This window comes from Geodermatophilus sp. SYSU D01036 (assembly GCF_054050435.1).
This window is the reverse complement of record NZ_JBJGZJ010000006.1, coordinates 114,988-170,874: the sequence shown is the minus strand read 5'-3', so window position 1 is coordinate 170,874 and position 55,887 is coordinate 114,988. Positions and strand designations below refer to the sequence as shown.

The following is a 55,887-nucleotide window of genomic DNA, read 5'->3' as shown; positions in this document are numbered from 1 at the left end:
GACGCCGACCCGGTGCCCGCCGAGGCCGGCTACGAGCTGCCCTTCCCGGTGCTCTCGCCGGTCGACGCCGCGGCCCTGGCGGTCGTGCTCGAGGACGGCGTCTCCGCGGCCTGGGTGGCGCTGCTCGACGCGGCGGAGGAGCCCGGGGTGCGGCAGCTCGCCGTCGACTCCCTGGGCGCCGGCGAGGAGCGCGCCGTGACCTGGCGCGCCGCCGCCGGCCGCACCCCGGTCACGACGGCCCTGCCGGGCCTGCCCGAGGGCTAGCCCAGCGCGCCGAGGAAGGCGTCGGTGACGGCGACGGCGGCGCTGCTGGACTGCCCGCCCTCGACCAGCACCGCGAACGCGATGTCGCCCTGCGGGCCGCCGAGCTGGTAGCCGGTGAACCAGCCGTGCGCGTCCGGCGGGGTGTTGCTGCCGAACTCGGCGGTGCCGGTCTTCCCGTAGACCTCGCCGCGGTCGGCCAGCGCCTGCGCGGTGCCGGTCAGCACGACCTGGCGCATCATCGGCCGGAGCTGGTCGAGCACCGCCTGGCCCGGGCCGGCCGGCGCGGGGCCCGCCGGGTCGGCGCCGACCACCTCGACCGGGGCGGCCGGGGTGCCGCTGGCCACGCCCGCGACCACCAGCGCCATCTGCGCCGGGCTCACGAGCACCTGGCCCTGGCCGATCGCGTCCGCGGCCTTCGTGGTGCCGGTGGCGTCGGCCGGGACGCTGCCGCTGAACACGTCGACCGGCAGCTGCCAGTCGCTGCCCACCCCGTAGGAGGCGGCCGCCGCGGCCAGGGCGTCGTCGGGCAGCTCCAGGCCGGCCTGGATGAAGGTGGTGTTGCAGGACCGGGCGAACGCCTCGGTGAACGGCACGGTGCCGAGGTCGAACTGGTCCTGGTTCTCGAACTCGCGGCCCTCCACGACCGTCGTCCCCGGGCAGGGGACCGCGGTGTCCGGGGTGAGCGCGCCGGCGGACAGGAGCGCCGTCGCCGTGATCGTCTTCATGCTCGAGCCCGGCGGGTACTGGCCGGTCAGGGCGTTGCCGGCCGCCGCGGCCCCGTTCGAGGAGACGGCCAGCACCTCCCCCGTGCCGGGCCGGACGACGACCAGGTGGGTCGCCAGCGGCTGGGTGGCGACGGCGCCGTCGGCGGCGTCCTGCAGCGCGCGGACCAGCGGCGTCCGGATCGGCTCGCCGGGGACGGGCTCGACGGCGCCGACCTCCTGGCCGGCGTCGCCGGTGGACTCGTCGGTGCTCACCACCGAGACGGTGAACCCGGGGGTGCCGGTGAGCTGCTCCTGGAAGGCGCGCTGCAGGCCGGAGAGGCCGAGCTGGTCCCCCGCGGCGTACACGGCCCCGTCCTCCCCGGTGGTCTCCTCGAGCACCTCGGCGGTGGCCGCCCCGACCCGGCCGAGCAACGCGGAGGCGAACCCGGCCGACGGCGCGAGGAGCCGCGTCTCGGTGGGGAACACCGCGCCGGGCAGGTCGAAGACCTGGGCGCGGATGGCTTCGAAGTCCGGCCGCCGCAGGGTGATCACGGGGACGAACTGGCCGGCCGGAGCGGCCTGGACGTCGGCGGTGATCTCCTCGGCGGACACCCCGGTGGCCGCCGACAGCGCCGCGGCCAGCGACGGCAGGTCGGCGACCTGGCCGGTGTCGACGCCGACGTTGACGACCTCGGTCGGGGTGAACAGCGGCTGGCCGGCGGCGTCGGTGACCGCGGCGCGCTCGGGCAGCGACCGGGTCAGCTGCAGGCGCTGGCCCTCGCCCAGCTCGGGGTGCACGAGCGTGGGCTCGGCGACCACCTGCCAGGCGTCCTCCCCCTCCCGCAGCTCCAGGGTGGCCTCGTAGCTCCAGGCGGGTGCCGCGGCGAGGTCCCAGGTGGCGGTCCAGGCGGCGGTGGCGGTGCCGTCCCGGACGGTGACGTCGCCGAGCTCGGCGTCGAGCGTGGCCCCGGGCAGGTCGGTGGCGGTCTGCTCGAGCAGCGCGGTGGCGGCGTCGGGGTCGGTGGTGGCGTCCGCCGCGGCGCCGGTGTCGCCCCCGGCCCAGTCGTCGAGGAAGGCCTGCGCGGCGGCGCGGACGTCGTCCTCGGAGCTGCCGGAGCAGGCGGCGAGGGCCGGTGCGGACAGGAGCGTGAGGACCGTGCCGAGGACCGCCGTGCGTCGTGCTGCCACGACGGGACACCCTCTCAGACCGGGCCGGCGTTCCCCGGGAGGTGGCTCAGAACAGAACGCTGGCGTAGCGGCCGACCTCGCGGAACCCGACCCGGCGGTACACCGCGCGGGCGGGGGCGTTGTAGTCGTTGACGTAGAGGCTGACCACCGGGGCGATCATGGTCCGCGCGTACTCGACGACGGCGGCCATCCCGGCCGCGCCGATGCCGCGGCCGCGCATCTCGGGGGCGGTCCACACGCCCTGCACCTGGCAGGCCGCCCGCGACACCGCGCCGATCTCGGCCTTGAACAGCACCCGGCCGTCCTCGATCCAGGCCAGCGACTGGCCGGCGCGGACGAGGTCCTCGACCCGCGCGCGGTAGCCGACGCCGCCGTCGGTCCGCAGTGGGCTGACGCCGACCTCCTCGGTGAACATGGCCACCGCCGCGGGCAGCAGCACGTCCACCTCGCGCGGGCGCACCGGCCGGACCCGCGGCTCGGGGGCGACCGCCGGCGGGCCCTCGATGGCCATCAGCGGCTGCCGGGGCCGGTGGTCACGGCACGGGCCCCACGCGGGCTCGAGCAGCTCCCACAGCGGGTCGACGGCCGCGGCCGGCCCGACGATCGTCGAGCAGCGGCGGCCGGCCCGGCGGGCGCGTTCGGCGAACGCCTCGGCCGCCGCCTGTTCGGCGCCGGGGACTGCGAACGGGATGAGGTTGGCCCCGGCCAGGCAGACGGCGTCGAGGCTGCGGCCGGCGCCCATCCCCCACAGCGGCGCCCCGAGCGTCGACGGCGCGGTGCCGGCCGCCTCCACGCGCCCGGCGAGCACGCACGCGGCGACCGGGTCGGAGTCCAGCAGCCGGCGGACGGCCGGCTCGTCGGTCTCGTCGAGGACGCGGGCGGTCGGCGAGCGGAGCACGGATCTGGCCCGGGAGGACGGACGGCGGGGCGGGTCAGCCGACGGTGACGACCGGCGGGCCGGACGGCGTGCCGGCGTCGACCTGCTCGCCGGCAGGCATCTCGGCGGCGATGCGCATGGCCTCCTCGATGAGCGTCTCGACGATCTGCGACTCGGGCACGGTCTTCACGACCTGGCCCTTGACGAAGATCTGCCCCTTGCCGTTGCCCGAGGCCACGCCGAGGTCCGCCTCGCGGGCCTCGCCGGGGCCGTTGACGACGCAGCCCATGACGGCGACCCGCAGCGGCACCTCGAGCCCGTCGAGGCCGGCGGTCACCTCGTCGGCCAGCTTGTAGACGTCGACCTGCGCGCGGCCGCACGAGGGGCAGCTGACGATCTCCAGGCCGCGCTGGCGCAGGTTCAGCGACTCCAGGATCTGGGTGCCGACCTTGACCTCCTCGACCGGCGGCGCCGAGAGCGAGACGCGGATGGTGTCGCCGATGCCCTGCGACAGCAGCGCGCCGAACGCGACGGCGGACTTGATCGTCCCCTGGAAGGCGGGGCCGGCCTCGGTGACGCCGAGGTGCAGCGGGTAGTCGCACTGCGCGGCGAGCAGCTCGTAGGCGCGGACCATGACCACCGGGTCGTTGTGCTTGACCGAGATCTTGATGTCGCGGAAGTCGTGCTCCTCGAACAGCGAGCACTCCCACAGCGCCGACTCGACCAGCGCCTCGGGCGTGGCCTTGCCGTACTTGGCGAGCAGCCGCTTGTCGAGGGACCCGGCGTTGACGCCGATGCGGATCGGGATACCGGCGTCCTTGGCCGCCTTCGCGATCTCGCCGACCCGGTCGTCGAACTTCTTGATGTTGCCGGGGTTGACCCGTACCGCGGCGCAGCCGGCGTCGATCGCGGCGAACACGTACCGCGGCTGGAAGTGGATGTCGGCGATGACCGGGATCTGCGACTTCTTCGCGATGGCCGGCAGCGCCTCGGCGTCGTCGGTGTCGGGGACGGCGACCCGCACGATCTGGCAGCCGGCGGCGGTCAGCTCGGCGATCTGCTGCAGGGTGGCGTTGACGTCGGCGGTCTTCGTCGTCGTCATCGACTGCACGCTGACCGGGGAGTCGCTGCCGACGCCCACGCCGCCGACGTCCAGCTGCCGCGTCTTCCGGCGCGGGGCCAGGACGGGCGGGGGCGCGGCGGGCATGCCGAGAGCGACGGGGATGGCCATGACCACGAGTATCCCCGCTCTCCCGGGGTCGGCGCCGACGCCTACTGGAGTGTGATGGGGTTGACGACGTCGGCGATGAGCAGCAGCCCCGACAGCGCGATGAACAGCCCCGCGACGACGTAGGCGACCGGCATCAGCCGGGCGATGTCGAACGGGCCCGGGTCGGGCCGGCCGCGCCAGCGGGCGACCACCGAGCGGGCCTTCTCGTACAGCGCCCCGGCCACGTGCCCGCCGTCGAGCGGGTAGACCGGCAGCAGGTTGAACAGGAACAGCACGAGGTTGACGCTGGCCAGCAGGCCGAGGAAGAAGCTCAGCTTCTCCGCGCCGCTGAACTCCTGGATGGCGAAGACCTCGCCGGAGATCCGCCCGACGCCGACGACGCCGATCGGGCCGTTCTCGTCCCGCTCCTCGCCGAGGAAGGCGGCGCGGAACAGCTGCGGGACGCGCTCGGGGACCTCCAGCAGCCGCTGCACCGACTGGGACACGACCATGCCGAAGTAGCCGGGCAGGTCGGCCACCGACTGGCGGGCGAAGCCGAACACCGGGCTGACGCCGAGGTACCCGGCGGTCATCGTGCCCTCGCCGTCGTCGGTGGCGACGACGTTCTCGATCGGCGTGACGGTGAGGTCCCGGCGCTCGCCGTCGCGCTCGACGGTGAGGGTCAGCGACTCCCCCGCCGAGCCGCGGATCGCCTGCTGCACCGTCGTCCAGCTGTCGTAGGCGGTCGGGTCGACCTCCCCGCCGTCGATCGCGACGATCGTGTCACCCGGCCGCAGCCCGGCCCGGGCCGCGGGGCTGGCCACCGGCTCGGCACAGCCGGGGGTGCCCGCCTCGCAGAGCTGCCCGGCATCGGCGCCGCTGGTGACGATCGGGATGTCGCAGACGTCGCGGTCCTGCTCACGGGCGACGGCGATGCTCTCCGCGCCGGCGGGGACCACGCAGGCGGGAACGGTCTCGAGCTGGGTGGTGATGACGTTGGTGCCGATCGCGGTGAGCGTGATCGCGAAGAACACGACCGCGAGCACCAGGTTGTGGAACGGCCCGGCGAACATGACGATCACGCGCTGCCACCAGGGCTTGGCGTAGAAGACCCGGCCGGCGTCGCTGGGCCGGATGTCGTCGAGGGCCTGGCCGCGCACCTCGGCGATGAACGTCCGCATGCGGGTGGCGCGCTTGCTCTCGTTCTCCTCGGCCGGCGGGATCATGCCGACGATGCGGATGTAGCCGCCGAGCGGGATCGCCTTGATGCCGTACTCGGTCTCGCCGCGCCGGAAGGAGAACACCGTCGGGCCGAAGCCGACCATGAACTGCGGCACGCGCATGCCGAACTTCCGCGCCCAGTAGAAGTGGCCGAACTCGTGGAAGCCGATGCTGAACAGCAGGCCGATCGCGAACGCGACGATCCCGAGGACCGTCAGGAGGGTGGTCAGCTCAGGCCTCCGGCGACAGCGGCGCGGGCGTGCTGCCGGGCCCAGCGCTCCGCGGCCAGCACGTCGTCCACGCAGGTGGGGGCGCCGAGGTCCGGCGCGTCGTCGAGGGTACGCGCGACCAGGCCCACGACGTCGGTGAAACGCAGCCGCCCGGCGAGGAAGGCCGCGACCGCCTCCTCGTTGGCCGCGTTGTACAGCGCCGGGACGACGCCGCCGGCCTCCCCCGCCGCGCGCGCGAGCCGCACCGCGGGGAACGCCTCGGCGTCCAGCGGCGCGAACTCCCAGGTGCTCGCCGTCGACCAGTCCAGCGCCGGCTGCACGTGCGGCAGCCGGTCGGGCCAGGCCAGCGCCAGCGCGATCGGCAGCCGCATGTCCGGCGGGCTGGCCTGGGCGATGGTCGCGCCGTCGGCGAAGGTGACCATCGAGTGCACGATCGACTGCGGGTGCACCACGACGTCGATGTCGGCGTAGGGCACGCCGAACAGCAGGTGCGCCTCGATGAGCTCCAGGCCCTTGTTGACCAGCGTGGCGGAGTTGATCGTCACCACCGGGCCCATGGCCCAGGTGGGGTGCGCCAGCGCCTGCTCGACGGTGACGTCGGCGAGGTCGGCGGCGCTGCGCCCGCGGAACGGCCCGCCGCTGGCGGTGAGCACCAGCCGGGCGACCTCGCTCCGGTGCCCGCCGCGCAGGCACTGAGCGAGCGCCGAGTGCTCGGAGTCGACCGGCACCAGCTGGCCGGGCGCGGCCGCGGCGGTCACGAGGTCCCCGCCGGCGACCAGCGACTCCTTGTTCGCGAGCGCGACCACGTTGCCGGCCCGCAGGGCGGCGAGCGTGGGGCCCAGCCCGATCGAGCCGGTGATCCCGTTGAGGACGACGTCGGAGGGGCGGGCGGCGAGCTCCTCGGCGGCGCGCGGCCCGGCGAGGATCTCCGGCAGCGCGTACTCGCCCCGCGCCCAGCCGCGCTGGGAGGCCGCCGCGTAGAAGGCCAGCTGCAGGTCCTGGGCGGCGGTCGCGCGGGCCACCGCGACCGTCCGGACGCCGAGGGTCAGCGCCTGCTCGGCCAGCCGGGCGACGTCGCCCCCGCCGGCGGCCAGCGCGGTGATCCGCAGCCGGCCGGGGTTCTGCTCGGCGACCGCGATCGCCTGCCGGCCGATCGACCCGGTCGAGCCCAGCACGGTCACCTCGCGCGGCTCGGTCATGAACGGCATCCTCCCCGACGCGCGGCGCGACCTGCCCACCACACCTCGACCGGTGACCCGCGGACGGGACTGGCAGGATGAGGGGCGTGAGCGAGCAGTCCGGCCCCGGGGTCCGCCAGCACGACCCGCTGACCACGCGCGTCAACCAGCCCAACCGCGAGGAGGGCATCGTCCGCGCCGGGGAGCACCCGGTCGAGGAGGAGCGGCCCGAGGACTGGGGCTGGCACGCCCGCAGCGGCAAGTGGGCGCAGATCGCCGGCTGGCTGACCGTGCTGGTCATGCTGTCCTACACGTGGGGCAACCACGAGGGCCGCATGGAGGACCTGTGGCTGTTCGGCATCGCCGCCGGCCTGGTCGTCCTGCTGCTCTGGGACCTGCGCCGCAAGCGCACCGCCTGGCGCCGCTGATCCCCATCGACACCTGACGCCCGATCCGGCTCCCGCCGGGTCGGGCATCGTCGTTCCGGGGCCCGTGTCCCCGGGACCGCCTCAGGAGACCGTGACGCCGATCGCCGCGCCGATGGCGTACGTCGCCCCTGCCGCGAGCGCGCCGAAGAGCAGCTGCCGCAGGGCCGCCGACCACCAGGAGCGCGGGGTGAACCGCGAGGACAGCGCCCCGGCCGCGGCCAGGCCCACCGCGCCGCACACCAGCGCCGCGGCGAGGACCGAGAACCCGAGCAGGTAGGGCAGCAGCGGGATCACCGCGCCGGTGGCGAAGGTGAGGAACGAGGAGACCGCCGCGGTCCACGGCGAGGGCTTGTCGGCCGGGTTGAGGCCCAGCTCGGCGACCACGTGCAGCCGCAGCGCCGTGTCGGGGTCGCGGTGCAGCTGGACGGCGACCCGCTCGGCGAGGTCGGCGTCGACGCCCCGCACGCGCAGCATCTCCACCAGTTCGGCGAGCTCGCCCCGCGGGTTGCGCTCGAGCTCGCGGCGCTCCTTCTCCACCTCGAGGTCGAGCTGCTCGTTCTGCGTGCTGACCGAGGTGTACTCCCCCAGCGCCATCGAGATCGCGCCGGCGACCAGGCTGGCGACGCCGGAGAGCACGATCGCCTGCGACGAGGCGCCACCACCGCCGACGCCGGCGACCAGCGCGGTGTTGGTCACCAGACCGTCCATCGCGCCGAAGACGGCCGCCCGCAGCCACCCGCCCGAGACGTCGGCGTGACTGTGCTCGTGCGCCTCGGCCGCGGGGACCTCGGCGCTCACGCGGCGGCCCCGGTACTCACGCGTCCGACTCGGCCCCGAGCTCGACCGGGGGCTCCAGCGCGGGGACCGGCGTGGCCACGGTCGGCACGCCCACCCCGTCGTCAGCAGCGCGGTCGGCCGCGGCGAGCTGGCCACAGGCGCCGTCGATGTCCTGGCCGCGGGTGTCGCGGACCGTCGTCGGCACCCCGTGCGCGCGCAGCCGGGCCACGAACTCCCGCTGGGCGGGCAGCGGGCTGGCGTCCCAGGGGCTGCCCGGCGTCGGGTTGAGCGGGATGAGGTTGACGTGCGCGAGCCGCTTGGCCAGCAGCCGGCCGAGCAGGTCGGCGCGCTCGGGCTGGTCGTTGACGTCGCGGATGAGCGCGTACTCCACGGAGTAGCGGCGTCCGGTGCGCGCGGCGTAGGCGTCGGCCGCGTCGACGACGTCGGCCACCTTGTACCGGGTGTTGATCGGCACGAGGGTGTCGCGGAGCTCGTCGTCGGGGGCGTGCAGGCTCACCGCGAGGGTGACGCCCAGGCCCTCCTCGGTCAGCCGCCGGATCGCCGGCACCAGGCCCACGGTGGAGACGGTGACCGACCGCTGCGACAGGCCCAGGCCCCACGGCGCGGAGGTGAGCAGCGCGTCCAGCGTGCGGCGGACGCGGGCGTAGTTGGCCAGCGGCTCGCCCATGCCCATGAAGACGACGTTGGACAGCCGGCCCGGTCCGCCGGGGATCTCCCCCGACGCCATGGCCGCGGCGGCGGCGACCGCCTGGCCGATGATCTCGGCGGCCGAGAGGTTGCGGGTCAGCCCGTTCTGGCCGGTGGCGCAGAAGGGGCAGGCCATGCCGCAGCCGGCCTGGCTGGAGATGCAGACGGTGGCCCGGTCGGGATAGCGCATGAGCACGCTCTCGACCAGCGCGCCGTCGTGCAGGCGCCACAGGGTCTTGCGGGTGCGCCCGCCGTCGGCCGACTGGTGGCGCACCGGCGTGAGCAGGCCCGGCAGCAGCGCCTCGGACAGCGTCTCGCGCACCGTGGCGGGCACGTCGGTCATCTGCGCCGGGTCGGTGGTGCCACGGAAGAAGTGCCGGGCGAGCTGGTCGGCGCGGAACGCCGGCTGCCCGAGCTCGGCGACGGCGGCGCGCGCCTCCACGCGGGTCAGGTCGGCGAGGTGGCGCGGCGGCTTGCCCCGGCGGGGGGCGTCGAGGACGAGCGGCAGGGCAGTCATGACCGCTCCATCGTCCCACCCCCGCGCCGGGCGTGGGCCGCCGTGCAGGTGAGGTCGCTCGCTCAGGACGCCTCTGCGCCCGTCGGCGCGGCCGTGGGCACCGGTGTCCCGGAGGGCGGCGCGGGCGTCGGGGTGGGGGTCACCTCGCCGTCCGCCGCGTCCGGGAGGGGGTCCTCGGTCGGGGTCGAGGGCGGCGCCGGTGTCTCGGACGGCGTCGGCGTCGTCGGCGGGGCCGTGGGTTCCGGGGGCTCGACGGTCCCGGTCGACGGGGGCACCGTCCCGGTCGTCGGGGCCGGGTCCGGAACGGGCACCGGCGGCTCGACGGACGGCAGCACCGCGACGGTCTCCGGCGTCGCGGACGGCTCCGGGACGACCACCGTCGGCAGCGGCGCGTCGGCGGTCGTCGCCGGGGACGGCGTCGCGCCGGTCCGCACCGGGGCCGGGTCGGGGCCGGTCACCGCCGCGGACGGGGAGGGCACGGGCACGCTGCTCGTCGGCGCGAGGGGGACGACACCGGCGACGGTGGACGGCCGCGGCACCGGGACCGCCCGGGTCGGCGCGGCGGCCGCCGGGGACGTGGACTGCACGGCCGCCGTCGGGACCGAGCCGGACGAGGCACCCGCCAGCAGGACCGCACCGGTGATGCCGCAGGCGGCGAGCACGCCCGCCGCCACGGCGACGCCGACCCGGCGCCGGGGCCGCACCCGCGGGCGGACCACGACCCGCGGCGTCACGACCCCGGCGAGCGCCGGGACCGGCAGGACGTCCGGGTCCGGCAGGACGTCCGGGTCCGGCAGCGCGTCCAGGACCGGCAGCGCGTCCGGGTCCGGCAGCGCGTCCAGGACGGCGGGCGCCACCTCCGGGGCCTCCCCGGCGGCGGCGCCGTCCGGCAGCACGGGGCCCCCGGGGACGCCCTCGTCCTCCGCGGTCCCGCCGTCCGGCGCCTCCTCGGCCGGCGCCTCCTCGACCGGCGTCTCCTCGACCGGCGTCTCCTCGACCGGGACCGCCGCCTCGGCGACCTCGTCGACCGGTGCCTCGTCCTCCGCCGTCCCGCTGTCCGGGGCGTCGCCCGGGAGCTCGTCCGGGACCTCGTCGACCACGACCTCGCCGACCGGGGCGTCCTCGAGGACCTCCTCGGCCGGGACGTCCTCGTCAGCCGCCTCGGGGTCGGGCTCGTTCACCCACCCGGGCAGCCACTCCCCCCACGGCTCGACCGGGGTGCCGGCCTCCTCGGGGTCGCCCGGGTCGCCGTCCTGCCGCGCCGTCATCCCACCTCGCTGTCACTCACGGTCATCTAATGCTCACCCCGTGGAGTGGTCATCGTGCCCGACGGACCCGACCGGGTGGCGGAGGCGCGGCCGGGCGGCGGGGCGCGGCCCGCTAGCGTCGGCCGGGTGTCCGAGGCCGAGCGCGCACCCGTCCCGCTCGTCTCGGTCGGCGTCGGCCCGTGGGAGGGGCCGTGGCCGGAGGACCCCCGCTACGACCCCGACCTGCTGGCCCACGGCGACCGGCGCAACGTCGTCGACCGGTACCGCTACTGGACCGTCGAGGCGATCGTCGCCGACCTCGACCCGCGCCGGCACGGCTTCCACGTCGCCATCGAGAACTGGCGGCACGGCCTCAACATCGGGACGGTCGTCCGCACCGCCAACGCGTTCCTCGCCGCGGAGGTGCACGTCGTCGGCCGGAAGCGGTGGAACCGCCGGGGCGCGATGGTCACCGACCGGTACCTGACCGTGCGGCACCACCCCGACGCCGCCGCGCTCGGCGCCTGGTCCCGGGAGCGGGGCGTACCGATCCTCGCCGTCGACAACCTGCCCGGCGCCCGGCCGATCGAGACCGCCGTCCTCCCCCGGGCCTGCGTGCTGCTGTTCGGCCAGGAGGGCACCGGGCTGTCGGAGGAGGCGCGGGCGGTGGCCGACGACGTGCTGTCCATCGCCCAGTTCGGCTCGACCCGCTCGGTGAACGCCGGCGTCGCGGCGGGGATCGCCATGCACGCCTGGATCCGCCAGCACGCGCAGCTGCCGACCTGACAGCGCGGGCCGCATGGGCCAGTCTCTGCGGGGTGGGCCGACTCGACGACGTGGACCTCACCCTCCGGCTGGGCAAGCGCGAGGCCAAGGACCAGCTGACCGCCGCGCAGCAGCGCCTCGTGCACCTGCGGCTGTTCCTCGGCGGGCAGCTGGGCACCCCGCTCGGACCGCCGGTCTGCGTGCTGTTCGAGGGCTGGGACGCCTCGGGCAAGGGCGGCGCGATCAAACGGCTGGTCGACCAGCTCGACCCCCGGCACGTGCGGGTGGCCCAGTTCGCCGCCCCGTCGTCGAACGAGAAGCGGCACCACTTCCTGTGGCGGTTCTGGCCCGTGCTGCCCGGCTGGGGCGGCATGGCCGTCCTCGACCGCACCTGGTACGGCCGGGTGCTGGTCGAGCGGGTGGAGGGGTTCGCCAGCGAGGAGGCCTGGCGGCGGGCCTACGGCGAGATCGTCGACCTGGAGACCACGCTGGCCGCCGAGGGCATGGTCCTGGTGAAGTTCTGGATGCACGTCTCCCCCGAGGAGCAGCTGCGCCGCTTCGAGTCCCGCGCGGCCGACCCCTACCGGGCCTGGAAGCTGACCGACGAGGACTGGCGCAACCGGGAGAAGCGCCCGGCGTACGAAGCCGCCGTCGAGGAGATGCTCGAGCGCACCGACCACCCGGCGGGGCGGTGGACGCTGGTCGCCGGCGACGACAAGCGGTGGGCGCGGGTGGCCGTCGTCCGCACCGTCTGCGAGGCGATCGAGAAGGCGCTGGCCGCGCGGGGGATCGACCCGGACGAGACCCCGGGGGCATGAGCGTCCTCGTCCACCTGTGCGCGCCGGCCGACTGGCGGGCCGCACTGTCGGCCGGCGCGGTGCCGCCCGCCGGGGCGCCGTTCGTGCACCTGTCGCACCCGGAGCAGGTGCACCTGCCGGCCGCGCGGCTGTTCCCGGGCCGGCGCGACCTGGTGCTCCTCGTCGTCGACCCGGCCCGCCTGACCGGCCCGGTGGTCGAGGAGCCGGGCGTGGGCACCGACCCCGCGGGCATGCGCTTCCCGCACCTGTACGGCCCGCTGCCGACCGCGGCGGTGGTTGCGGTCGTGCCGTACCGCCCGCCCGTGCCGCCGGTCCTGCCCGCGCCGGACGACGCGCTGGGCCGGGCGCTGGCGCACGGGCTGTCGCTGCGCACCCGGCGGGCCGCCGAGGTGCGCGACGTCCCCGGCGGGGTGGCCGTCCTCGACCCGCGCTTCGCACACTCCCGCGACGACAACCGGCTGGTGCTCGACGACGGCGTCGACGCCGCCACGGTGGCGCGGACCGCCGGTGAGGTCGCCGCGGACGCGGGCTGGCCGGCCCGAGCGGCGGTGCTGCGCTGGCCCGGCGCCGGCGCGGTCGCCGCCGAGCTGTCCGCGGCCGGCTGGGAGGCCGGGGAGCTGGTGGTCATGGGCCGCCCCGTGACCCCGGGCCTGCCCGGGGCCGAGCGGGCCGAGGTGGTCGCCCAGGAGGAGGTGCACCCGCTGTGGGAGGCGGGGTGGCGGCGCGACCTGGCCGGGATCCCGGACCTCGACGAGGTGGTCGCCCAGCTGGTGGGCCGGGAGTGCCGCAACGACCGGGTCGTCGCGGTCGACGACATGGTGGTGCGGGAGGGCGGCCGGGTCGTGGCCGCCGGGCAGCTGCGGGTCGACGGCGCGACCGCGGCGGTCGAGTCGGTGATGACCGACCCCGCCGCCCGCGGGCGCGGCCACGCCGACGCCGTCCTCGCCCGGCTGCTGGAGCTGGCCGCGGACGCCGGCTGCGACCTCGTCGTCCTCGAGGCCGACGCCGGCGACTGGCCGCGCCGGTGGTACGCCCGCCGCGGCTTCGCCGTGGCCGGGTCGACGTGGGAGCTCAGCGCCCCCTGGCCGCCTCAGCCGGGCGGCGCGACCCAGGACAGCAGCAGGTAGGCCACCGCCGCCGAGGGCAGCAGGCTGTCGAGCCGGTCCATGATCCCGCCGTGGCCCGGCAGCAGGTTGCCCATGTCCTTGATGCCGAGGTCCCGCTTGATCAGCGACTCGCCGAGGTCGCCCAGCGTGGCGGTCACCGCGAGCGCGACGCCGACGAGCACGCCGCCCCACCACGGGCCGTCGAGGGCGAGCACGACGATCGGGGTGGCGACCGCGACGCAGGCCACGACCGACCCGGCCATGCCCTCCCACGACTTCTTCGGGCTCACCGACGGCGCCATCGGGTGCCGGCCGAACAGCACGCCCGCGGTGTAGCCGCCGACGTCGTTGCCGACCACGGTGGCGATGAAGGCGAGCACCCGCGCGACGCCGTCGTCGGGGACGAGCAGCAGGACCGCGAAACCGGCCAGCAGTGGCACGTAGAGGGTGACCAGGACCCCGGCCGCGGCGTCGCGGCGGTAGTCCGCGGGGCCGTCGCCGAGCCGCCAGAGCAGCACCGCGACGACGGTGAGCAGGAAGCCGACGACGAGGCCGTCGGGACCGCGGGTCCACGCCAGCGCCAGCATCGCGACGGCGCCGACCAGCACCGGGGCGAGCGGCGGCCGGGCCCCACCGGCCTGGAGCGCGCGGACGAGCTCGACGATGCCGACGAGGATCGCCGCGACGATGACCAGCAGGAACGCCGGCCGGTAGACCATCAGCGAGGCGAGGATGACCGCGCCGAGGCCCAGGCCGACGCCGATGGCGGCGACCAGGTCACGCCCGGCCCGGCCGCCCTTGCGCGGCTCCGGCCCGGCGCCGGCGTCGGGCCCGGCCGTGTCGGGGCCGGCCGTGTCGGGGCCGGCCGTGTCGGGGCCGGCCGTGTCGGGGCCGGGCGCCACCGGCGCCTCGGGCACCGGCGGGACGGCGATGCCGGCGGCCGGCACCGCCATCTCCTGGGTGCCCGGCGCGGCGGACCCGGGGGCCGTCGCGAGCGGGCTGGTCGGCGGGGCCGCCGGCCGGAGCGGGCCGGGCGGCGGGGGCGGCGGCGGCGAGGGACGCCGGACCACGGGGATCGGCCCGGTGTCGGCGTCCCCGGACGGGCCGGCCCCGGCGGCGTCGGGACGGGAGGTCATGGCAGGGATCGGGGCGAGCGACTCAGACCTCGAGCAGCTCGGACTCCTTGTTCTTCACGGCCTCGTCGATGGCCGCCACGTGCTGGGCGGTGAGGTCGTCGAGCTCCTTCTCCGCGCGGCGCACGTCGTCCTCGCCGGCCTCGCCGTCCTTGGCGATCCGGTCGAGCTCCTCCTTGCTGCGGCGGCGCACGTTGCGGATGGCGACCTTGGCGTCCTCGCCCTTGGACCGGGCCTGCTTGACCAGGTCGCGTCGGCGCTCCTCGGTCAGCTGCGGGAAGACCACGCGGATGATCTGCCCGTCGTTGGTCGGGTTGACGCCCAGGTCGCTGTCGCGGATGGCCTTCTCGATGGCCGACAGCTGGCTGTTGTCGTAGGGCTTGATGACCGCCATGCGCGCCTCGGGCACCGTGATCGACGACATCTGCGGCACCGGGGTCGGGGCGCCGTAGTAGTCGACCAGGACCTTGTTGAACATCGAGGGCGCCGCGCGGCCGGTGCGCACCGAGCCGAGGTCCTCCCGCGCGACCGACAGGGCCTTGTCCATCCGCTCCTCGGCGTCGAGCAGGGTGTCGTCGATCACGGTCTCTCCTCCTGCGGCGGGATCGTCCCCGCCGTCGTCCTGCGGTGCGGCGTGCGCGGTGCGGCGCGCGCTCAGCTGATCAGCGTCCCGATCCTCTCACCTGCCACCGCGCGGGCGATGTTGCCGTTCTCCAGCAGGTTGAAGACGACGATCGGCATCTGGTTGTCCATGCACAGGCTGATGGCCGTGGCGTCGGCGACCTTGAGCTGGTCGGCGAGGACCGTGGCGTAGTCCAGGTCGGTGTACATGGTCGCCGCCGGGTTGGTGCGCGGGTCGTCGTCGTAGACGCCGTCGACGCCGTTCTTGGCCATGAGCAGCACCTGGCAGCCGATCTCCAGCGCGCGCTGGGCGGCGACGGTGTCGGTGGAGAAGTAGGGCATGCCGGCGCCGGCGCCGAAGATGACCAGCCGGCCCTTCTCGAGGTGCCGGACGGCCTTGCGCGGGATGTAGGGCTCGGCGACCTGGCCCATGGTGATCGCCGTCTGCACCCGGGTCTCCAGGCCCACCTGCTCGCAGAAGGCCTGCAGCGCCAGGCAGTTCATGACCGTGCCGAGCATGCCCATGTAGTCGGCGTGCCGGCGGTCCATGCCCGCCTGGGACAGCTCGGCGCCGCGGAAGAAGTTGCCCCCGCCGACGACGACGGCGACCTGCGTGCCGCCGTGGACGACCTCGGCCAGCTGGGTGGCGATGTCGTGGACGATCTTGGAGTCGACGCCGACGTTGCCGCCGCCGAAGGCCTCACCCGAGAGCTTGAGCAGCACCCGCTGGTAGCCGGCGCCGTCGGCCGGCTGGAAGGCACTCGGGGCCGACAACGGCGGGTGGGGTGCCTCGGTCGTCTGCGTCGTGGCGGTCTCGGTCAACAGCTCTTCCCTCGCTCGACGTCGTTCTTCGTGATCCTGACAGAGTGCCCGGCGCTCGCCAGCCGGACCCGGACGCGCCACCGGCCCCGTCCCAGGGATGGGACGGGGCCGGTGGCGCGGTGTCTCCGTCGCCTGCGGCTCAGGCCTGGCCGACCTCGAAGCGGGCGAACCGCTGCACGGTCAGGCCGGCCTCGTCGATGACCTGCTTCACCGTGCGCTTGGGCTCGGTGATCGACGGCTGCTCGAGCAGGACGAAGTCCTTGTAGTAGGCGTTCACCCGGCCCTCGACGATCTTGACGATCGCCTGCTCGGGCTTGCCCTCCTCCTTGGCCGTCTGCTCGGCGACCCGGCGCTCGGTCTCGACGGCCTCCGCCGGGACCTCCTCGCGGGACAGGAAGCGCGGGCGGGCGGCGGCGATGTGCATCGCCAGGGCGCGCGCGGCCTCCTCGTCGCCACCCTGGTACTGGACGGCGACGCCGATGGCCGGGGGCAGGTCGGTGGCCCGCTTGTGCAGGTACACCGCGGTCGGGCCCTCGAAGGTGGCGAAGCGGGAGAGGACGAGCTTCTCGCCGATGCGGGCGGACTCGGCCTCGATGAGCTTGGCGACGGTCTGGCCGTCGACCTCGGTGGCCATCAGGGCGTCGAGGTCGGCCGGCGACTGCTCGAGGACGATCTCGATGAGCCGCTCGGCGAGCGCCACGAAGTCGGCGTTCTTGGCGACGAAGTCGGTCTCGCAGTCGAGCTCGAGCAGCGCGCCGTGCTTGCTGACGACGATGCCGTTGGTCGTGGAGCGCTCGAGGCGCTTGCCGACGTCCTTGGCGCCCTTGATGCGCAGCAGCTCGATGGCCTTGTCGTACTCGCCGTCGGCCTCGGTGAGGGCCTTCTTGGCGTCCATCATGCCGGCGCCGGTGGCGTCGCGGAGCCGCTTGACGTCGGCGGCGGTGAAGGCAGGCATGTCACTTCCTCGTCGGTGTGGAGGGGTGGGCGCCCCGAGGGCGCCCGAGGGCGGCGCGGGAGTTCTCAGGCCTCGCCGGCGGCGGGGGCCGGGGCGGTGGCGGAGGTGTCCGAGGGCTGCTCGGTCGCGGCCTCGGCGCCACCGGTCAGCAGCTCGCGCTCCCAGTCCGGCAGCGGCTCGTCGCCACCGATGGCCTGCTCGGCGCCTTCCTCGCGGCCGGCGTTGGCCTGCGCGGCCGAGCGGGCCATGAGGCCCTCGGCGACGGCGTCGGCGATCACGCGGGTCAGGACGTTGATGGCGCGGATCGCGTCGTCGTTGCCCGGGATCTTGTAGTCGACCTCGTCGGGGTCGCAGTTGGTGTCGAGGATCGCGACGACCGGGATGCCCAGCTTGCGGGCCTCGCCGACGGCGATGTGCTCCTTCTTGGTGTCCACGATCCAGATGGCGCTGGGCACCTTCTGCATGTCGCGGATGCCGCCGAGGCTGCGCTCGAGCTTGGCCTTCTCGCGGGTCAGACCCAGCTGCTCCTTCTTGGACAGGCCGGCCATCACGCCGGTCTGCTCCATGTCCTCGAGCTCCTTGAGCCGCTGGAGCCGCTTGTGGACGGTGGAGAAGTTGGTGAGCATGCCGCCCAGCCAGCGCTGGTTGACGTAGGGCATGCCGACGCGCTGCGCCTGCTCGGCGACGACCTCCTGCGCCTGGCGCTTGGTGCCGACGAACAGGATCGTGCCGCCGTGCGACACGGTCTGCTTGACGAACTCGTAGGCCGAGTCGATGTACCCGAGCGTCTGCTGCAGGTCGATGATGTAGATGCCGTTGCGCTCGGTGAAGATGAAGCGCTTCATCTTCGGGTTCCAGCGACGGGTCTGGTGCCCGAAGTGGACGCCGCTGTCGAGCAGCTGCTTCATGCTGACGACTGCCATGGGGGCGCAGCCTCTCGTGCTCGCGCGCGGCCGCCCGGCGGCCGCGCTCCTCGGTTGACGCGGGCACCGGGTGGTGTCCCGCCCTGGCGTCCCGCGGCGCCACCGACCCGGGGAGACCGGGACCGAGGTGGGGCTGCCCCGCCGTGCTGGCGGGTGGAGGACGCGCGGAGTCGACCCGTGCAGACGGGTCGCACCGGACAGCATACGCGCCGGGCCGGACCGCTCCTCCCCCGCGTCCGGACCGTCCACAGGCGCGCCGCCCCGGCCCCGCCGCGGCCCGCCGGCGGCCAGCCTCGACGGCGTGCCCGCCCGCCCGCTGCCCGTGCTCCTGCTGGCCTGCGCCGCCCTGCTCGTGCCGGCGCCCGCCGTCGCGGAGCCGGCCGCTCCCGCCGTCCCCGCCGTCGCCGCCTGGACCGCACCGCTCGGCGGGCCGCCGGTCGTCACCCGGCCGTTCGCTCCCCCGCCCTCGCCCTACGGTCCCGGGCACCGCGGCGCGGACCTGGCCGGCGCCCCCGGCGACGTCGTGGTGGCGGCCGGGGACGGCGTCGTCGTGTTCGCCGGGCGGGTGGCGGGCCGGCCGGTGGTCAGCGTCGACCACGCCGACGGGCTGCGGACCACCTACGAGCCCGTCGACCCCGCCGTCGCCGCCGGGCAGCGCGTCGCCCGCGGCTCCCCGCTGGGGACGCTGGCGGCCGGGCACGCCGGCTGCCCGGCCGCGGCGTGCCTGCACTGGGGGCTGCGGCGCGGGGAGGGGTACCTGGACCCGCTGTCGCTGCTGCGCCCGCCGCGGGTGCGCCTGCTGCCGGTCGGGTGACGTGCGGGCACCGCTGCCGGACCGGCCACCGCCCCTAGCCTGCGCGGGGTGCAGACCGAACGGGGCCTCGACCGTTTCGTCACGTTCCTCGACGCGGTCGTCGCCATCGCCATCACCCTGCTGGTGCTGCCGCTGACCGAGCTGCTCGACGGCGCGGAGCCGCGGACCGGCCTCGGCACGTTGCTGACCGGCGAGGCGTCCCAGATCGGCGCGTTCTTCCTCAGCTTCGTCGTGATCGCGCGGCTCTGGCTGGTCCACCACCGGGTGGTCGAGACCGTCGGGTCCTACGACCACGCGTTCCTCACGGCCAACCTGCTGTGGATCCTCACGATCGTCCTGCTGCCGTTCGCCACCCAGGTGTCGGCCCGCTACGGCACCGACCGGCCCGCGGTCGCGCTCTACATCGGCACGATCACGCTGAGCTCGTTCTGCCTCACGGCGATCAGCCTGCTGCTGTGGCGGCGCCCCGCCCTGCGCCGCGACGCCGCCGCGCCGGTCGGACCCCCGTGGCCGTCGCTGGTCACCAGCGGCCTGTTCCTCGTCGCCCTCCTGGCCGGCACGCTGCTGCCGGGCGTGCACTACTGGGCGATGTTCCTGCTGTTCCTGTCCGGGCCGATCGAGGCCGCGCTGCGGCGCCGCGTCGCGGCGGCCTGATCCCCGGCCGCCACGTCGGTGAAGTGCTCGACCACGGGGAACGGGTCGTAGAAGGCGTGCAGCAGCGCCTTCCACTCCTGGTAGGCGACCGAGCCGCGGAACCCCTCGGTGTGGTCCTCCAGCCGGTCCCACTCGACCAGCAGCAGGTAGGTCCCCGGCCGCTCCAGGCACCGGGACAGCCGCAGGGAGCGGAACCCCGGGGACGCCTCCACGATCGGCCGGGCGCGCGCGAAGGCCTCCTCGAACGCGTCCTCCCGGCCGGGGCGGACCGGGAGGAGCGCGTGCTCGAGCACCACCGGCGGCTCAGGCGATGTCGGCGAGCTTGGTGCGCAGGTGCAGCACGGCCTTGGTGTGCAGCTGACAGATGCGGCTCTCGGTGACGCCGAGGACGCGGCCGATGTCGGCCAGCGTCAGGCCCTCGAAGTAGTACAGGCTGACGACGACCTTCTCCCGCTCGGGCAGCTGCTCGACGGCGCGGGCGAGCAGCTGGCGGGCCTCGCCGTGCTCGGCCATCGCCTGCGGGTCGAGGGCGTTGGCGTCCTGCAGCGTGTCGACCAGCCGCGGCGCGCCGCCGTCGTCGTCGGTGAGCAGCTCGTCCAGGGCGACCACGTTGACCAGGGAGAGCTGGCCGAGGAACTTGCGCACGTCCTCGACGCCCATCTCCATCGCCGCGGCGATCTCCTCGTCGGTCGGGCTGCGCCGGAGCTGGCTCTCCAGCGTGGCGACCGTCCGCTCGAACTGCCGGGCGCGCATCCGCACCGACCGCGGGATCCAGTCGGTGCTGCGCAGCTCGTCGATGATCGCGCCGCGGATGCGGGACATCGCGTAGCTCTCGAACTTGACCTCGCGCGAGGGCTGGTAGCGGGTGATCGCGTCGATGAGCCCGAAGGTGCCGTAGGAGACCAGGTCGGCCTGCTCCACGTGCGCCGGCAGGCCGCTGCCGACCCGGCCGGCGACGTACTTGACCAGCGGCGCGTAGTGCAGGATCAGCCGGTCGCGCAGCTCGGGGGCGCGGTCGGCGACGTACTGCGCCCACAGCTCGGCCAGCGCGGCGTCGGCGTCCTCCTCGGACTCGCCGCCGATCCGGTGGATGGTGGCCTCGGGCACGTCGGGTCTCCCGCTTCGTGGTGGCTGGGGTCCTGCCGGACCCCGGGACGGTCGTTCGGGTGGGCGGTCGGCTCAGGCCCGCGGGTGCGCCTGGGCGTGCACCGCACGCAGCCGCTCGACGGTCACGTGCGTGTAGATCTGCGTCGTCGCGAGGCTAGCGTGGCCGAGCAGCTCCTGGACGGAGCGCAGGTCGGCGCCGCCCTCCAGGACGTGGGTGGCCGCGGAGTGCCGCAGCCCGTGCGGGCCGACGTCTGGGGCGCCGGGTGCGCGGGCCACCGCGGCGTGCACGGTCCGGCGGGCCTCGCGCGGGTCCAGCCGCCGCCCACGCAGGCCCAGCAGCAGCGCCGGACCGGAGTCGGGGGTGGCCAGCGCCGGGCGGCCCCGGGCCAGCCAGGCGTCGAGCGCCCGCTCGGCGGGTGCGCCGTAGGGCACGCTGCGCTCCTTGCGGCCCTTGCCGAGGACCCGCAGCAGCCGGCGGCCCCGGTCGACGTCGTCGACGTCGAGGCCGACCAGTTCGCTGACCCGGATGCCGCTGGCGTACAGCAGCTCGAGGACGACGGCGTCGCGCAGGCCCACGGGGTCCTCGGCGCCGGCGGTGGACTCGACGACGGCGCGGGCCTGGTCGGGGGCGAGCACGTCGGGCAGCGTCCGGTGCGCCTTGGGGCTGACCAGCCGCAGGCCGACGTCCTCGGGGGTGTGCCCCGAGCGGCGCAGCCAGGCGGTGAACGATCGGGCGGCGGCGGCGCGGCGGGCGGTGGTCGCCCGGCTGGCGCCGCGCGTGCGGCCCTGGGCGAGCCAGCTGCGCAGCGCGGCGAGGTCCAGCTCGTCGACCCGGGTGCCGCCGCGGCGGGCGAGGTGGTCGAGCAGCCAGACGGCGTCGGTGACGTAGCCGCGGACGGTGTGCGCGGACAGGTCCCGCTCGTCCCGCAGGGCGTCCTCGTAGCCCTCAAGCGCGGCCGCGAGCGCCGGCGGCAGCGCGGCGCGGGCGTCGGCGGTCCGGGCGGTCACGCTCCGACCGTCCGACGGCACCGTCCGTGGGTCAAGCCGCCGCGCCGTCCGGTCGTGCGCGACGGATGTCGCACGCGACGCGGGGCCCGCCGGTCGGGCCCCGGCGGGCCCCAGGCTGGGTCAGCGGCCGGATCAGCGGCCGCGTCCCTCCCGCGGCGGTGGTGCCAGCCGCCAGCCGGTGCCGGTCCACTGCACGAGCTCGGCGATCTCCAGGCCGGGCAGCACGCGCATCGCCTCCAGCGGGTCGCAGCCGGCGACCGCGGCCAGCCGCTCGGCGCTCACGCCGGTCCGCACCGGGCAGGCGTCGAGCACCCGGCGGGCCAGGTCGGACAGGCCGTCGCGCGGCGACACGGGCCGGTGCGCCGGCGCGGCGAGGTCGTCCCCGAGGCTGCCGACGGCCTCGATGACCTGCGCGGCGTTGCTGACCAGCCGGGCGCCGGACTCCTGCTCCCGCAGCAGCTCGTGACAGCCGACCGACATCGCGCTCGTCACCGGACCGGGCACCACCAGCACCTCCTTGCCCAGGGCGCGGGCGCGCCGGGCGGTCGCCTGCGCGCCGGAGCGGGCCGCGGCCTCGACCACCACGGTGCCGCGGGTGAGCCCGGCGATGATCCGGTTGCGGACGAGGAAGCGGTGCCGGTGCGGAGCCGCGCCCGGCGGCCACTCGCTGACCAGCAGGCCGCCGCCGCTGACGATGCGCTCGAACACCGCGGAGTGGGCGGCCGGGTAGGCCCGGTCGACCCCGCAGGCGAGCACGACCACGGTGGGGGCACCCGCGGCCAGCGCGCCGCGGTGGGCGGCGACGTCGATGCCGTACGCGCCGCCGGAGACGACCGTCCAGCCGCGCTCCCCCAGCTGCGCGCCGAGGTCGGCGGCCACGTGCTCGCCGTAGGCCGTGGACGCCCGCGCGCCGACCACGGCCACGGAGCGGTCGACGGCCGGCCCGAGCGGCGGGTCGCCGCGCACCCACAGGGCGACCGGCGGGACGAGCGCGGTGGTCCGGTCGCGCCGGCCCTCGCCGTCGCCGTCGGTGTGGGCGGCGACGGTCAACGCGTGCAGCGGCAGCGCGGGCCACTCGTCGTCCTCGGGAACCACCAGCCGGGCCCCGCACCGCTCCGCCCGGCGGAGGTCGGCGAGGGTGGCGTCCTGCTCGGCGCGGACACCGACCAGGGCGCGGGCCCGCTCGGGCGCCGCCCCGGCTCGCAGGGCGCGCACCGCGGCGGCCGGGCCGACGTCGTCGACCCACCGCCACAGGGCCACCGAGCCCGGCTCCGCGGCCCGGGTCAGCCAGGCGCGGGCGCGCCGGGTGCCGGGGACCGCGACACCGTCGACCGCGGCCGGGCCGGCGAGCGCGTCCTCGAGGTCCTCGTCGAGGGTGGGCGCGCTCATGCCGCCACCCGCTGCAGCCGCATGCCCAGCGCCTCGGCGACGTCCCCGCCGTCGGGGACCGCGCGCCCGGCGAGGTCGGCCAGCGTCCAGGACACCCGCAGCACGCGGTCCAGCCCGCGGACCGACAGCAGGCCACGGTCCAGCGCCCGCTCGGCCAGCGCCAGCGCCGGCCGCGGCACCGCCCAGCGCTCGCGCAGCAGCCGCCCGGGCACCTGGCTGTTGAGCAGCAGGCCGGTGCCGCGCAGCCGGGCGGCGGCGGCTCCGCGGGCGGCCGCGACGCGGGCCGCCACGGCGGCGGTCGGCTCCGGGGCCGCGCCGGTGTCCAGCCAGGCGGCGCGGGTGACCGGCGGCAGCTCGATCCGCAGGTCGATGCGGTCCAGCAGCGGGCCGGACAGCCGGGACTGGTAGCGGCGGCGCTCCAGCGGGCTGCAGGTGCACACGGAGTCGCCGGCCGCGCTGGCGCACGGGCACGGGTTGGCGGCGAGCACCAGCTGGGCGCGGCACGGGAAGGTCGCCGACCCGGCGGCCCGGCTGATCGTGACCTGGCCCCGCTCGAGGGGCTGGCGCAGCGTGTCCAGCGTCGCCCGGGCGAACTCCGGCGCCTCGTCGAGGAACAGCACGCCGCGGTGGGCGCGGCACAGGGCGCCGGGGCGGATGGCGCCCGAGCCGCCGCCGACGAGGGCGGCCATGGTGGCCGAGTGGTGCGGCGCCTCGAACGGCGGCCGGCTGAGCAGCGGGGCATCCGGCGGCAGCGTGCCGGCGACCGAGTGGATAGCGGTGACCTCGAGCGCGGCCCGCTCGTCGAGGACGGGCAGCAGGCCGGGCAGCCGCTCGGCGAGCATCGTCTTGCCCGCCCCCGGCGGGCCGGTGAGGAGCAGGTGGTGCCCGCCGGCCGCGGCCACCTCCACCGCGCGCCGGCCCGCGGCCTGGCCGACGACGTCGCCGAGGTCCGGGGCCGGTGCCGGCGGGGGCAGCGGGCCGCGGGCGTGCGGCGTCAGCCGGGCGCGGCCGGACAGGTGGGCCACCAGGTCGCCGAGGGTGTGCGGGGCGAGGACGTCGACGCCGTCGACCAGCGCGGCCTCCTCGGCGTTGCCGGCCGGGACGACGACGGTGCAGTGCCCGGCCCGGGCGGCGGCCAGCACGGCGGGCAGGACGCCGCGGACCGCGCGCACCGAGCCGTCGAGCCCGAGCTCACCGAGCAGCACCAGCCCGTCGGCGGCGTCGGCCGGGAGCGTGCCGGCCGCGGCGAGCACGGCGGCGGCCAGCGCGAGGTCGAAGCCGCTCCCCTGCTTGGGCATCGACGCCGGCGACAGCCCGATGGTGATCCGCCGCATCGGCCAGGCCGCCCCGGTGTTGACCACGGCCGCGCGGACCCGGTCGACCGACTGGCGCACCACGGCGTCGGGCAGGCCGACCAGGACCACGCCGGGGACGCCGGCGGACATGTCCACCTCGACCTCGACCATCGCGCCGGACACCCCGGCCAGCCCGACCGACCAGGTGCGGGCGAGCGTCACGAGAACGCCCCGCGCAGGTGGGTGACCAGCGCCGGCGCGGCCGGCCGCACCAGCACGCCGACCACGTCGAAGCGCAGGTCGGGCGCGTGCTCGTCGTGGGCGGCCAGCCACCGCTGGGCCAGCGTGCGCAGCCGCCGCTGCTTGGCCGCGGTCACCGCCTCGACGGGGTGGCCGAAGCCGGTGGCGCGGCGGGTCTTGACCTCGCAGAAGACGATCGCCGTCCCCTCGCGGGCGACGATGTCGAGCTCGCCGTCGCGGCACCGCCAGTTGCGGTCGAGGACGGCCAGCCCGGCGTCGGTGAGATAGGCCGCGGCGATCGTCTCCCCGCGGCTGCCGAGTTCGGTTCTCGTGGGCACCCGCCGACCGTGCCCCCACACGCTCGCCGTCCGGGACCTCCCGGGCGTTCTGTGGACGGGGTGGGGGCCTGTGGAGAGGCCCTCGTGCCCTGTCGGCCCCCGCCCCCAGGCTCCTAGCGTCGCCGCGTCCCCGTCCGGGCTCGGCAGAGGAGGGACCACCGTGATCCTCGTCGTGGGGGCGACCGGCCAGTTGGGCTGCCGGGTCGTCCGGCTGCTGGCGGCACAGGGCCGTCCGGTGCGGGCGGTGGTGCGCCGGCCGGAGACCGCGCCCGACATCGCAGCGACCGGCGCGGAGATCGTGGCGGCGGACCTGCGGGAGCCGGAGACGCTCGACGCGGCGCTGACCGGAGTCCGGTGCGTCGTCGCGACCGCCAGCGTGATCGCGCCCACGCAGCGCGGCGACACGCACGCCGCAGAGGTCCGCGGCTACGCCGAGCTGGTGGCCCGGGCCGAGCGGGCCGGGGTGCGCCGGTTCGTGTACGCCAGCGTGCCGGCCGGACCGGTCGACGAGGCCGTGCCACCGGTCCGGGCCAAGCGCCGGACGGAGGAGCGGCTCGCAGCGTCCACGCTGTCGTGGGCATCGCTGCGGCTGCCGCCGTTCACCGAGGTGTGGCTGGCGCTCGTCGGCAGCTCTCTCCCGGTCCGGGCCGAGCTGCGTCCGGTCACGTCACGGCCCTTCCCGTTCCTGCAGCGGTTCCGCCGCCTGACCGGCCGCAGCATCGACGACCACGGCCTCATGCTCGTGCCCGGACCGGTGTCGGCGCGACACGCGTTCATCTCCGTGCACGACGTCGCGCGGCTGATGGTGGCAGCGGCGGACGCCCACGACGTCGACGGCACCGTGGACGTCGGCGGCCCCGAGGTGCTCACGTGGGCCGACGTCGCCCGGCACTTCGAGGAGGTGCTGGACCGGCGCGTCCGGGTGCTGAGCACGCCCGCCGCGGTCTACGCCGTCGCCCAGCGGGCGCTGGCGCCCGTGGCACCCGCCGCGGCCACCGTCATGGCGCTCGACCGCTTCATGGCCTGCCTGGAGACGCCCTGGGACACCACCGAGCTGACCAGGCGGATGGGCGTCGAGAACATGAGCACCGTCGCGGAGGTGCTGCGCGAGAAGGCGGCCGTCCCCTCACCGACCTGAACCGGGAGCGCCCCGGAGCTGCGGCGTCCCCGGCCCGGACTGCGGATCAGGACAGGCGCGGGCCCTCGGGCAGCTCGAGGTCGGGCTTGTCCAGCTCCTCGACGTTGACGTCCTTGAACGTCAGGACCCGGACGTTGCGGACGAACCGCGCCGGCCGGTACATGTCCCAGACCCAGGCGTCGGACAGCTTGAGCTCGAAGAACACCTCACCGCCGGCCTCGCGGACCTGCAGGTCGACGGCGTTGGCCAGGTAGAAGCGCCGCTCGGTCTCCACCACGTAGGTGAACTGCCGGACGATGTCCCGGTACTCGCGATAGAGCTGCAGCTCCATCTCGGTCTCGTACTTCTCCAGGTCCTCGGTGCTCATCGCGGCTCTCCGGAGATCGTGCGCATGCCCCCATCATCGACCATGCCGCCGGCAGCGGTGAGCTGGAGTTCCCGGACGGCGCGCGCGTCGCGGGCGCGGACGACGTTGACGAAGCGCGACCGGTGCTCGGGACAGGGCCCGTGACGCTCCAGCGCGGCGGTGTGCGCCTCGGTGGCGTAGCCCTTGTGCACCGCGAAGTCGTACTCGGGGAAGCGCTCGTGCACGTCGAGCATGATCCGGTCCCGGGTGACCTTGGCCAGCACCGACGCCGCGGCCACGCAGGCGGCGACCCGGTCGCCCTTCCACACGGCCAGGGCCGGCACCCCGAGGCCGGGCACGGAGAAGCCGTCGGTGAGCACGTAGTCCGCCGGCGGGTCCAGCGCGCTGACCGCGCGGCGCAGCGCCTCGAGGTTGGTGACGTGCATGCCGCGCGCGTCGAGGTCGGCGACCGGGATGACCACGACCGACCAGGACAGCGCGCGGTCGACGACCTCGGCGTAGACCCGCTCGCGCGCCGCGGCGGTCAGGAGCTTGGAGTCGGCCAGCCCGGGGACCCGCCCGCGGCGCCCGGCGGGCAGCACGCACGCGGCGGCGACCAGCGGCCCGGCGCACGCGCCGCGGCCGGCCTCGTCGGCGCCGGCGACGGCGGAGAACCCGCGCCGGCGCAGCGAGCGCTCCATGTCCCAGAGCGAGTCGTCGCGGCCCGGGTCGCCGACGGGGTCGGGACGGCGGGGGCGGGCGGCCGGCGTCACGGCGGCCCGGTGAGCGGGGGGAAGACGGCCTGCCATCGCCGTCCGACACTACGACGCCCCGGGGACACGTCCCGTCCCCGGGACGGCGGGGCGGGCCGGTGCGCAGACGGCGGCGGGCCGGCCCCCGGGGTCAGAGGGGGCCGGCCCGTCGTCCCCGCCCGGCCGCCGAGGAGGCGGACGGCCGGCCGGGGGGCACCGGACCCGGCGCGGTGCTGCCGGGTCCGGGCGCCGGGATCAGACCTCGGCCGGGGCCGGGGCGGGGACGGTCAGCGCGTGGGCGCCGCAGGTGCAGGTGCCGGAGGAGCGGGAGGACAGGACCAGCGAGACGGCGTGCGCGCGGTCGCGGGCGCCGAGCTTGCGCAGGATCGCCTTCACGTGCGACTTGACGGTGTCCTCGCTGATGAACAGGTTGCGGCCGATCTGCCGGTTGGACTGGCCCTGCAGCAGCTCGTCGAGGACGTCCTGCTCGCGCCGGGTGAGCGGCACCTCGGGGGTCAGCGGCTTGCCGACGGGGGCGGCGGCCGGCTCGACGCGGCGGATCTGCGGGTCGACGACGGTCCGGCCGGCGCGGGCGGCCAGGATCGCCCAGCCGAGCAGGGTGGGCGAGGTGTTGAGCATCAGGTAGCCGCGGACACCGGCGGCGACCGCCTCGTTGACCACGGCCGGGTCCTCGGAGGTGGCGAGGGCGACGACGGCGACCCGCGGGAAGCGGCGGCGCAGGTCGCGGACGACGTTCAGGGTGGCGGCGCGGCCGGCGCCCATCTCGACGACCACGGCGTCGGGCCGGGCGGTCTCGACGAGGGTGAGGGCGCGGCGCAGCTCGCCGGGGGTGCCCACCGACTGCATGCCGGCGGTCTCGTTGATCATGCTGACCAGGCCGCGCCGCAGGACGGGGGCGTCGGCGAGGAGGAGCACGCGGGTGACGCCTCGGGTAGCGCTCGCCAGGGGTGCGGACACGACTTTCTCCATTTCGGTGGACCAGGTTGCTCTCGACCACTCCATCGGGATGAATGGCGCTGTCCTTGAACACTTCCCGGGGATTTTCTTCGCAGCCCGTATTGGTAGCGCTCGTCACAGGAGAAACCGGAAAGGTGACCGTCTCCCATTTGTCGACTTGGGGACGCCGATCCCGGGAATGGCGCACGAAAGACGACGGCGCCGCCCCTCGGGGAGGGACGGCGCCGTCGGGAGGCGGGCGGAGGTCAGCCCGGGGGCGGCCGGCGCAGCCGGCGCCGGCGGTTCCACGCCGCGACCGGCAGCGCGCCGACGAGGCCCGCGCCGAGCGGGAGCACCTGGCCGACGGTGCCCGCGGCGGCGGCCGCCTCCGTGCCCTGGATGTCCGGGGAGTCCAGCGTGCCGAACCGGGACACCGGCCAGACGATGAGCGCGGCCTTGCCGATCACGTCGTCGACGGCGACGGTGCCGCCGTAGCGGTCGCCGACGTGGGAACGGGAGTCGGCCGAGGCCGACCGGTGGTCGCCCATGACCCACAGCCGGCCCTCCGGCACGGTGACGGGGCCGAAGGCGCGGGACTCCAGCGGGGTGTCCTCGTAGACGTAGGGCTCGTCGAGCGGCTCGCCGTCGACGGTCACCCGGCCCTCGGCGTCGCAGCACTGCACGGTCTGGCCGCCCACGGCGATGACCCGCTTGACGTAGTCGTCCTCGCTCGGCGGCGCCACGCCGACGGCCCGGCCCAGCCACAGCAGCCCGCCGGTGAACCAGTTGGTGGGCTCGGAGACCTCGACCTCGGGCGTCCAGGTGTCCGGCCCCTCGAAGACGACGATGTCGCCGGGCTCGGGGTCGCCGAACCAGTACGGGACCTTGTTGACCAGGACGCGGTCCCCGGTGCAGCCGGTGCAGCCGTGCAGCGTCTGCTCCATCGACCCGGAGGGGATGAAGAAGGCCTGCGCGAGGAAGGTCTTCACCAGCAGCGCGAGCACGAAGGCCACGAGCAGCAGCACGGGCAGCTCGCGCAGCAGCGAGCTCTTCTTCTCCGGCTCGTCCCGCCGCCGCCAGGTGCGGCGGCGGCCGCCGGCGTCCGGCCGCTCGGGCGTGGGGTCGTCCCCCGGGACGACGTCGGCGGGCCCTCCGGACCGATCGCTGCTCATCAGGAGCCAGCGTACGGCCGCGGAGGACCCGCCGTGGTCAGGCCGGGTCGGACCGGCCCGGAGTCGTCGGGCCGGAGCCGGGGACGGTCAGCGCGCGACGGTCTCGCGACGCTCCTTGATCTTGGCGGCCTTGCCGCGCAGCTCGCGCAGGTAGTAGAGCTTGGCCCGGCGGACGTCACCGCGGGTCAGCACCTCGATCTTCTCGACGACCGGGGTGTGCACCGGGAAGGTGCGCTCCACGCCCACGCCGAAGCTGACCTTGCGGACGGTGAAGGTCTCGCGGATCCCGCCGCCCTGGCGGCGGATCACGACGCCCTGGAAGACCTGGATGCGCGAGCGGTTGCCCTCGACGACGCGGACGTGCACCTTGACGGTGTCCCCGGGGCGGAACTCGGGGATGTCGTCGCGCAGCGAGTCGGCGTCGAGTACGTCCAGGGTGTTCATCGCAGCATTCCTCGGTCTCAGCGTTGGCTCGTCGTCGGCCCGGGCATCGGGGTGCCCCACGCTCCGGACCAGGTGGCTGCGACTCCGGGAGGAGTGCCCGTCGGCGGCGCCTCCGGTCTGCAGCGACTCTCTACTGTGCCACACGGGCGCCACCCTGCCGAGCGCGGGCCGGGCGGGGCTGGTCCCGGGGCCGGTCAGTCGACCACGCGAGGTGGCCGGCGCCACGGCCCGGCCAGCAGCTCGGGCAGCACGCCGGCGAGCTCGCGGGGCGCGAACTCGACGTCCGCCGCGGCGATCTCGGCGGCGGTCCACCAGCGGTGCGGCTCCTCCCCCAGCAGCTCCAGCTCGGTGCGGCCGGTGGCGTCCACCTCGTGGACGACGTCGCGCAGGACGAAGAAGGTCTCCCGCGAGTCGATCTGCACGCCGGCGAACGGCCCCACGTGCCGCCGGAACCACACCGGGCCCTCCAGGGCCGCGGGGTCCACGACCAGGCCGATCTCCTCGGCCAGCTCGCGGGCGGCGGCCTCGCGGACGCTCTCGCCGTCCTCCACTCCCCCGCCGGGCGTGTACCAGAACAGCACGTCGCCGGGCGGGACGGCGGGGTCGGTCAGCCGGGCGCCGAGCAGCAGCACCCGGCCGTCGGGGTCGAGCACGACGACCCGCGCCGTGGGGCGGACCACCGCCCGAGCGACCTCCGCGCGCTCAGGCACCGTCGAGGACCGCCCGGTCGGCGGGCGACAGCGCGTCCTCGGGCAGCGCGGCCAGCAGGTCGGGACGCCGGGTCGCGGTCCGCCGCAGCGACTCCGCGCGGCGCCAGCGGGCGATGGCGGCGTGGTCGCCGGACAGCAGCACCGGCGGGACGTCCAGCCCGCGCCAGGACGCCGGGCGGGTGTAGGAGGGGCCCTCGAGCAGCCCGTCGGCGTGCGAGTCGAACTCGACCGACTCGCGGTTGCCGACGACGCCGGGGATCAGCCGGGTGACCGCCTCGACCATCACCAGCACCGCGGACTCGCCGCCGGCGAGCACGTAGTCGCCGATCGAGACCTCCGACACCGGCCCGGCCGCGGCGGCCCACTCGGCCACCCGCTGGTCGATGCCCTCGTAGCGGCCGCAGGCGAACACCAGCCCGGGCTCGGCGGACCACTCGGCGGCGACGGCCTGGGTGAAGGGGCGCCCGGCGGGCGTGGGCACGACCAGCCGGGTGCCGGGCGGGCGGACGGCCTCCAGGGCGCGCGCCCACGGCTCGGGGCGCATGACCATGCCGGGGCCGCCGCCGTAGGGGGCGTCGTCGACGGTGCGGTGGACGTCGTCGGTCCACTGCCGCAGGTCGTGCACGCCGACGGAGACCAGGCCGCGCTCGGCGGCCTTCCCGAGCAGCGACTGGCGCAGCGGCGCCAGGTACTCGGGGAAGATCGTGACGACGTCGATCCGGAAGGGGGCGCTCACAGGTCGAGCAGCCCCTCGGGCGGGTCGACGACGACGAACCCGCCGGGCACGTCGACGGTCGGCACGATCGCCGTGACGAACGGCACCAGCAGCTCGCCGCCGTCGGGGCGCGCGACGACCAGCAGGTCCGCGCCCTCGTGGCGGACCGCGGTGACCTCGCCCAGCGGGGTGCCGTCGGTCAGCCGGGCGGCGAGGCCGACCAGCTGGTGGTCGTAGAAGGCGTCGGGGTCCTCCAGCGCCGGCAGGTCGGCGACGGGGACCTCGAGCAGGGTGTCGCGGAGGGTCTCGACGGCCTCGCGGCTGTCGTAGCCCTCGAACGCGAGCAGCAGCACCTCGCGGTGCCAGCGGGCGCCGGCGACGGTCAGCGGACCGCGCTCGGCGGGGACGGTGCGCAGGACGGCACCGGGGCGGAAGCGCTCACCGGGGTCGTCGGTGCGGACCTCGACGGTGGCCTCACCACGGACACCGTGGGGCCGGCCGATGCGGCCGACCACCACGGTGTCGGTGGAGGAGTTCTGCGCGTCCAAGCCGCGCGGCTCAGCGCCCGTCGGTGTCGACGACGTCGACCCGCAGGCCGCGACCGCCGACGCCGGTCATGACCGTGCGCAGCGCCTTGGCGGTGCGCCCGCCGCGGCCGATCACCTTGCCGAGGTCGTCGGGGTGGACCCGGACCTCGAGGGTCTTGCCGCGACGGCCGCCGACCAGGTCGACGGTGACGTCGCGCGGGTGGTCGACGATGCCCTTGACCAGGTGCTCGAGCGCCTCTTCGAGCACGTCTTACTCGGCGGGCGTCGTGGTGGCGCCGGCGGCCGGGCCCTCGCCACCGGCAGCGGCGGCCTCGGCCACCGTGGCGGCGGCGTCGTCGGCCTTGGGAGCGGCCTTCTTCTTCGGGGTGGTCGCACCGGCGGCCGGCTCCTCGCCGGCGCTGCGGACGGCCTCCTCGTAGAGGGCCTTGCGGTCGGGCTTGGGGGCGGCGACCTTCATGGGCGGCGGGGCCGGCTCGCCCTTGAACTTCTGCCAGTCACCGGTCACGCGGAAGATGGCCGCGACCGGCTCGGTCGGCTGCGCGCCGACACCCAGCCAGTACTGCGCGCGCTCGCTGTCGACCTCGATGAAGGAGGGCTCCTCCTTCGGGTGGTACTTGCCGATCGTCTCGATGACGCGGCCCTCGCGCTTGGTGCGCGAGTCGGCGACGACGATGCGGTAGTACGGAGCACGCATCTTGCCCAGACGCATGAGCTTGATCTTGGTGGCCACGGTGGCTCGGAATCTCCTCGAACGCTGTTCGTCGGTGCTCGCCGGACGGACGCGTGGGGTTACGCCGGGGCGGAGCCAGGGACACGGCCGGCGTCGGTGAGAGGGCCGCACACCGCCGTGTTCGACCGACCATGATGCCAGATGCCGGGAGGCGTGCCATGACCAGCCGGGGTCTGCTGCACCACGTCGAGCTGTGGGTGCCCGACCTGGCCCGCGCGGAGCGCTCGTGGGGCTGGCTGCTCACCGCGCTGGGCGCGGCGCCGTACCAGTCGTGGGAGCACGGCCGGTCCTGGCGGCTCGGCGACGTCTACGTCGTCGTCGAGCGGTCGCCGGACCTCGCCGCGGACACCCACGAGCGCCGCCGGCCCGGCCTCAACCACCTCGCGTTCCGGGCCGGCACCGCCGACGACCTCGACGCCCTGGTGGCCGCGGCGCCGGCGCACGGGTGGCGGCTGCTGTTCGCCGACCGCCACCCGTTCGCCGGCGGCCCGCAGCACCGGGCGGCCTACCTCGAGGACGCCGACGGCTACGAGGTCGAGCTGGTCTCCGACCGGACCTGAGCGAGCACCGCCGCGGCGGCGTCGGCCACCGGCACCTCCGACCGCTCCCCCGTCGCCCGGTCGCGCAGCTCGACGACGCCGTCGGCGAGACCGCGGCCGACGGTCACGATGGTCGGCATCCCGAGCAGCTCGGCGTCCTTGAACTTCACCCCCGGCGACACCTTCGGCCGGTCGTCGTAGAGCACGGTCAGCCCGGCGGCGACCAGCTCGTCGGACAGTGCCTGCGCGGCCTCGAACACCGCGGCGTCCTTGCCGGTGGCGACGACGTGCACGTCGGCCGGGGCGATCTCGCGCGGCCAGACCAGGCCCAGCTCGTCGTGGGTGGACTCGGCGATCGCGGCGACGGCACGGGAGACCCCGATGCCGTAGGAGCCCATGGTGACGGTGACGAGCTTGCCGTTCTCGTCGAGCACCTGGAGGCCGAGGGCGTCGGCGTACTTGCGGCCCAGCTGGAAGATGTGCCCGATCTCCACGCCGCGGGCGAGCTCCAGCGGGCCGGAGCCGTCGGGCGCGGGGTCGCCGGGCAGCACCTCGGCGGCCTCGACGGTGCCGTCCCAGGAGAAGTCGCGCCCGGCCACCAGGTCGAACACGTGCTTGCCCGGCTCGTTGGCGCCGGTGACCCAGCGGGTGCCGGGGACGACGCGGGGGTCGACGAGGTAGCGGATGCCCGACTCGCTGTCCTTCCCGAGCACCTGCGGGCCGATGTAGCCCTTGACCAGCGCCGAGTGCGCCTCGAAGTCCGTGAACGGCTCCACCTCGGCGGGCGCCACCTGCGCCTCCAGCCGCTTGGCGTCGACCTCGCGGTCGCCGGGGATGCCGATGACCAGCGGCTCCCGGGTGCCGTCGGGGTGCACGAGGGTGACGACGACGTTCTTCAGCGTGGAGGCGGCCGTGTACCCGGCGTCGGGGAACAGCTCCCGCGCGACGGCGACCAGCGTCTCGATGGTCGGGGTGTCGGGGGTGTCCTCGACGTGCGCCTCGGGCAGGCCCTCGATCGGCAGCGGCTCGGGGACGACGGTGCTGACCGCCTCGACGTTGGCCGCGTAGCCGCCGGCCGAGCGGACGAAGGTGTCCTCGCCGATCTCGGTCGGGTGCAGGAACTCCTCGCTCTTGGACCCGCCCATCGCGCCGGACATCGCCGAGACGATCACGTACTCGAGGCCCAGCCGGTCGAAGATCCGGACGTAGGCGGCGCGGTGCGCGGCGTAGGAGGCGTCGAGGCCCGCGTCGTCCACGTCGAAGGAGTAGCTGTCCTTCATCGTGAACTCGCGGGTGCGGAACAGCCCGGCCCGGGGCCGCGCCTCGTCCCGGTACTTGGTCTGGATCTGGTACAGCGACAGCGGCAGGTCCTTGTACGACGAGTACAGGTCCTTCACGAGGAGCGTGAACATCTCCTCGTGCGTGGGCCCGAGGAGGAAGTCCGCGCCGCGGCGGTCCTGCAGCCGGAAGAGGTTGGGGCCGTACTCGGTCCAGCGGTTGGTCGCCTCGTAGGGCTCGCGGGGCAGCAGCGCCGGGAAGTGCACCTCCTGCGCGCCCATCCGGTCCATCTCCTCGCGGACGACGCGCTCGACGTTGCGGAACACCCGGTAGCCCAGCGGCAGCCAGGTGAAGCCGCCCGGCGCGGCCCGGCGGATGTAGCCGGCCCGCACGAGCAGGCGGTGGCTCGGGACCTCGGCGTCGGCCGGGTCGTCGCGCAGGGTGCGCAGGAACAGGGAGGACATCCGCAACAGCACGACACGAGTCTCCCAGGGCGCGCGAACGGGTTGTGCCGCGCGGTCAGCCGCGCGCAAGGGCGGCGCAAGCACCGGCCGCGACCGTCGTCCCCAGCGAGCCGCCGACCGGCGGCCTCACCCCCGCCGACACCCGGCTCGAGCTCCCTGGAGTCCCCCGTGCGCACGCCCCGCCGCCTGGCCGCCGTCCTCGCCCTCACCGCCGGCGCCTCGCTGGCCGCCTGCTCCACCGCGGTCGGCGGCTCGGCGACGCCCGTGCCGCGGTCCGCGGAGGCCTCGACCGAGCCGGCCGCCCCGCCGGTGGAGGCCGGGGAGACCGAGCCGGTGACCGACCCCGCGCCCGGGACCGACAGCGTGCCCGCGGGCGACGACGACCTGCCGGTCCCCGGCGCCGGCGTCCCCGGCGACGAGGGCCTGTGCCAGGCGGTGGCCGGGTGGTTCGGCTACGTCGGCCTGTCGCTGATCTCGGTCGACGAGACCGGCTACGTCGACCCCGCCGGCGTCGTCCCGCTGCTCGAGGCGCTGCGCGACGCCCCGGCCGGCCACCGGGACGCCGGCGCGCCCCTGCTCGCCGCCGCCGACGCCGTCTCCGCGGCCACCGACGCCGCGATCGACGACGTGCAGGCAGGTGGCGACGTCATCACCGCGGTCACCGACCTGACCGGCCCGGTCACCGGGTTCGGCACCGCCTGCGCCGCCGCCGGCGTCGACGTCTGACCGGACCGCGGACCGCCCGGACGGCGCGCGGACGCCGTCCGGGCGGGAGCGCTCAGTCGTCGGAGCCGTCGTCGTCGGAGCCGTGCCCGCCGCCGGAGTCGCCGCCGCGGTCGTCGCCCGGCGGGTCGTCGGAACCGTGCCCCCCGCCGGAGTCGTCGGGGGCCGGGGTCACGGCCGGGACGGACGGCGTCGGTGCCGGCGGGGTGGTCGCCGTGGGCGCGGCCGGGGTGACCGCGGCCCCGCCCGAGTCGTCGAGCGCGAAGACGGGGACGCCGTCGGCGCAGGTGACGTGCACCTCCACCTCCTGCGCGCCGCTGCGGAACTCCACCTCCCCCGGGTCCGGCGAGTCGTCGACCGACCAGCCCGCGGCCGGTGCGCCCGCCACCACGGGCGCGCCGCCGCCGCAGTCGGCGTAGACGGTCCCGCCGGCGGTGGCGTACTCCGCCGTGGGCTGCGGGGAGGCCTCCGGCGTCGGTGTGACGCTCGGGGCGGTGCTGCCGGTGGCGCCCGCGGGGACGGTGCCGGGGGACGCGGAGGCGTCGACGAGGGACACGGCCAGGAAGCCGAGGCCGACGGCGGCGGCCGCGGACGCGGTCCAGGCGGCACCGAGGAGGAGGGGTCGTCTCATGGGGCCGACCCTCCGCGATCGTGGGTTAAGGCCACCCCAAGGTGGCGTCAAGGACCGGCGAGGAGCCTCGATCCGGGCGGCCGGGACGCTAGCGTCCCGCGGCGTGGCCCGGCTACTGGTCGTCGAGGACGACGAGCGCATCCGCACCGCGCTGGTGCGCGCGCTGCGCGAGCGGGGGCACGTCGTGACCACCGCCCGCCTCGCTCTCGAGGGCCTGCGGCTGGTGGTCGAGGAGCGCCCCGACCTCGTCGTCCTGGACCTGGGGCTGCCCGACCTCGACGGCGCCGAGCTGCTGCGGATGCTCCGCGCGGTCTCGGCCGTGCCGGTGGTCGTGGCCACCGCCCGCGAGGACGACGACGTCGTCGTGCAGGCGCTGGACGCCGGCGCCGACGACTACGTCCGCAAGCCCTTCCGCGCCGACCACCTGGAGGCCCGGATCCGGGCGGTGCTGCGCCGCAGCGGCGGCCCCGGGCCCGCGCCCGCACCCCTCGTGGTCGGGTCGCTCGCCGTCGAGCCGCGCAGCCGGCGGGTGACCTACGCCGGCACCCCGGTCGAGCTCAGTCCCAGGGAGTTCGACCTGCTGGCCTACCTCGCCGCCCGGCCGGGCACCGTGGTCCCCAAGCGGGAGCTGCTCAGCGAGGTGTGGCGGCTGCCCTACGGCGGCTCGGACAAGACCGTCGACGTCCACCTGTCCTGGCTGCGCCGCAAGCTCGCGGCCACCGGGGCGGAGCCGCAGCTGCTCCGCACGGTGCGCGGCGTCGGCGTCTGCCTGACCGACGGCGAGCCGTGAGGCGGCAGATCACCCTGCTGGTGGCGGCGACGACGACGGTCGTGCTGCTGGCCTTCCTGCTGCCGGCGGCGTCCCTGGTCGCCCGCGTCGCCGAGGCGCGGGCGCTGGACGCCGCGCAGGCCCAGGTGCAGTTCCTCACCCCGTCGGTCGGGCTGTCCGGCCGCGACCAGGTCGCGGCCGACCTGGTGGGCACGTCGGGCCCGCTGGACGTCGCGGTGCTCTGGACCGACGGCGCGTGGCTCGGCGAGCACCGCGACGGCGGGCCCCCCGGGTCCGTCGCCGAGGCCGCCGTGGTCGAGGAGGACGGCGGGACGCGGGTGCTGCAGCCCGTGCGCCGCACCGACGGCACCGCGGTGATCGAGGTGTTCGTGCCGGCCGACGTGCTGCGCGGCGGGGTGCTGCGGACCTGGCTGGTGCTGGGCGGCCTGGGCGCGGTGCTGCTGGCGCTCGCGCTGGTCGTCGCCGACCGGCTGGCCCGCTCGCTCACCCGCCCGGTCACCGACCTGGCGGCCACCGCCCGCCGGCTGTCGGCCGGGGACCGCACCGCGCGGACCCGGCCGGCCGGCCCGGCCGAGGTGCGCGACGTCGGCGAGGCGGTCAACCAGCTGGCCGGGAGGATCGAGGAGCTGCTGGTCGCCGAGCGGGAGTCCGTCGCCGACCTCGCCCACCGGCTGCGCACGCCGCTGACCGCGCTGCAGCTGGACGCCGAGGCGCTGCCGCCGGTCGGCCGCGACCGGGTCCTGGAGGGGGTCGACGCGGTCGGCCGCGCGGTCGACGACGTCATCCGCGAGGCCCGCCGGCCGGTGCGCGCGGGGCTGGGCGCCGGCTGCGACGCCGGCGCAGTCGCGGCCGACCGCGCGCACTTCTGGTCCGCGCTGGCCGCGGAGGAGGGCCGGCCGCTGCGGGTCGCGGTGGCGGACGCGCCACTGCCCGTCCGGGTGCCCGCCGAGGACCTCGCCGCCGCGCTCGACGCGCTGATCGGCAACGTCTTCGCCCACACGCCCGCCGGCACCGGGCTCGCGCTGGACGTCCGCCCGCGTACGGGCGGCGGCGCCTGGGTGGCCGTGCGCGACGACGGCCCGGGGTTGCCCGCGGCGGCCGTGGAGCGGGGCCGCAGCGACGGCGGCTCGACCGGGCTCGGGCTGGACATCGCCCGGCGCACCGCCGAGGCCTCCGGCGGCGGGCTGCTCCTGGCGTCGTCCCGCCGGGGCACGGAGGTCGTGCTGGAGCTCGGGCCGCCTAGCGGTACGCCCGGCCGCGCAGCACGGTGAGCCGCGGCCGGGTCAGGACGCCGAGGTCGGCGCGCGGGTCGGCGTCGTAGACCGTGAGGTCGGCCGGCGACCCCTCCTCGATGCCGGGCAGGCCCAGCCAGGCGCGCGCGGACCACGACGCCGCGGCCAGCGCCGCCTCGGCGGGCAGCCCGGCCTCGCACAGCGCGCGGACCTCGTCGGCGATCCGGCCGTGCTCGATGCCACCACCGGCGTCGGTGCCGGCGAACACCGGCACCCCGGCCTCGAACGCCGCCCGCACCACCGCGCCCGAGGACGCGTACAGCCGCCGCATCGTGCTCGCGTACGCCGGGAACCTCGCCTCCCCCGCCGCCGCGAACCCGGGGAAGTTCTCCACGTTGACCAGCGTCGGGACGACGGCGGTGCCGCGGGCGGCCATCTCGCCGATGAGGTCCTCGGTGAGCCCGGTGCCGTGCTCGATGCAGTCGATGCCGGCGCGGATCAGGTCGGGCAGCGCGTCGGTGCCGAAGGTGTGCGCGGTGACCCGCGCGCCCTCCTCGTGCGCCGCCGCGATCGCCTCGGCGACGACGTCGGCCGGCCACTCCGGCGCGAGGTCGCCCACCGAGCGGTCGATCCAGTCGCCGACCAGCTTCACCCAGCCGTCGCCGCGGCGGGCCTGCACCCGCACCTGCTCGGCCAGCCCGGCCGGCTCCAGCTCCACCGCCAGGCCCGGGATGTAGCGCCGGGTCGCGGCCAGGTGCCGGCCGGCGCGGACGATCGTCGGCAGGTCGGGCTCGTCGTCCAGTGCCCGGGTGTCCACCGGCGAGCCGCAGTCGCGCAGCGCCAGCACCCCCGCGGCCCGCTCGGCCAGCGCCTGCTCGCGCAGCCCGGCGAGGTCCTCGACGAAGACCCCGCCGCGGCCGATGCCGACGTGGCAGTGCGCGTCGACCAGGCCGGGCAGCAGCCAGCCGCCGCGGGAGACGGTCTCGGCGCCGGGGACCCGCTCGAAGGTGACCCGGCCGTCGCGGACCCACAGGTCGCGGTGCTCGCCCTCGGGGAGGACGACCCCCGACAGGTGCAGGGACGGGTGCGGGGCGGGGGCGGTCACCGCCCGGGCCGCTCGTCCCCGAACTTGCTGAAGTCGAGCTTCGACAGGTCCGGCAGTCCCTGCCCCGGCGGCAGCGAGGGCATGCCGCCCGGCAGGCCACCCGGGAAGCCGGCCCCCGGGGGCAGGCCGGGGGCGCCCATCGGCCGGCGGGCCGGGGCCTTGCCGCCACCCTTGCCCTTCTTGCCCTTGCCCTTCTTCGAGGACTGGGCCTGCATCTGCCGGCCGCGGGCCTTCTTCGACATCGGGCCCATGCCCGGCAGGCCCATGCTGCCGGCCATCTGGCCCATCATCTTCTGGGCCTGCGCGAAGCGCTCCAGCAGCTGGTTGACCTCGGTGACGGTCACGCCCGAGCCGTTGGCGATGCGCACCCGCCGCGACGCGTTGATGATCTTCGAGTCGACCCGCTCCTGCGGGGTCATCGAGCGGATGATCGCCGCGGTGCGGTCCAGGTCGCGGTCGTCGACCTGCTTGAGCTGCTCCTTCATCGCGCCCGCGCCGGGCAGCATGCCGAGCAGGTTGGCGATCGGGCCCATCTTGCGGATGGCCATCATCTGCTCGAGGAAGTCCTCGAGGGTGAAGCCCTCGCGGCTGACGAGCTTGCCGGCCATCTTCTCGGCCTGCTCGGCGTCGAAGGCCTGCTCGGCCTGCTCGATGAGGGTGAGCACGTCGCCCATGCCGAGGATGCGCGAGGCCATCCGCTCGGGGTGGAAGACGTCGAAGTCGGTGAGCTTCTCGCCGGTGGAGGCGAACATGATCGGCTGCCCGGTCACGTAGCGGACCGACAGCGCGGCACCACCGCGGGCGTCGCCGTCGAGCTTGGTGAGCACGACGCCGGAGAAGCCGACGCCGTCGCGGAAGGCCTCGGCGGTGGTGACGGCGTCCTGGCCGATCATGGCGTCGACGACGAACAGCGTCTCGTCCGGCTGCACGGCGTCGCGGATGCCGGCGGCCTGCGCCATCAGCTCGGCGTCGATGCCCAGCCGGCCGGCGGTGTCGACGACGACGACGTCGTGCATCGTGCGGCGGGCGTGCTCGATGGAGTCGGCGGCCACCCGGATCGGGTCGCCGACGCCGTTGCCGGGCTCGGGCGCGTAGACGTCGACCCCGGCCTGGCCGGCGACGATCGTGAGCTGGTTGACCGCGTTGGGGCGCTGCAGGTCGCAGGCCACGAGCAGCGGCGTGTGGCCCTGGGACTTCAGCCAGCGGCCGAGCTTGCCGGCCAGCGTGGTCTTACCGGAGCCCTGCAGACCGGCGAGCATGATCACCGTGGGCGAGGTCTTGGCGTAGCGCAGCCGCCGGGTCTCCCCGCCGAGGATCTCGATGAGCTCCTCGTTGACGATCTTGATGACCTGCTGGGCCGGGTTCAGCGCCTGCGACACCGCGGCGCCGCGCGCCCGCTCCTTGATCGCGGCGATGAAGGCGCGCACCACCGGGAGCGCGACGTCGGCCTCCAGCAGCGCGATGCGGATCTCGCGCGCGGTGGCGTCGATGTCGGCGTCGGTCAGCCGGCCCTTGCCGCGCAGGCCGGTGAAGACCTTGTCGAGGCGGTCGGAGAGGGTCTCGAACACAGCACGTCCTCGTCGGGTGTCGCGGGCACGGCCCGCCGGTCAGACCGACCGGCGACACGGCACGGACCCGGACGGGTCCTCGCGCCTCCTGTCTCCAGCGTATCGACCGCAGCGCACCGACCGGTCCCGCCGCGACCGGTGCCGCCCGTCAGCCCCGCGAGGAGGCGGCGTCCCGGAGCACCAGGGCGAGGAAGTCGCCCGTGCGGACGTGCTCCTCGAGCGGGTGGCGGAAGCGCCCGTCGAGGGCCACCGTGTAGCGGTTGCGCCGGCCAACCCGCTCGCGGACGACGTAGCCGGCCTCCTCGAGGTCGGCGACGATCATCTGGACCGCGCGCTCGGTGATGCCGACGCGCTCGGCCACGTCACGGACGCGGGCCTCCGGGTCGGCCGCCAGGCTCACCAGGACGTGTCCGTGGTTGGACAGGAAGGTCCACCCGGGCGAGGAGACGGCCACGGGCAGCACCGTACGCGGGCCCCGTCCCCGCCCGCCCGTCTTGCACCTGAAAAGGATTGCGCGTATCGTGCTTCGTGCGAGGGGAGTACCCGACCGCATCCGCGAAGCCGCCGCCCGTCAGTCCCGGCTCCTGCCCGGGCGCGGCCGGTCCTCCGGGACCGGGGGAGACCTCGCCGGACCGTGGGAGTCGCCGTGACCACCCTCGACCTCGCCCCACCGACCACCTCCCCCCGGCCGGGCGTCCCGGCGCCCGCCGGAGCCGGCACCCTCGCACCGGCCGGGGGCAGCCCGTCCCGGCTGCTGGCCGTCGTCACCGGCCGCGAGGGGGCGCTCGCGGTCCTCGACGAGGCGCACCGCACCGCCCGGGAGACAGGCCTGGAGGTGCACACCGCCCTGCTCCTCCCCCGGGTACCCGTCACCCTCGACGCCTCGCTCGTGGCGCGGCTGGTCGAGGAGGCCGACCGGGAGGAGACCGAGCTGGTCACCCTGGTGGTGCAGCGCGCGGCCGCCGCCGGCGTCCCGGTGCGGATCGGCGTCCACCGGCTGCCCGGCCTGCGCGGCCGCCGCCGGGAGCGGGTCCTCGACCGTGCCGTCGCCCGCCTGGCCCGGCGGCTGGACGCCGTGCCGCTGGGCTGGCCGGCGCCGTGACGGCCACCCGTGCCCGGCTCGAGTGGCCATCCCCCGAGCAGGTGCTCCTCCTGCAGTCGGTCCGCGCCGACCCGTGCGTGTCCCTGCTGATGGCGACCACCCCGGCGCCCCGCATGACCGACGACGACGCCCGCCGCCTGCAGCGCCTGGCCGCCCAGGCCGCGGACCGGCTGACCCGCGACGGCGCGCACCCGTCCCTGGCCGACGCCGTGGCCGGGGCGGTGGCCGCCGCGCGGCACGGTCCCACCGGGGCGGGGATCGCCGTCTACGTCAACGGCGTGGTGCGGGAGGTGGTGCGCCTGCCGGTGCCCGTCGCCGACCGCGTCGTCGTGGACCCGACCTTCGCCACCCGCGACCTGGTCCGCGCCCTGCACCGCACGCCGCGGCACGTCGTCCTGCTGCTGTCGGGCCGTGAGGCGCGGCTGCTCGAGGGCGTCGCCGGCGAGCTGCGGCCGCCGCCGCGGTCGGCGTTCCCGCTCACGGCGCGGGACGAGGACGCCGACGCCTTCCTGCGCCGGGTCGACCGGGCGCTGGGGACCCACCTGCGGCTGCACCCGGCGCCGCTGGTCCTGGTGGGCGGTGAGCGCACGACGGCCCGCTTCCGCCGGCTGTCGCGCAACACCGCCCGGCTGGCCGGGACGGTCCCCGCCGACCTGACCCGCGCCCCCCTCCCGGTGCTCGCCCCGCGGATCCGCGAGGTGCTCGAGGAGTACCTGCTGTCCCGTCAGGGCGAGGCGCTGACCCACCTGGAGCGGCGGCGCTCCCGGCACGCGGTCGTCGAGGGCATCGCCGCGGCCTGGCTGGCCGCCCGGCGGGAGCGGCCGGAGATGCTCGCCGTCGAGGAGGGGTTCACCCACCCGGCCCGCCTGAGCCCGGACGGCGACTTCCTCCTGCCCGCGGACGACGTCGAGCACCCCGACGTGGTCGACGACGTGGTGGACGAGCTCATCGAGCTGGTCCTGCTCCGCGGCGGGTGGATCGCGTTCGTGACCGACGGCGCGCTGTCCGCCTCCGGCCGGGTGGCGCTCACCCTCCGGTGAGGTGGTCCCCCGTCAGGCCGCGCGCCACACCGCCGCCCCGGCGACGACCTCGGCCCCGCCGACCAGGAGCGCGCCGCCGCAGCCGGTGCAGATCCACTCCGGGCACTCGCCGCCGTCGTCGGTGTGCCCGTCGGCGCACGGCGGCTGCTCGAACACGCGGTCCTCGCCGCAGTCCCGGCACGGCCAGGTCTGCAGGGCTGCGGTCTGCTGGACGGTCACGCGGATCCCCCTCGGCGTCGGGTTGCGGGACCGGTCCGTCCCGCCTCGACCCGACGGTCGCACGGGGCACCGACGGTTCCGGTCCGCCTCAGCCCGGCGTGTCGCCGCCGGTGCGGGCCGGGTCGGGGACGGCGCCGCGCGCCGCGGCCACCAGCGCCGCCTCGACGCGGGCCCGCTGCCCGGCGTCGATCGGGCAGCCGGTGGGGCTGCAGACGTAGAAGTAGTCGGCGGCGTCGGCCCCGAGGGTCTCGATCCGCGCGGAGGTGACGTCGAGGCCCTCGGCGGCGAGCGCGGCGGTGAGCCGGTACAGCAGGCCCGCCCGGTCGCCGGCGCGCACCTCGACGATGCTGGTCGCCTCGCCGCTGACCTCCGAGTCGTGCCAGGAGATCCGCGGCGGCGCGGACCGGGCGGCGTCCTGCCGGTAGTCGGCCTCGCGCTGGCGCAGCCGGTCGGCCAGCGGCAGCGTCCCCTCCAGGGCGGCGCGGACGGCGTCGGCCAGGATCGTCGGCTGCGGCGCGCGGCCGAACCGCGGGCGGACGGCGAACACCGCGGTCGCCCGGCCCTCGACGACGTTCACCTTCGCCGCGCGGACGTCGAGCTGGTTGAGCGCGAGCACCCCCGCGAGCCCGCTGAACAGGCCGTGCGCGTCGGGCGCCCCGATGGTCACCTGCTGGCCGTCGGCGACGTCCTCGACGCCCACGGTGACCGCGCCGTCGCCGCCGGCCTGGGTGACCGTCGGCGCGGTGGGGTGCAGCACGGGGTCGGGCCCGTCGACCACGGTGCCGCCGAGGTGCGCCTGCACGCGCGCCACGAGGTGCGCGACCAGGTGGGCCTTCCACGGCGACCACGCCGAGGTGCTGGTGGCCGCGCCGTCGGCCTGCGCCAGCGCGTGCAGCAGCTGCAGCACCTGGGGATCGCGGCCGATGGTGTCGGCGACCCGCTCGATGGTGGCGGGGTCGTCGATGTCGCGGCGGGTGGCGGTGTCGGGCAGCAGCAGGTGGTGGCGGACCAGCGTCCCCACGGTGGCGACGTCGGCCGGCGTGAAGCCCATGCGCTCGGCGACGCCGGCGGCGATCGACTCCCCGGCGACGCTGTGGTCGCCGGGCCAGCCCTTGCCGACGTCGTGCAGCAGCGCCGCGACCAGCAGCAGGTCGGGCCGGTCGACGTCGTGGGTGAGCTCGGCGGCGGCCGCGGCGGCCTCGACCAGGTGCCGGTCGACGGTGAACCGGTGCCACGGGTGGCGCTGCGGCAGCGACCGCACCCGGTCCCACTCCGGCAGCAGCCGGGCGAGCAGGCCCTCCTGGTCCAGCTGTTCGAGGACCGGCACCGCCGCGCGGCCGCTGGCCAGCAGCCGCAGGAACGACCAGCGGACCTCGGCCGGCCACGGCTCGGGCACCGGCGGCGAGTGCGCCGCGAGCACCTTGAGCGTGTAGGGCGACAGCAGCAGGTCGGCCCGGGCGGCGGCCGCGGCGCCGCGCATCACCAGGCCGGGGTCGGCGGCCGGGCGGGCGTCGCGGGCGAGCACCACCTCGTCGCCCTGGCGCACCACGCCCTCGGCCAGCGGCTCGCGGCGCACCCGGCGGTAGCGGGCGCGCGGCCGCCGCACCAGCGCGGCCTCCACCCGCCGCCAGGTGTCGTCGGCGACGAAGGCCAGCCGGCGCCCGGCCAGGCTCACCTCGCGCAGCAGCACGTCCTCGTCGGCGAGCCCGAGCGCCGCGGCGACCGGGCGCTGCTCCTGGCGCACGAGGACGTCGGTGGGCCGGCCCGAGCGGCGGCGCAGCTCGTCGCGGACGTCGAGCAGGAAGGAGTAGGCCGCCTCGGCCTCGGCGGAGGGCTCGTCGCCGAGCTGGGCGGCGGCGACCGCGCGCAGCACCTGGCCCTCGCGCAGGCCGCCATAGGCCTCCTTGAGGTCGGGCTCGAGCAGGAAGGCCAGCTCGCCGACCTGGCGGGCGCGGCCGCGGCGCAGGTCGCGCAACTGCAGCAGCAGCTTCGACGCCGACTGCCGCCAGCTGGCCAGCGTGGCGGTGCGCAGCGACGCGGCGAGGGCCGCGTCGCCGGCGACCAGCCGCGCGTCGAGCAACCCGAGGCCGGCCTTCACGTCGGTGGAGGCCACCGACACGGCCTCGGCGACCGAGCGCACCGAGTGGTCCAGCCGGACGCCGGCGTCCCAGATCGGGTACCAGACGGCGTCGGCGAGGGCGGCGACCTCCGGCCGGCCGTCGTGGACCAGCACGAGGTCCAGGTCGCCGTGCGGGGGCGGCTCGCGCCGGCCGAGGCTGCCCACGGCCACGAGCGCGACGCCGTCGGTGCCGGTCCGCGGCGGCGGACCCCCGCGGCCCGGCCGCGGGGGCGGTGTGCCGGCCACGGCGTCGGCCAGCAGGCCGCCCAGCCAGGCGTCGAGCACCCGCACCCGCTCGGCGCGCGGCAGCTCGGGCAGCGACCCCAGGTCCGGCACGGTCTCCCCCTCGGTCAGCGGTTCGGGAACGGCGTCGGCCGGGGCGGTGGTCCTCCCACCACCCCGGCCGACGGACGGGCTCCGGTCGGGACCCGGCTAGAGCGCGTCCTCGCCGCGCTCGCCGGTCCGGACCCGCACGATCTCGTCGATCGTGGTGACCCAGACCTTGCCGTCGCCGATCTGGCCGGTGGAGGCCGACTCGACGACGGCGTCCACCACGCGGGCGGCCTCGATCTCGCCGACGACGACCTCGATGCGGACCTTCGGGACGAAGTCCACCTGGTACTCGGCGCCGCGGTAGACCTCGGTGTGGCCGCGCTGGCGGCCGAAGCCCTGGACCTCGCTGACGGTGAGCCCGGTGATCCCGATCAGCTCGAGGGCGTTCTTCACGTCGTCGAGCTTGAACGGCTTGATGATGGCGGTGACGAGCTTCATGCCCGGACCCCTTCCGTGGTCTTCGGGGTGGTGGCCTGGTGGAGGGCGGACCCGCTGCCGCCCCCGAGGCTGGTGAAGTCGTACCCGGACTCGGCGTGGACGACGGTGTCGATCCCGGCGACCTCGTCCTCCTCGCTGATCCGGAAGCCCATGACGGCCTTGACGACCGCGGCGATCACCAGCGTCAGGACGAAGGAGAACACGAGCACCGCGACGGCGCCGACGGCCTGCCGCCAGAGCTGGTCGACACCGCCACCGTAGAAGAGCCCGTCGACACCGGCCGGCGCGTCGGCGGTGGCGAGGAACCCGACGGCGAGGGTGCCCCAGAGGCCGCCGACCAGGTGGACGCCGACGACGTCGAGCGAGTCGTCGTAGCCGAGGCGGTACTTCAGCCCGACGGCGAGGGCGCACAGCGCACCGGCGACGAGGCCCACGACGATGCTGCCGACCGGCGAGAGCGACGAGCAGGCCGGGGTGATGGCGACCAGGCCGGCGACAGCCCCGGAGGCCGCGCCCAGCGACGTGGCGTGCCCGTCGCGGACCTTCTCCGTGGCGAGCCAGCCGAGGACAGCGGCGCCGGTGGCGGCGAGGGTGTTGACCCAGACGACGGCGGCGGTGTTGTTGGCCGCGAGCGCGGAGCCGGCGTTGAAGCCGAACCAGCCGAACCACAGCAGGCCGGCGCCGAGCATGACCAGCGGCAGGTTGTGCGGGCGCATCGCCTCGCGGCCGAAGCCGCGCCGCCTGCCGAGCACCAGGGCGAGCGCCAGGCCCGCCGCACCGGCGTTGATGTGCACCGCGGTGCCGCCGGCGAAGTCGATCGCCGCCAGGTCGTTGGCGATCCAGCCGCCGGTGTGGGTGACCACGCCGTCGTCGTCGGTGAGGGTGAAGTCGAAGACCCAGTGGGCGACCGGGAAGTAGACGACGGTGGCCCACAGACCGGCGAAGACCATCCAGGAGCCGAACTTGGCCCGGTCGGCGATGGCGCCGGAGATCAGGGCGACGGTGATGATCGCGAAGACGGCCTGGAAGCCGACGAAGGCCATCGACGGCAGCCCGCCGGCCTCGCTGGTCGTGTCCTCCATGAGGCCCTTGAGGCCGAAGAACTCGCTCGGGTCGCCCAGCAGGCCGGCGCCGACGTCGTCGCCGAAGGCGACGGAGTAGCCGTAGAGCACCCAGAGCACGGTGATGAGCGCCAGCGCGCCGAAGCTCATCATCATCATGTTGAGCACGCTCTTCGCGCGGACCATGCCGCCGTAGAAGAGCGCGAGGCCCGGCGTCATCAACAGCACGAGAGCCGCGCTGGTGAGGATCCAGGCGGTGTCGCCGGTGTTGACCACGGCAACCTCCTGAGGTGGGTCGTGGGCCGTCGGCCGCAACGAGGGAACGGGCCCCGGCGGGCCGGGGACGGTCGGGGTCGCGGTCGCCCCCCTCCCTGGCGGCGACGCGGCGTTCACGGTGCCGGGGCGTTGTTTCCGGGGGCGTCGTCGCCGCGTTTCCGGGCCGTGAACTCCGCGCCGCGTGTCCCGGGGTCGTGTGACGGCCGTGTTGCCGGCACGTCCGGGCGGGGCGACGGCCACCCGCGGGGACCGCCTGCCAGGCATGTGCAGTTGCAAACCGTGTGCAATAAGGTCGGCGCGTCCGTCCGCCGTCCCCGCTGGAGGAACCCGTGAGCGTGCCCGCCCGAGCCGTGCCCGCCCCGCTCGGTGCACCGCGCTCGCCCGCCGGGCCGCGCGGGGGCTTCTCCGCCCGCGAGTGGCGGTCCATCGGCGGGATGGCGGCGTTCGTGCTGCTGCTGCACGTCGTCGGCTGGGGCGTCCTCGTCCTCGCCGTGGCGCCGCAGGAGTACCGGCTGGGCAGCACCGGCGTGCTCGGCGTCGGCGTGGGCCTGACCGCCTACATGCTCGGCGTCCGGCACGCCTTCGACGCCGACCACATCGCCTCGATCGACAACACCACCCGGAAGCTGGTCGAGGACGGCCGCCCGTCGGTGAGCACCGGGTTCTGGTTCTCCCTCGGGCACTCGTCGGTGGTCTTCGTCGCGAGCCTGCTGCTGGTGGCCGGGGTGCGCTCGGTGGCCGGGGTGGTCCAGGAGGACGACAACGCCGTCGGGCAGACGCTGGCGCTGGTCGGCACGCTCGTCGCCGGCAGCTTCCTGCTGCTCATCGGCCTGATGAACCTGGGCTCGGCCGTGGGCATCGCCCGGGTGTTCCGCCGGATGCGCACCGGCGAGTACGACGAGGCCGAGCTCGAGCACCACCTGCACAACCGCGGCTTCCTCGCCCGGCTGCTGGGCCGGGTGACCCGCCGGGTCGACCGCGCCTGGCACCTCTACCCGGTCGGGCTGCTCATGGGCCTCGGGTTCGACACCGCCACCCAGGTCGCGCTGCTGGTGCTGGCCGCGGGCTCGGCGGCGTTCGTGCTGCCCTGGTACGCGATCCTCGTCCTGCCGGTCCTGTTCGCCGCGGGCATGAGCCTGTTCGACACCGCCGACGGCGTCCTGATGTCGCGCGCCTACGGCTGGGCGTTCCTCAAGCCGGTCCGCAAGGTCTTCTACAACCTGACCATCACGGTGCTCTCGGTGACCGTGGCCCTGGTGATCGGCGCCCTCGTGCTCATCGGCCTGCTGGTCGAGCGGCTGCACGTCGACGGCGGCCCGCTGGCCTGGCTGGCCTCGCTCGACCTGGAGTTCGTCGGGTTCGCGATCGTCGGGCTGTTCGTGGTGACCTGGGCGGTCGCCGCAGTGGTCTGGCGGGTCGGCCGGATCGAGCAGCGCTGGTCGGACCCGGCCGGGGCCCGCTAGTCCGCGGCGCCGACCAGGCCCTCGGCGAAGGCCTCCGGCTCGAACGGCGCGAGGTCGTCGGCGCCCTCCCCCAGGCCGATGAGCTTGACCGGGATGCCGAGCTCGCGCTGCACCGAGACGACGATGCCGCCCTTGGCGGTGCCGTCGAGCTTGGTGAGCACCACGCCGGTGACGTCGACGGCCTGGGTGAACACCCGCGCCTGCACGATGCCGTTCTGGCCGGTGGTGGCGTCGAGGACCAGCAACGTCTCGGTGACCGGGCTCTGCTTCTCCACGACCCGCTTGATCTTGCCCAGCTCGTCCATGAGGCCGGACTTGGTGTGCAGCCGCCCGGCGGTGTCGACGACGACGGTGTCGACCTCGGCCTCGACGCCGGTGCGCACCGCCTCGAACGCCACCGACGCAGGGTCGGCGCCCTCCCGCCCGCGGACGGTGAGCACGCCCACCCGCTCGCCCCAGGTCTCGAGCTGGTCGGCGGCGGCGGCGCGGAAGGTGTCGGCGGCGCCGAGGACGACGCTCTTGCCGTCCCCGACGAGCACGCGGGCGATCTTGCCGACCGTCGTCGTCTTGCCGGCGCCGTTGACCCCGACGACGAGGAGCACGCCCGGCCGGCCGCCGTGCCGGTCGGTGGCCAGCCCGCGGTCGAGATCCGGCCCGAGGACGGCGGTCAGCTCGCGGACCAGGAGCGCGCGCAGGTCGGCGGGGGTGGCGGTGGCCAGGACCATCGACTGGGTGCGCAGCCGCTCGACGATCTGGGTGGTCGCGGCGACGCCGACGTCGGCGGCCAGCAGGGTCTCCTCGACCTCCTCCCAGTCGTCCTCGGTGAGCCGCTCGCGGGCCAGCACGGTCAGCAGGCCGCGGCCCAGCGAGGACTGCGAGCGGGCCAGCCGGGAGCGCAGCCGCACCAGCCGGCCGGCCGAGGGCGGGGGCGTCTCGAAGACGACGCCCGGCTCCGCCTCGGCCGGCGGCAGCTCGACGGCGGGCGGCGTCTCGGGCGAGACGGTGTCCGGCTCGGCCGGCGCGAGGCCCTGACCGGAGGCGGTGGCACCCGACGGGCGGTCCTCCCGCGGCGGCGCGGGCGGCGCGGTGGGCGGGCGCGGTCGGGTGAGCGTGGTGCCGGCGGCAGCGTCCTCGTCCAGCCGGGTGGTGTGGCGACCGCGGCCCACCAGGAGGCCCACCCCGGCGACGAGGGCCACGAGGACGATCGCGATCGCGATCAGCACGAACTCCATGCCGGTCAGTCTCCCAGTTCCCGCACGGCGGACTCTGGGCGGAACCCGGGTCCGTGGACGAGGCTGGCGGTCATGCCGCCGTCCGACGGGGATCCCCCGGCCCTGCTGCTCGGCCCGCTGCTGCGGCACGTCGACCCGGTGTCCGCGACCGTGTGGGTCGAGACCGACCGCGCGTGCACCGTCGAGGTCCTCGGGCGCAGCGCGCGCACCTTCCGCGTGGGCGGGCACCACTACGCGCTCGTCGTCGTCGAGGGGCTGGCGCCGGGCAGCACCACGCCCTACGAGGTGTACCTCGCGACCGACGGCACGGACGGCGTCCGGGTGTGGCCCGAGGAGGGCTCGCCGTTCCCACCGAGCCGGATCCGCACGCCCGGGCGGCCCGGGCCCTTCCGGCTGGCCTTCGGCTCCTGCCGCTACGCCGCGCCGGGCACCGTCGACGTCGCCGAGGGCATCCCGCCCGACGCGCTGGACGCCTACGCCGAGCGGGTCGCGGCGCTGCCCGAGGACGAGTGGCCCGACGCGCTGGTGCTGCTCGGCGACCAGGTCTACGCCGACGAGCTCACCCCGGCGACCCGCTCGTGGCTGGGCCTGCGCCGCGGCAGGGCGGTGGAGCGCGGCGCCCAGGTCCGCGACCTGGAGGAGTACACCCGGCTCTACGCCGAGTCCTGGAGCGACCCGCAGGTGCGCTGGCTGCTGGCCACCATCCCGTCGTCCATGGTCTTCGACGACCACGAGATGATCGACGACTGGAACACCTCGGCCGCCTGGCGGCGCCGGGTGACCGCCACCGACTGGTGGGCCGACCGCATCGCCGGCGGCATGGTCAGCTACTGGGTCTACCAGCACCTGGGCAACCTCTCCCCCGCCGAGCTGGCGGCCAGCGGGACGTGGCAGGCCGTGTGCGCGCTGCCCGAGGGCGCCGACGCCGAGCCGGTGCTGCGCGAGATGGCCGAGGCCGCCGACCGGGACCCGCGGTCGGTGCGCTGGAGCTACGTGCGCCACTGGGGCGAGGCGCGGCTGCTGATGGTCGACAGCCGGGCCGGGCGGGTGCTCGAGGAGCGGTCCCGCCGGATGGTCGACGACGACGAGTTCGCGTGGATCGAGGAGCAGATGCGCGCCGCGGTCGCGGACGGCGTCGAGCACCTGCTGGTCGGCACATCGCTGCCCTGGCTGCTCCCCCACGCGATCGACGCGATCGAGCGCTGGGACGAGGCGCTGGCGGTCCGGCACGAGGGGCGGCCGCTGGGCCGGCTGGCCGAGGCGCTGCGGCAGGCCGCCGACCTCGAGCACTGGGCCGCGTTCGGGCACTCCTTCGACCGGCTGGCCGCCGCGCTGCTGGCCGTGGCCCGCGGCGAGCACGGCCGGGCGCCGGCGACGGCGGTGGTGCTCTCCGGCGACGTCCACCACGCCTACGCCGCCGAGGTGGTCTCCCCCGGCGGCCTGGCCGGACGGGTGCACCAGCTCACCGTCTCGCCGCTGCACAACCAGGCACCGCACCCGATCCGGGTCGGCTTCCGGATCGGCTGGAGCCGCTGGGCGCGGCGGCTGACCGGGGCGGTCGCGCGGGCGGCCCGCGTCCGTCCCGCGTCGGTGGAGTGGGCCAAGGCGGCCGGGCCGTTCTTCGGCAACCAGGTGGGCGAGCTGGTGCTCGAGGGCCGGCGGGCGCGGTTCGTGCTGCACGTGACCGACCACCGGCCCGACGGCGAGGAGTGCCTGCAGCAGGTGCTCGACCTGCCGCTGGCCGGTCCGGTGCCCGCTGCGGCCCCGACGGCGGAGGTGACAGGCTGACGGGGTGACCGATCCCCGTGGTCAGAAGCCGGCCCCCGGGCCCGACCAGCCACCCATCCCCGTCCGGCTGGTCACCTTCAACACCCACCACGGCGTGGGCGACGACCGGCGGCACGACCTGCCGCGGCTGGCCAAGGTGCTCGCCGCCGCCGACGCCGACGTCATCTGCCTGCAGGAGGTGGACCGGCACTTCGGCGAGCGCAGCGAGGACGTCGACCAGGCGCTGCTGCTGTCCCGGGCGCTGGACATGCAGCTGGCCTGGGGCCCGGCGATCGACGAGGCCCGCCCCGGCGACGCGCCGCGGCGGCAGTACGGCAACGCGCTGCTGTCCCGGCTGCCGATCCTGGTCAGCGACGTCCACCCGCTGCCGGGCAGCGGCGAGCCGCGCAGCGCGCTGCGCACCCTGGTCGAGCTCGACGGCGGCGCGCTGTGGGTGACCACCACCCACCTGACGACCCGCTCGCCGGAGGAGCGCGCCGCGCAGGTGGACCTGCTGGCGGCGCTGACCACCGGGCCGATGGCCACCGGCGTGCTGGTCGGCGACCTCAACGCCGGCCCGGACGCTCCGGAGCTCGCCGGCCTGCGCGAGCGGTTCACCGACGCCTGGGAGGCCGCCGGCGAGCGCGAGGACCAGGCGCGGTGGCGCTTCTGGCAGCGCGACGAGGGCCTCACCCACCCCGCGCGCGCCCCGCACGTGCGCATCGACCAGGTGTGGGTGACCCCGGGCATCCAGGTCGCCGGGGCGCGGGTCCTCGACGGCGCCGGCGCCTCCGACCACCTGCCGCTCGTCGTCGACCTGCTGGTGCCCTCGGGGGTGTGAGACCCCTCAGGCGGAGGCGGCGTCGGCCTCCCGCAGGCGCTGGCTGATGACGCCGGTGATGCCGTCGCCGCGCATGCTCACGCCGTAGAGGGCGTCGGCGATCTCCATCGTCCGCTTCTGGTGGGTGATGACGATCAGCTGCGACGTCGCCCGCAGCTGCTCCACGAGGGTGAGCAGCCGGCCCAGGTTGACGTCGTCGAGCGCGGCCTCGACCTCGTCGAGCACGTAGAACGGCGAGGGCCGCGCCCGGAAGATCGACACCAGCAGCGCGACGGCGGTCAGCGAGCGCTCGCCGCCGGACAGCAGCGACAGCCGCTTGACCTTCTTGCCCGGCGGGCGGGCCTCGATCTCCACGCCGGTGGTGAGCATGTCCTCGGGGTCGGTGAGCACCAGCCGGCCCTGCCCGCCGGGGAACAGGGTGGCGAACACGCCCTCGAACTCGCGGGCGACGTCGGCGAAGGCGGACGCGAACACGTCGTGGATGCGCCCGTCGACCTCGCGGACGACGGTCAGCAGGTCCCGGCGGGTGGCCCTGAGGTCCTCGAGCTGGGTGGCGAGGAAGGTGTGCCGCTCCTCGAGCGCGGCGAACTCCTCCAGCGCTAGCGGGTTGACCTTGCCGAGGGTGGTGAGGTCCCGCTCGGCGCGGGCGGCGCGGCGCTCCTGGGTGGCGCGGTCGTAGGGCACAGCGGGCGGCTCGGGCTCCCCGGCGGCCTCGGCGGCGGCGACCTGCGCGGGGGTCGGCGGCACCGGCGCGGCCGGCCCGTACTCGGCGAGCAGCGTGGGCAGGTCGACGCCGAACTCCTCGGCGGCGCGCTCCTCCAGCGCCTCGATGCGCAGCCGCTGCTCGGCGCGGGCGACCTCGTCGCGGTGCACCTCGTCGGTGAGCCGCTCCAGCTCCGCGGTCGCCGCGCGGACCCGGGTGCGGACCTCGAGCAGTTCGGCCTCGCGGGCGGTGCGCTGCCGGGCCAGCTCGTCGCGCTCGGCGGCGGCGCGGGTCAGCGAGCCGGCCAGCGCGGTGAGGGCCTCCTCGGCGCCGGCGCGCACCCGGGCGGCGACCTCCGCGCCGCGGCGGCGGGCCAGCCGGGCGGCCGCGGCGCGCTCGCGGGCGGCCCGCTCCTGCCGGGCCTGGCGGCGCAGCGCGTCGGCGCGCCCGGACAGGGCCCGGGCCCGCTCCTCCGCCGTCCGCACGGCCAGCCGGGCCTCGGTCTCGGCCTGCCGGGCCGCGGCCACCTCCAGGCGCAGCCGGTCGCGCTGCTCGGCCGACGGCTCCTCCTCGACCGGCGCCGCCTCCGCCTCGGCGAGCCGCGCCTCGAGCTCGGCGAGGCCCGCCTGCGACTCCTCCAGCGCCCGCTCGGCGCGGCGCCGGGCGGCGTCCGAGCGCTCGGCCTCGGCGGCGGCCGACCGGGCCGCGGCGCCGAGCTCGGCGAGCTCCGCGGCGAGCTTCGAGCGGCTGCGGTCGGCGGCCTGGCGGGCGGCCAGCGCGGTGTCGACGTCGGCCGAGCGGGCGCGGGCGGTGTCGCGGGCGGCGGCCAGCCGGTCGGCGAGGTCGGCGGCGCGGTCGCTGGCGGCGGCGAGCTCGCGCTCGGCCTCGTCGACGCGGGCGCGCACCTCCAGGCCCGATGGGGCGTTGGTCGCGCCGCCGGTGGCGGAGTCGGCGCCCACGAGGTCGCCGTCGGCGGTGACCGCGCGCACCCGCGGGTGCGTGGCGACCAGCGCGCGGGCGGCGCCGAGGGTGGGGACGACGGCGACCCGGTCCAGCGCGCGGGCCAGCGCCGGGTGCAGCTCCGCGGTCGCCTCGACCAGGTCCAGTGCCCAGGACAGGCCCTCGGGCAGGGCCGGCCAGCCCTCGCGCGGCAGCGGCGGCGGGCCGCCGGTGACCAGCAGCGCGGCGCGGCCGGCGTCGGTGTCGCGCAGCTGCGCGAGCACGGCGGTGGCCTCGGCGACCCCGGTGACGACGACGGCCTCGGCCAGCCCGCCGAGCGCTGCGGCCAGCGGAACCTCCGCGCCGGGCGCCACGGTGATCCGCTCGGTGACCGGCCCGACGACGCCGGGCAGGCCCGAGGCGAGGACGGCGGCCGCGCCGTCGGCGGGGGCCAGGCCCAGGGCGAGCGCGTCGCGGCGGGCGGCCCAGGAGGCACGGTCGCGCTCGGCGGCGCGCTCGGCGTCGGCGAGCTCGGTGACGGTGCGCGCGGCGGCGGTGTGCGCGGCGACGGCGTCGGTGTGCGCGGTGACCAGCGCGACGTCCTCGTCGTCGGCGTCGGCGACGCCGGCCCGCCGCTCGGCCAGCCGCGCCGCGGCGGCCTCGGCGCGCCCGGCCGCCTCGGCGGCGGCCTGCGCCAGCCGCTCCACCTCGGCCTGCCCGGCGGCGGCGCGGGAGCGGCCGGCGGCGACCTTGCCCGACAGCCGGGCCAGGCCCTCGCGGCGGTCGGCGAGCGCGCGGGTGGCGGCCACCCAGGCGCGCTCCTCCGCGGCCAGCGCCTCCTCCAGCCCGGTGCGGGCGGTGACGGCGGTGGCCAGCCGGCCGCGCTCGGCCTCGAGCCCGGCGGCGAGCTCGGCCTCGGTCGCGGCGACGCGGTCGGCCTCGGCCTCCAGCTGCTCGGGGTCGCGGCCGCCGGTGGGGGCGGGCCCGGCGGCGGACAGGTGGCGGTGCCGCTCGGCGGCCAGCTGGGCGACGCCGCGGAACCGCTCGCCCAGCGCGGACAGCCGGTACCAGGTGTCCTGCGCGGCGCCCAGGCGGGGCGCGTCGGCGGCCAGCGCCGCCTCGAGCTCGGACTCGCGACGGGAGACGGCGGCGTGCTCGGCCTCGACGACGGCGCGCCGCTCGCGGGCCGCGGTCTCGTCGGCGACGTCCTTGGCGAGGGCGTCGCGCAGGCCGACCAGGTCGTCGGCGAGCAGCCGCAGGCGGGCATCGCGCAGCTCGGCCTGCACGCCGGCGGCGCGGCGGGCGACCTCGGCCTGGCGGCCCAGGGGCTTGAGCTGGCGGCGCAGCTCGGCGGTCAGGTCGGCCAGCCGGTCGAGGTTGGCCTGCATCGCGTCGAGCTTGCGGAGCGCCTTCTCCTTGCGCTTGCGGTGCTTGAGGACACCGGCGGCCTCCTCGACGAACGCGCGCCGGTCCTCGGGGCGACCGGACAGCACGGCGTCGAGCTGGCCCTGGCCGACGATGACGTGCATCTCGCGGCCGATGCCGGCGTCGCTCAGCAGCTCCTGCACGTCGAGCAGGCGGACCTTGTCGCCGTTGATCTCGTACTCGCTCTCGCCGGAGCGGTACATCCGGCGGGTGACCGAGACCTCGGTGTAGTCGATCGGCAGCGCGCCGTCGGCGTTGTCGATGGTGAGGGTCACCTCGGCCCGGCCCAGGGCCGGGCGGCCGGCGGTGCCGGCGAAGATGACGTCCTCCATCTTGCCGCCGCGCAGCGACTTCGCGCCCTGCTCGCCCAGGACCCAGGCGATGGCGTCGACGACGTTGGACTTGCCCGAGCCGTTGGGGCCGACGACGGCGGTGATGCCCGGCTCGAGCCGGAGCGTCGTCGGGGACGCGAAGGACTTGAAGCCCTTGAGCGTCAGGCTGGACAGGTGCACGGACTCGGCAGCCTAGTCCTCCCGGGGTGATGCGCCGG

At 76.2% G+C, this 55,887-nt stretch carries 57 protein-coding genes (1 of these 57 only partly in view); 17 read left to right on the top strand and 40 right to left on the bottom strand.

The genetic code is table 11. The annotated features are described in order from the left end of the window. On the top strand, positions 1–264 hold the 3' portion of the coding sequence (locus ACI8AR_RS09275; RefSeq protein ID WP_457050756.1) for a ferritin-like domain-containing protein. It extends 195 nt beyond the left edge of the window; 264 of the gene's 459 nt are visible here — the last part of the coding sequence; the start codon falls outside the window, past its left edge; the stop codon is at positions 262–264. Here ACI8AR_RS09275 and ACI8AR_RS09270 read toward each other — a convergent pair. The 5 genes from ACI8AR_RS09270 to dxr are packed head-to-tail and all read right to left on the bottom strand — an operon-like array spanning position 261 to position 6,893. Continuing rightward, positions 261–2,156: a penicillin-binding transpeptidase domain-containing protein gene (locus ACI8AR_RS09270; RefSeq protein WP_457050755.1), complete on the bottom strand. Its 1,896-nt coding sequence runs from the start codon at positions 2,154–2,156 to the stop codon at positions 261–263. The genes ACI8AR_RS09275 and ACI8AR_RS09270 overlap by 4 nt on opposite strands. A 46-nt stretch (positions 2,157–2,202) precedes the next feature. Next, entirely contained in the window at positions 2,203–3,054 is an 852-nt protein-coding gene (locus ACI8AR_RS09265) for a GNAT family N-acetyltransferase (protein WP_456935801.1), read from the bottom strand. Positions 3,055–3,088: 34 nt separating this feature from the next. After that, on the bottom strand, positions 3,089–4,264 hold the full coding sequence (gene ispG / locus ACI8AR_RS09260) for a flavodoxin-dependent (E)-4-hydroxy-3-methylbut-2-enyl-diphosphate synthase (protein ID WP_457050754.1): 1,176 nt from the start codon (positions 4,262–4,264) through the stop codon (positions 3,089–3,091). 41 nt (positions 4,265–4,305) lie between these two features. Next, the gene (locus tag ACI8AR_RS09255; RefSeq protein ID WP_457050770.1) at positions 4,306–5,652 is read right to left on the bottom strand and encodes a M50 family metallopeptidase; all 1,347 of its coding nucleotides are present in this window, start codon (positions 5,650–5,652) and stop codon (positions 4,306–4,308) included. Between the two features lie 38 nt (positions 5,653–5,690). Continuing rightward, positions 5,691–6,893, bottom strand: a complete 1,203-nt coding sequence (gene dxr, locus ACI8AR_RS09250) for a 1-deoxy-D-xylulose-5-phosphate reductoisomerase (RefSeq protein ID WP_457050753.1) — start codon at positions 6,891–6,893, stop codon at positions 5,691–5,693. 86 nt (positions 6,894–6,979) lie between these two features. Between dxr and ACI8AR_RS09245 the strand changes: the two genes are divergently transcribed. Next, entirely contained in the window at positions 6,980–7,300 is a 321-nt protein-coding gene (locus tag ACI8AR_RS09245; protein WP_457050752.1) for a DUF2631 domain-containing protein, read from the top strand. An 81-nt stretch (positions 7,301–7,381) separates the two neighbouring features. Here the strand turns inward: ACI8AR_RS09245 and ACI8AR_RS09240 are convergent, their stop codons facing one another. From ACI8AR_RS09240 to ACI8AR_RS09230, 3 genes are all read right to left on the bottom strand, one after another. Then, positions 7,382–8,098 carry a VIT1/CCC1 transporter family protein gene (locus ACI8AR_RS09240; RefSeq protein WP_457050751.1) on the bottom strand — a complete coding sequence of 239 codons (717 nt, stop codon included), beginning with the start codon at positions 8,096–8,098 and terminating at the stop codon, positions 7,382–7,384. Between the two features lie 16 nt (positions 8,099–8,114). Continuing rightward, on the bottom strand, positions 8,115–9,302 hold the full coding sequence (gene rlmN, locus ACI8AR_RS09235) for a 23S rRNA (adenine(2503)-C(2))-methyltransferase RlmN (protein ID WP_457050750.1): 1,188 nt from the start codon (positions 9,300–9,302) through the stop codon (positions 8,115–8,117). 62 nt (positions 9,303–9,364) lie between these two features. Beyond that, entirely contained in the window at positions 9,365–10,570 is a 1,206-nt protein-coding gene (locus ACI8AR_RS09230; protein WP_457050749.1) for a hypothetical protein, read from the bottom strand. A 126-nt stretch (positions 10,571–10,696) separates the two neighbouring features. Here ACI8AR_RS09230 and ACI8AR_RS09225 point away from each other — a divergent pair, with 126 nt between their 5' ends. Genes ACI8AR_RS09225 through ACI8AR_RS09215 form a run of 3 tightly spaced genes read left to right on the top strand, consistent with a single transcriptional unit; the run spans position 10,697 to position 13,259 of the window. Beyond that, the gene (locus ACI8AR_RS09225; protein WP_457050748.1) at positions 10,697–11,335 is read left to right on the top strand and encodes a TrmH family RNA methyltransferase; all 639 of its coding nucleotides are present in this window, start codon (positions 10,697–10,699) and stop codon (positions 11,333–11,335) included. Positions 11,336–11,367: 32 nt separating this feature from the next. After that, entirely contained in the window at positions 11,368–12,132 is a 765-nt protein-coding gene (locus tag ACI8AR_RS09220) for a polyphosphate kinase 2 family protein (protein WP_456935810.1), read from the top strand. Continuing rightward, positions 12,129–13,259, top strand: coding sequence for a GNAT family N-acetyltransferase (locus ACI8AR_RS09215; protein WP_457050747.1), 1,131 nt, complete (start codon positions 12,129–12,131; stop codon positions 13,257–13,259). Before ACI8AR_RS09220 ends, ACI8AR_RS09215 begins: the two co-directional genes overlap by 4 nt. On the opposite strand, the gene ACI8AR_RS09210 is transcribed toward ACI8AR_RS09215, so the two are convergent. The 5 genes from ACI8AR_RS09210 to rpsB all read right to left on the bottom strand — a co-directional run bounded on the left by ACI8AR_RS09210 (position 13,223) and on the right by rpsB (position 17,692). After that, entirely contained in the window at positions 13,223–14,374 is a 1,152-nt protein-coding gene (locus ACI8AR_RS09210; protein WP_457050746.1) for a phosphatidate cytidylyltransferase, read from the bottom strand. The two genes, ACI8AR_RS09215 and ACI8AR_RS09210, sit on opposite strands and share 37 nt — an antisense overlap. A 22-nt stretch (positions 14,375–14,396) precedes the next feature. Further along, complete coding sequence (gene frr, locus ACI8AR_RS09205; RefSeq protein WP_387993397.1) at positions 14,397–14,954, bottom strand: ribosome recycling factor; 558 nt, start codon at positions 14,952–14,954, stop codon at positions 14,397–14,399. Between the two features lie 71 nt (positions 14,955–15,025). Beyond that, complete coding sequence (pyrH, locus tag ACI8AR_RS09200) at positions 15,026–15,814, bottom strand: UMP kinase (RefSeq protein WP_457050745.1); 789 nt, start codon at positions 15,812–15,814, stop codon at positions 15,026–15,028. 139 nt (positions 15,815–15,953) lie between these two features. Beyond that, positions 15,954–16,769 (bottom strand): translation elongation factor Ts, encoded by an 816-nt coding sequence (gene tsf / locus ACI8AR_RS09195; RefSeq protein WP_456929899.1) that lies wholly within the window; start codon positions 16,767–16,769, stop codon positions 15,954–15,956. Positions 16,770–16,834: 65 nt separating this feature from the next. Next, complete coding sequence (rpsB, locus tag ACI8AR_RS09190) at positions 16,835–17,692, bottom strand: 30S ribosomal protein S2 (RefSeq protein WP_457050744.1); 858 nt, start codon at positions 17,690–17,692, stop codon at positions 16,835–16,837. Positions 17,693–17,993: 301 nt separating this feature from the next. On the opposite strand from rpsB, the gene ACI8AR_RS09185 reads away from it, so the two are divergent. Next, positions 17,994–18,506: a peptidoglycan DD-metalloendopeptidase family protein gene (locus tag ACI8AR_RS09185; protein ID WP_457050743.1), complete on the top strand. Its 513-nt coding sequence runs from the start codon at positions 17,994–17,996 to the stop codon at positions 18,504–18,506. Positions 18,507–18,554: 48 nt separating this feature from the next. Beyond that, positions 18,555–19,160: a TMEM175 family protein gene (locus ACI8AR_RS09180; protein ID WP_457050742.1), complete on the top strand. Its 606-nt coding sequence runs from the start codon at positions 18,555–18,557 to the stop codon at positions 19,158–19,160. Here the strand turns inward: ACI8AR_RS09180 and ACI8AR_RS09175 are convergent. The 6 genes from ACI8AR_RS09175 to ACI8AR_RS09150 all read right to left on the bottom strand — a co-directional run bounded on the left by ACI8AR_RS09175 (position 19,085) and on the right by ACI8AR_RS09150 (position 24,537). Then, positions 19,085–19,456 (bottom strand): antibiotic biosynthesis monooxygenase family protein, encoded by a 372-nt coding sequence (locus tag ACI8AR_RS09175; protein WP_457050741.1) that lies wholly within the window; start codon positions 19,454–19,456, stop codon positions 19,085–19,087. The two genes, ACI8AR_RS09180 and ACI8AR_RS09175, sit on opposite strands and share 76 nt — an antisense overlap. A 7-nt stretch (positions 19,457–19,463) precedes the next feature. Next, positions 19,464–20,267: an RNA polymerase sigma factor WhiG gene (whiG, locus tag ACI8AR_RS09170; protein ID WP_457050740.1), complete on the bottom strand. Its 804-nt coding sequence runs from the start codon at positions 20,265–20,267 to the stop codon at positions 19,464–19,466. A 72-nt stretch (positions 20,268–20,339) separates the two neighbouring features. Further along, positions 20,340–21,275 carry a tyrosine-type recombinase/integrase gene (locus ACI8AR_RS09165; RefSeq protein ID WP_457050739.1) on the bottom strand — a complete coding sequence of 312 codons (936 nt, stop codon included), beginning with the start codon at positions 21,273–21,275 and terminating at the stop codon, positions 20,340–20,342. A gap of 132 nt (positions 21,276–21,407) precedes the next feature. After that, a complete protein-coding gene (gene dprA, locus ACI8AR_RS09160) occupies positions 21,408–22,664 on the bottom strand; it encodes a DNA-processing protein DprA (RefSeq protein ID WP_457050738.1) in 1,257 nt (418 codons plus the stop codon). Beyond that, positions 22,661–24,181, bottom strand: coding sequence for a YifB family Mg chelatase-like AAA ATPase (locus ACI8AR_RS09155; protein WP_457050737.1), 1,521 nt, complete (start codon positions 24,179–24,181; stop codon positions 22,661–22,663). Before ACI8AR_RS09155 ends, dprA begins: the two co-directional genes overlap by 4 nt. After that, positions 24,178–24,537: a YraN family protein gene (locus ACI8AR_RS09150; RefSeq protein WP_457050736.1), complete on the bottom strand. Its 360-nt coding sequence runs from the start codon at positions 24,535–24,537 to the stop codon at positions 24,178–24,180. The genes ACI8AR_RS09155 and ACI8AR_RS09150 overlap by 4 nt, the downstream gene beginning before the upstream one ends. 160 nt (positions 24,538–24,697) lie before the next feature. Here ACI8AR_RS09150 and ACI8AR_RS09145 point away from each other — a divergent pair, with 160 nt between their 5' ends. Further along, positions 24,698–25,675, top strand: coding sequence for an SDR family oxidoreductase (locus ACI8AR_RS09145; protein WP_457050735.1), 978 nt, complete (start codon positions 24,698–24,700; stop codon positions 25,673–25,675). A 46-nt stretch (positions 25,676–25,721) separates the two neighbouring features. On the opposite strand, the gene ACI8AR_RS09140 is transcribed toward ACI8AR_RS09145, so the two are convergent. From ACI8AR_RS09140 to rpsP, 10 genes are all read right to left on the bottom strand, one after another. Next, positions 25,722–26,042, bottom strand: coding sequence for a DUF2469 domain-containing protein (locus tag ACI8AR_RS09140; RefSeq protein WP_456929888.1), 321 nt, complete (start codon positions 26,040–26,042; stop codon positions 25,722–25,724). Continuing rightward, entirely contained in the window at positions 26,039–26,794 is a 756-nt protein-coding gene (locus ACI8AR_RS09135) for a ribonuclease HII (RefSeq protein WP_457050734.1), read from the bottom strand. Before ACI8AR_RS09135 ends, ACI8AR_RS09140 begins: the two co-directional genes overlap by 4 nt. A 234-nt stretch (positions 26,795–27,028) precedes the next feature. Next, the gene (locus ACI8AR_RS09130) at positions 27,029–27,751 is read right to left on the bottom strand and encodes a LuxR C-terminal-related transcriptional regulator (protein ID WP_457050733.1); all 723 of its coding nucleotides are present in this window, start codon (positions 27,749–27,751) and stop codon (positions 27,029–27,031) included. 245 nt (positions 27,752–27,996) lie between these two features. After that, a complete protein-coding gene (lepB, locus tag ACI8AR_RS09125; RefSeq protein ID WP_457050732.1) occupies positions 27,997–28,902 on the bottom strand; it encodes a signal peptidase I in 906 nt (301 codons plus the stop codon). Between the two features lie 87 nt (positions 28,903–28,989). After that, positions 28,990–29,346, bottom strand: a complete 357-nt coding sequence (gene rplS / locus ACI8AR_RS09120) for a 50S ribosomal protein L19 (protein ID WP_387993438.1) — start codon at positions 29,344–29,346, stop codon at positions 28,990–28,992. A 194-nt stretch (positions 29,347–29,540) separates the two neighbouring features. After that, positions 29,541–30,026, bottom strand: a complete 486-nt coding sequence (locus ACI8AR_RS09115; RefSeq protein ID WP_457050731.1) for an NUDIX hydrolase — start codon at positions 30,024–30,026, stop codon at positions 29,541–29,543. A gap of 22 nt (positions 30,027–30,048) precedes the next feature. Then, positions 30,049–30,792 carry a tRNA (guanosine(37)-N1)-methyltransferase TrmD gene (gene trmD / locus ACI8AR_RS09110; RefSeq protein ID WP_457050730.1) on the bottom strand — a complete coding sequence of 248 codons (744 nt, stop codon included), beginning with the start codon at positions 30,790–30,792 and terminating at the stop codon, positions 30,049–30,051. After that, the gene (gene rimM / locus ACI8AR_RS09105) at positions 30,789–31,319 is read right to left on the bottom strand and encodes a ribosome maturation factor RimM (protein WP_457050729.1); all 531 of its coding nucleotides are present in this window, start codon (positions 31,317–31,319) and stop codon (positions 30,789–30,791) included. The genes trmD and rimM overlap by 4 nt, the downstream gene beginning before the upstream one ends. A 10-nt stretch (positions 31,320–31,329) precedes the next feature. Beyond that, entirely contained in the window at positions 31,330–31,566 is a 237-nt protein-coding gene (locus ACI8AR_RS09100) for an RNA-binding protein (protein ID WP_387993447.1), read from the bottom strand. 3 nt (positions 31,567–31,569) lie between these two features. Further along, positions 31,570–32,049, bottom strand: a complete 480-nt coding sequence (rpsP, locus tag ACI8AR_RS09095) for a 30S ribosomal protein S16 (protein ID WP_457050728.1) — start codon at positions 32,047–32,049, stop codon at positions 31,570–31,572. Between the two features lie 158 nt (positions 32,050–32,207). Between rpsP and ACI8AR_RS09090 the strand changes: the two genes are divergently transcribed. Then, complete coding sequence (locus ACI8AR_RS09090) at positions 32,208–32,609, top strand: VOC family protein (protein ID WP_456935830.1); 402 nt, start codon at positions 32,208–32,210, stop codon at positions 32,607–32,609. Here ACI8AR_RS09090 and ACI8AR_RS09085 read toward each other — a convergent pair. Next, a complete protein-coding gene (locus tag ACI8AR_RS09085) occupies positions 32,576–34,330 on the bottom strand; it encodes a proline--tRNA ligase (RefSeq protein ID WP_457050727.1) in 1,755 nt (584 codons plus the stop codon). The two genes, ACI8AR_RS09090 and ACI8AR_RS09085, sit on opposite strands and share 34 nt — an antisense overlap. Before the next feature lie 168 nt (positions 34,331–34,498). Between ACI8AR_RS09085 and ACI8AR_RS09080 the strand changes: the two genes are divergently transcribed. After that, entirely contained in the window at positions 34,499–35,056 is a 558-nt protein-coding gene (locus ACI8AR_RS09080; protein ID WP_457050726.1) for a hypothetical protein, read from the top strand. Positions 35,057–35,108: 52 nt separating this feature from the next. On the opposite strand, the gene ACI8AR_RS09075 is transcribed toward ACI8AR_RS09080, so the two are convergent. Then, complete coding sequence (locus tag ACI8AR_RS09075; protein ID WP_457050725.1) at positions 35,109–35,684, bottom strand: hypothetical protein; 576 nt, start codon at positions 35,682–35,684, stop codon at positions 35,109–35,111. Positions 35,685–35,787: 103 nt separating this feature from the next. Between ACI8AR_RS09075 and ACI8AR_RS09070 the strand changes: the two genes are divergently transcribed. Both ACI8AR_RS09070 and ACI8AR_RS09065 read left to right on the top strand, forming a co-directional pair. Then, on the top strand, positions 35,788–36,474 hold the full coding sequence (locus tag ACI8AR_RS09070) for a response regulator transcription factor (protein ID WP_457050724.1): 687 nt from the start codon (positions 35,788–35,790) through the stop codon (positions 36,472–36,474). Next, positions 36,471–37,745: a sensor histidine kinase gene (locus ACI8AR_RS09065; RefSeq protein WP_457050723.1), complete on the top strand. Its 1,275-nt coding sequence runs from the start codon at positions 36,471–36,473 to the stop codon at positions 37,743–37,745. Before ACI8AR_RS09070 ends, ACI8AR_RS09065 begins: the two co-directional genes overlap by 4 nt. Here the strand turns inward: ACI8AR_RS09065 and ACI8AR_RS09060 are convergent. The 3 genes from ACI8AR_RS09060 to ACI8AR_RS09050 form a co-directional block, all read right to left on the bottom strand. Further along, positions 37,714–38,811 (bottom strand): amidohydrolase family protein, encoded by a 1,098-nt coding sequence (locus ACI8AR_RS09060; protein WP_457050722.1) that lies wholly within the window; start codon positions 38,809–38,811, stop codon positions 37,714–37,716. The genes ACI8AR_RS09065 and ACI8AR_RS09060 overlap by 32 nt on opposite strands. Then, on the bottom strand, positions 38,808–40,379 hold the full coding sequence (gene ffh, locus ACI8AR_RS09055; protein ID WP_457050721.1) for a signal recognition particle protein: 1,572 nt from the start codon (positions 40,377–40,379) through the stop codon (positions 38,808–38,810). The genes ACI8AR_RS09060 and ffh overlap by 4 nt, the downstream gene beginning before the upstream one ends. Positions 40,380–40,527: 148 nt before the next feature. Continuing rightward, complete coding sequence (locus ACI8AR_RS09050; protein WP_457050720.1) at positions 40,528–40,833, bottom strand: helix-turn-helix transcriptional regulator; 306 nt, start codon at positions 40,831–40,833, stop codon at positions 40,528–40,530. A gap of 192 nt (positions 40,834–41,025) precedes the next feature. Between ACI8AR_RS09050 and ACI8AR_RS09045 the strand changes: the two genes are divergently transcribed. After that, complete coding sequence (locus ACI8AR_RS09045) at positions 41,026–41,481, top strand: hypothetical protein (protein WP_457050719.1); 456 nt, start codon at positions 41,026–41,028, stop codon at positions 41,479–41,481. Further along, a complete protein-coding gene (locus tag ACI8AR_RS09040) occupies positions 41,478–42,521 on the top strand; it encodes a baeRF3 domain-containing protein (protein ID WP_457050718.1) in 1,044 nt (347 codons plus the stop codon). Before ACI8AR_RS09045 ends, ACI8AR_RS09040 begins: the two co-directional genes overlap by 4 nt. A gap of 12 nt (positions 42,522–42,533) precedes the next feature. On the opposite strand, the gene ACI8AR_RS09035 is transcribed toward ACI8AR_RS09040, so the two are convergent. The 4 genes from ACI8AR_RS09035 to ACI8AR_RS09020 form a co-directional block, all read right to left on the bottom strand. Beyond that, the gene (locus tag ACI8AR_RS09035; RefSeq protein WP_457050717.1) at positions 42,534–42,740 is read right to left on the bottom strand and encodes a hypothetical protein; all 207 of its coding nucleotides are present in this window, start codon (positions 42,738–42,740) and stop codon (positions 42,534–42,536) included. Positions 42,741–42,828: 88 nt separating this feature from the next. After that, entirely contained in the window at positions 42,829–45,195 is a 2,367-nt protein-coding gene (locus ACI8AR_RS09030; protein WP_457050716.1) for a [protein-PII] uridylyltransferase, read from the bottom strand. Positions 45,196–45,291: 96 nt separating this feature from the next. Beyond that, positions 45,292–45,630, bottom strand: a complete 339-nt coding sequence (locus tag ACI8AR_RS09025) for a P-II family nitrogen regulator (RefSeq protein WP_073421809.1) — start codon at positions 45,628–45,630, stop codon at positions 45,292–45,294. Further along, the gene (locus ACI8AR_RS09020; protein ID WP_457050715.1) at positions 45,627–46,967 is read right to left on the bottom strand and encodes an ammonium transporter; all 1,341 of its coding nucleotides are present in this window, start codon (positions 46,965–46,967) and stop codon (positions 45,627–45,629) included. The genes ACI8AR_RS09025 and ACI8AR_RS09020 overlap by 4 nt, the downstream gene beginning before the upstream one ends. A gap of 335 nt (positions 46,968–47,302) precedes the next feature. Between ACI8AR_RS09020 and nicT the strand changes: the two genes are divergently transcribed. Further along, a complete protein-coding gene (gene nicT / locus ACI8AR_RS09015) occupies positions 47,303–48,430 on the top strand; it encodes a Nickel transporter NicT (RefSeq protein ID WP_457050714.1) in 1,128 nt (375 codons plus the stop codon). Here the strand turns inward: nicT and ftsY are convergent. Then, a complete protein-coding gene (gene ftsY, locus ACI8AR_RS09010) occupies positions 48,427–49,662 on the bottom strand; it encodes a signal recognition particle-docking protein FtsY (RefSeq protein ID WP_457050713.1) in 1,236 nt (411 codons plus the stop codon). The genes nicT and ftsY overlap by 4 nt on opposite strands. 72 nt (positions 49,663–49,734) lie before the next feature. Here ftsY and ACI8AR_RS09005 point away from each other — a divergent pair, with 72 nt between their 5' ends. Together ACI8AR_RS09005 and ACI8AR_RS09000 are read left to right on the top strand one after the other, a co-directional pair. After that, positions 49,735–51,450, top strand: coding sequence for an alkaline phosphatase D family protein (locus tag ACI8AR_RS09005; protein WP_457050712.1), 1,716 nt, complete (start codon positions 49,735–49,737; stop codon positions 51,448–51,450). A 4-nt stretch (positions 51,451–51,454) separates the two neighbouring features. Then, positions 51,455–52,270 carry an endonuclease/exonuclease/phosphatase family protein gene (locus ACI8AR_RS09000; RefSeq protein ID WP_457050711.1) on the top strand — a complete coding sequence of 272 codons (816 nt, stop codon included), beginning with the start codon at positions 51,455–51,457 and terminating at the stop codon, positions 52,268–52,270. Between the two features lie 6 nt (positions 52,271–52,276). Here ACI8AR_RS09000 and smc read toward each other — a convergent pair whose 3' ends face one another. Then, a complete protein-coding gene (gene smc / locus ACI8AR_RS08995; protein WP_457050710.1) occupies positions 52,277–55,849 on the bottom strand; it encodes a chromosome segregation protein SMC in 3,573 nt (1,190 codons plus the stop codon). Between the last annotated feature and the right edge of the window lie 38 nt (positions 55,850–55,887).

Bases quoted from the DNA above. Each gene is read 5' to 3' on its own strand.
- ACI8AR_RS09210 (WP_457050746.1), bottom strand. From the start codon at position 14,374: ATGACCTCCCGTCCCGACGCCGCCGGGGCCGGCCCGTCCGGGGACGCC.
- rplS (WP_387993438.1), bottom strand. From the start codon at position 29,346: ATGAACACCCTGGACGTACTCGACGCCGACTCGCTGCGCGACGACATC.
- rlmN (WP_457050750.1), bottom strand. From the start codon at position 9,302: ATGACTGCCCTGCCGCTCGTCCTCGACGCCCCCCGCCGGGGCAAGCCG.
- lepB (WP_457050732.1), bottom strand. From the start codon at position 28,902: ATGAGCAGCGATCGGTCCGGAGGGCCCGCCGACGTCGTCCCGGGGGAC.
- ACI8AR_RS09090 (WP_456935830.1), top strand. From the start codon at position 32,208: ATGACCAGCCGGGGTCTGCTGCACCACGTCGAGCTGTGGGTGCCCGAC.
- ACI8AR_RS09215 (WP_457050747.1), top strand. From the start codon at position 12,129: ATGAGCGTCCTCGTCCACCTGTGCGCGCCGGCCGACTGGCGGGCCGCA.
- ACI8AR_RS09025 (WP_073421809.1), bottom strand. From the start codon at position 45,630: ATGAAGCTCGTCACCGCCATCATCAAGCCGTTCAAGCTCGACGACGTG.
- ACI8AR_RS09085 (WP_457050727.1), bottom strand. From the start codon at position 34,330: ATGTCCTCCCTGTTCCTGCGCACCCTGCGCGACGACCCGGCCGACGCC.
- ACI8AR_RS09005 (WP_457050712.1), top strand. From the start codon at position 49,735: ATGCCGCCGTCCGACGGGGATCCCCCGGCCCTGCTGCTCGGCCCGCTG.
- ACI8AR_RS09140 (WP_456929888.1), bottom strand. From the start codon at position 26,042: ATGAGCACCGAGGACCTGGAGAAGTACGAGACCGAGATGGAGCTGCAG.
- dprA (WP_457050738.1), bottom strand. From the start codon at position 22,664: ATGAGCGCGCCCACCCTCGACGAGGACCTCGAGGACGCGCTCGCCGGC.
- tsf (WP_456929899.1), bottom strand. From the start codon at position 16,769: ATGCCTGCCTTCACCGCCGCCGACGTCAAGCGGCTCCGCGACGCCACC.
- ACI8AR_RS09075 (WP_457050725.1), bottom strand. From the start codon at position 35,684: ATGAGACGACCCCTCCTCCTCGGTGCCGCCTGGACCGCGTCCGCGGCC.
- dxr (WP_457050753.1), bottom strand. From the start codon at position 6,893: ATGACCGAGCCGCGCGAGGTGACCGTGCTGGGCTCGACCGGGTCGATC.
- ispG (WP_457050754.1), bottom strand. From the start codon at position 4,264: ATGGCCATCCCCGTCGCTCTCGGCATGCCCGCCGCGCCCCCGCCCGTC.
- rpsB (WP_457050744.1), bottom strand. From the start codon at position 17,692: ATGGCAGTCGTCAGCATGAAGCAGCTGCTCGACAGCGGCGTCCACTTC.
- ACI8AR_RS09230 (WP_457050749.1), bottom strand. From the start codon at position 10,570: ATGACGGCGCGGCAGGACGGCGACCCGGGCGACCCCGAGGAGGCCGGC.
- ftsY (WP_457050713.1), bottom strand. From the start codon at position 49,662: ATGGAGTTCGTGCTGATCGCGATCGCGATCGTCCTCGTGGCCCTCGTC.